The sequence below is a fragment of the Aeromonas sp. 62-46 genome, from assembly GCF_001898585.1.
GTDB lineage: Bacteria > Pseudomonadota > Gammaproteobacteria > Enterobacterales > Aeromonadaceae > Aeromonas > Aeromonas caviae.
The window spans coordinates 1-54,160 of the sequence record NZ_MKUI01000036.1 but is presented as its reverse complement, the minus strand read 5'-3'; the positions used below and the strand labels follow the sequence as shown (position 1 = coordinate 54,160).

At 60.8% G+C, this 54,160-nt stretch carries 62 protein-coding genes, 1 other RNA gene and 1 riboswitch (1 of these 64 cut by a window edge); of the genes, 26 read left to right on the top strand and 37 right to left on the bottom strand.

From position 1 onward, the window contains the following. On the top strand, positions 1-8 hold the 3' end of the coding sequence (flgM, locus tag BGO64_RS12395) for a flagellar biosynthesis anti-sigma factor FlgM (RefSeq protein ID WP_041211822.1). It extends 265 nt beyond the left edge of the window; the window shows 8 of its 273 coding nt (coding positions 266-273); the start codon falls outside the window, past its left edge; the stop codon is at positions 6-8. Then, on the top strand, positions 5-448 hold the full coding sequence (gene flgN / locus BGO64_RS12390) for a flagellar protein FlgN (RefSeq protein WP_042015073.1): 444 nt from the start codon (positions 5-7) through the stop codon (positions 446-448). Before flgM ends, flgN begins: the two co-directional genes overlap by 4 nt. 4 nt (positions 449-452) lie before the next feature. On the opposite strand, the gene lfiJ is transcribed toward flgN, so the two are convergent. The 16 genes from lfiJ to rsmI all read right to left on the bottom strand — a co-directional run bounded on the left by lfiJ (position 453) and on the right by rsmI (position 15,576). Next, entirely contained in the window at positions 453-869 is a 417-nt protein-coding gene (gene lfiJ, locus BGO64_RS12385) for a lateral flagellar protein LfiJ (RefSeq protein ID WP_041211824.1), read from the bottom strand. 9 nt (positions 870-878) lie between these two features. Next, positions 879-2,210, bottom strand: a complete 1,332-nt coding sequence (gene lfiI, locus BGO64_RS12380; RefSeq protein WP_041214019.1) for a lateral flagellar FliI-like assembly ATPase LfiI — start codon at positions 2,208-2,210, stop codon at positions 879-881. Continuing rightward, positions 2,203-2,895 carry a lateral flagellar assembly protein FliH gene (gene lfiH / locus BGO64_RS12375; protein WP_041211826.1) on the bottom strand — a complete coding sequence of 231 codons (693 nt, stop codon included), beginning with the start codon at positions 2,893-2,895 and terminating at the stop codon, positions 2,203-2,205. Before lfiH ends, lfiI begins: the two co-directional genes overlap by 8 nt. A gap of 12 nt (positions 2,896-2,907) precedes the next feature. Further along, positions 2,908-3,936: a lateral flagellar motor switch protein FliGL gene (fliGL, locus tag BGO64_RS12370; RefSeq protein WP_041211827.1), complete on the bottom strand. Its 1,029-nt coding sequence runs from the start codon at positions 3,934-3,936 to the stop codon at positions 2,908-2,910. Then, on the bottom strand, positions 3,923-5,668 hold the full coding sequence (gene fliFL / locus BGO64_RS12365) for a lateral flagellar M-ring protein FliFL (RefSeq protein WP_371175428.1): 1,746 nt from the start codon (positions 5,666-5,668) through the stop codon (positions 3,923-3,925). Before fliFL ends, fliGL begins: the two co-directional genes overlap by 14 nt. 17 nt (positions 5,669-5,685) lie before the next feature. Further along, the gene (gene lfiE / locus BGO64_RS12360; protein ID WP_128271445.1) at positions 5,686-6,012 is read right to left on the bottom strand and encodes a lateral flagellar hook-basal body complex protein LfiE; all 327 of its coding nucleotides are present in this window, start codon (positions 6,010-6,012) and stop codon (positions 5,686-5,688) included. A gap of 11 nt (positions 6,013-6,023) precedes the next feature. Further along, complete coding sequence (lafK, locus tag BGO64_RS12355; RefSeq protein ID WP_286700740.1) at positions 6,024-7,286, bottom strand: lateral flagellar response regulator transcription factor LafK; 1,263 nt, start codon at positions 7,284-7,286, stop codon at positions 6,024-6,026. 251 nt (positions 7,287-7,537) lie between these two features. After that, a riboswitch (cyclic di-GMP riboswitch) is annotated at positions 7,538-7,625 on the bottom strand. A gap of 193 nt (positions 7,626-7,818) precedes the next feature. Beyond that, complete coding sequence (gene lfhA, locus BGO64_RS12350; RefSeq protein ID WP_041211829.1) at positions 7,819-9,894, bottom strand: lateral flagellar biosynthesis protein LfhA; 2,076 nt, start codon at positions 9,892-9,894, stop codon at positions 7,819-7,821. A gap of 3 nt (positions 9,895-9,897) precedes the next feature. After that, positions 9,898-11,034 (bottom strand): flagellar biosynthesis protein FlhB, encoded by a 1,137-nt coding sequence (gene flhB / locus BGO64_RS12345; protein WP_041214022.1) that lies wholly within the window; start codon positions 11,032-11,034, stop codon positions 9,898-9,900. After that, positions 11,031-11,813 (bottom strand): lateral flagellar biosynthetic protein LfiR, encoded by a 783-nt coding sequence (gene lfiR, locus BGO64_RS12340; protein ID WP_104452187.1) that lies wholly within the window; start codon positions 11,811-11,813, stop codon positions 11,031-11,033. The genes flhB and lfiR overlap by 4 nt, the downstream gene beginning before the upstream one ends. After that, complete coding sequence (fliQ, locus tag BGO64_RS12335) at positions 11,810-12,079, bottom strand: flagellar biosynthesis protein FliQ (protein WP_041211832.1); 270 nt, start codon at positions 12,077-12,079, stop codon at positions 11,810-11,812. The genes lfiR and fliQ overlap by 4 nt, the downstream gene beginning before the upstream one ends. 1 nt (position 12,080) lies before the next feature. Continuing rightward, positions 12,081-12,815 (bottom strand): flagellar type III secretion system pore protein FliP, encoded by a 735-nt coding sequence (gene fliP / locus BGO64_RS12330; protein WP_041211833.1) that lies wholly within the window; start codon positions 12,813-12,815, stop codon positions 12,081-12,083. Further along, positions 12,815-13,192 (bottom strand): lateral flagellar motor switch protein LfiN, encoded by a 378-nt coding sequence (gene lfiN / locus BGO64_RS12325; RefSeq protein WP_041211834.1) that lies wholly within the window; start codon positions 13,190-13,192, stop codon positions 12,815-12,817. The genes fliP and lfiN overlap by 1 nt, the downstream gene beginning before the upstream one ends. 7 nt (positions 13,193-13,199) lie before the next feature. Next, positions 13,200-14,075, bottom strand: a complete 876-nt coding sequence (gene lfiM, locus BGO64_RS12320; RefSeq protein ID WP_187171333.1) for a lateral flagellar motor switch protein LfiM — start codon at positions 14,073-14,075, stop codon at positions 13,200-13,202. Positions 14,076-14,293: 218 nt separating this feature from the next. After that, positions 14,294-14,680: RNase P RNA component class A (rnpB, locus tag BGO64_RS12315), an RNA gene on the bottom strand. Positions 14,681-14,742: 62 nt separating this feature from the next. Continuing rightward, on the bottom strand, positions 14,743-15,576 hold the full coding sequence (rsmI, locus tag BGO64_RS12310; RefSeq protein ID WP_052814457.1) for a 16S rRNA (cytidine(1402)-2'-O)-methyltransferase: 834 nt from the start codon (positions 15,574-15,576) through the stop codon (positions 14,743-14,745). A gap of 199 nt (positions 15,577-15,775) precedes the next feature. On the opposite strand from rsmI, the gene BGO64_RS12305 reads away from it, so the two are divergent. The 4 genes from BGO64_RS12305 to dolP are packed head-to-tail and all read left to right on the top strand — an operon-like array spanning position 15,776 to position 19,062. Continuing rightward, entirely contained in the window at positions 15,776-17,566 is a 1,791-nt protein-coding gene (locus BGO64_RS12305; protein WP_286700739.1) for a penicillin-binding protein activator, read from the top strand. After that, entirely contained in the window at positions 17,475-17,879 is a 405-nt protein-coding gene (locus BGO64_RS12300) for a YraN family protein (protein ID WP_436406565.1), read from the top strand. The genes BGO64_RS12305 and BGO64_RS12300 overlap by 92 nt, the downstream gene beginning before the upstream one ends. A gap of 9 nt (positions 17,880-17,888) precedes the next feature. Then, positions 17,889-18,479 carry a D-sedoheptulose-7-phosphate isomerase gene (locus BGO64_RS12295; protein ID WP_010675848.1) on the top strand — a complete coding sequence of 197 codons (591 nt, stop codon included), beginning with the start codon at positions 17,889-17,891 and terminating at the stop codon, positions 18,477-18,479. 4 nt (positions 18,480-18,483) lie between these two features. Further along, positions 18,484-19,062 (top strand): division/outer membrane stress-associated lipid-binding lipoprotein, encoded by a 579-nt coding sequence (gene dolP, locus BGO64_RS12290; RefSeq protein ID WP_010675849.1) that lies wholly within the window; start codon positions 18,484-18,486, stop codon positions 19,060-19,062. A gap of 44 nt (positions 19,063-19,106) precedes the next feature. Here the strand turns inward: dolP and BGO64_RS12285 are convergent, their stop codons facing one another. From BGO64_RS12285 to zapE, 8 genes are all read right to left on the bottom strand, one after another. After that, positions 19,107-19,538, bottom strand: coding sequence for a ClpXP protease specificity-enhancing factor (locus tag BGO64_RS12285; RefSeq protein ID WP_029314842.1), 432 nt, complete (start codon positions 19,536-19,538; stop codon positions 19,107-19,109). Then, positions 19,535-20,164 (bottom strand): stringent starvation protein SspA, encoded by a 630-nt coding sequence (gene sspA, locus BGO64_RS12280; protein WP_039040485.1) that lies wholly within the window; start codon positions 20,162-20,164, stop codon positions 19,535-19,537. The genes BGO64_RS12285 and sspA overlap by 4 nt, the downstream gene beginning before the upstream one ends. 87 nt (positions 20,165-20,251) lie before the next feature. Beyond that, positions 20,252-20,986, bottom strand: coding sequence for a cytochrome c1 (locus BGO64_RS12275; protein WP_286700738.1), 735 nt, complete (start codon positions 20,984-20,986; stop codon positions 20,252-20,254). Beyond that, positions 20,983-22,200, bottom strand: coding sequence for a cytochrome b (locus BGO64_RS12270; RefSeq protein WP_010675853.1), 1,218 nt, complete (start codon positions 22,198-22,200; stop codon positions 20,983-20,985). Before BGO64_RS12270 ends, BGO64_RS12275 begins: the two co-directional genes overlap by 4 nt. Before the next feature lie 2 nt (positions 22,201-22,202). Then, positions 22,203-22,793, bottom strand: a complete 591-nt coding sequence (petA, locus tag BGO64_RS12265; RefSeq protein WP_010675854.1) for a ubiquinol-cytochrome c reductase iron-sulfur subunit — start codon at positions 22,791-22,793, stop codon at positions 22,203-22,205. A gap of 299 nt (positions 22,794-23,092) precedes the next feature. Next, positions 23,093-23,485, bottom strand: coding sequence for a 30S ribosomal protein S9 (gene rpsI / locus BGO64_RS12260; RefSeq protein ID WP_005336286.1), 393 nt, complete (start codon positions 23,483-23,485; stop codon positions 23,093-23,095). Between the two features lie 14 nt (positions 23,486-23,499). Continuing rightward, positions 23,500-23,928 (bottom strand): 50S ribosomal protein L13, encoded by a 429-nt coding sequence (rplM, locus tag BGO64_RS12255; protein ID WP_005336289.1) that lies wholly within the window; start codon positions 23,926-23,928, stop codon positions 23,500-23,502. A 266-nt stretch (positions 23,929-24,194) separates the two neighbouring features. After that, on the bottom strand, positions 24,195-25,289 hold the full coding sequence (gene zapE / locus BGO64_RS12250) for a cell division protein ZapE (protein ID WP_039040483.1): 1,095 nt from the start codon (positions 25,287-25,289) through the stop codon (positions 24,195-24,197). Positions 25,290-25,428: 139 nt separating this feature from the next. Between zapE and BGO64_RS12245 the strand changes: the two genes are divergently transcribed. From BGO64_RS12245 to BGO64_RS12190, 12 genes are all read left to right on the top strand, one after another. Beyond that, positions 25,429-25,809: a Z-ring associated ZapG family protein gene (locus BGO64_RS12245; protein WP_010675856.1), complete on the top strand. Its 381-nt coding sequence runs from the start codon at positions 25,429-25,431 to the stop codon at positions 25,807-25,809. 81 nt (positions 25,810-25,890) lie between these two features. Then, positions 25,891-27,249: a Do family serine endopeptidase gene (locus tag BGO64_RS12240; protein ID WP_042015057.1), complete on the top strand. Its 1,359-nt coding sequence runs from the start codon at positions 25,891-25,893 to the stop codon at positions 27,247-27,249. Between the two features lie 89 nt (positions 27,250-27,338). Next, the gene (gene degS, locus BGO64_RS12235; RefSeq protein WP_113069542.1) at positions 27,339-28,466 is read left to right on the top strand and encodes an outer membrane-stress sensor serine endopeptidase DegS; all 1,128 of its coding nucleotides are present in this window, start codon (positions 27,339-27,341) and stop codon (positions 28,464-28,466) included. 308 nt (positions 28,467-28,774) lie between these two features. Continuing rightward, positions 28,775-29,137: a transcriptional regulator gene (locus tag BGO64_RS12230; RefSeq protein ID WP_286700737.1), complete on the top strand. Its 363-nt coding sequence runs from the start codon at positions 28,775-28,777 to the stop codon at positions 29,135-29,137. Continuing rightward, positions 29,138-29,503 (top strand): SFCGS family glycine-rich protein, encoded by a 366-nt coding sequence (locus BGO64_RS12225; protein ID WP_010675860.1) that lies wholly within the window; start codon positions 29,138-29,140, stop codon positions 29,501-29,503. Then, positions 29,503-29,799 carry a DUF4312 family protein gene (locus BGO64_RS12220; RefSeq protein WP_103858105.1) on the top strand — a complete coding sequence of 99 codons (297 nt, stop codon included), beginning with the start codon at positions 29,503-29,505 and terminating at the stop codon, positions 29,797-29,799. The genes BGO64_RS12225 and BGO64_RS12220 overlap by 1 nt, the downstream gene beginning before the upstream one ends. A gap of 25 nt (positions 29,800-29,824) precedes the next feature. Then, positions 29,825-30,601, top strand: coding sequence for a DUF4311 domain-containing protein (locus tag BGO64_RS12215; protein WP_286700736.1), 777 nt, complete (start codon positions 29,825-29,827; stop codon positions 30,599-30,601). A gap of 11 nt (positions 30,602-30,612) precedes the next feature. Continuing rightward, positions 30,613-31,263, top strand: coding sequence for a DUF4310 family protein (locus BGO64_RS12210; protein ID WP_041214029.1), 651 nt, complete (start codon positions 30,613-30,615; stop codon positions 31,261-31,263). Between the two features lie 201 nt (positions 31,264-31,464). Continuing rightward, a complete protein-coding gene (locus BGO64_RS12205; protein WP_286700735.1) occupies positions 31,465-32,604 on the top strand; it encodes an amidohydrolase/deacetylase family metallohydrolase in 1,140 nt (379 codons plus the stop codon). After that, the gene (locus BGO64_RS12200; protein ID WP_262000174.1) at positions 32,588-33,703 is read left to right on the top strand and encodes a DgaE family pyridoxal phosphate-dependent ammonia lyase; all 1,116 of its coding nucleotides are present in this window, start codon (positions 32,588-32,590) and stop codon (positions 33,701-33,703) included. The genes BGO64_RS12205 and BGO64_RS12200 overlap by 17 nt, the downstream gene beginning before the upstream one ends. After that, on the top strand, positions 33,703-34,443 hold the full coding sequence (dagF, locus tag BGO64_RS12195) for a 2-dehydro-3-deoxy-phosphogluconate aldolase (protein ID WP_286700734.1): 741 nt from the start codon (positions 33,703-33,705) through the stop codon (positions 34,441-34,443). The genes BGO64_RS12200 and dagF overlap by 1 nt, the downstream gene beginning before the upstream one ends. Before the next feature lie 103 nt (positions 34,444-34,546). Further along, positions 34,547-36,451, top strand: coding sequence for a BglG family transcription antiterminator (locus BGO64_RS12190; RefSeq protein ID WP_286700733.1), 1,905 nt, complete (start codon positions 34,547-34,549; stop codon positions 36,449-36,451). A 15-nt stretch (positions 36,452-36,466) separates the two neighbouring features. Here BGO64_RS12190 and npr read toward each other — a convergent pair whose 3' ends face one another. The 10 genes from npr to BGO64_RS12140 form a co-directional block, all read right to left on the bottom strand. Then, a complete protein-coding gene (npr, locus tag BGO64_RS12185) occupies positions 36,467-36,739 on the bottom strand; it encodes a PTS phosphocarrier protein NPr (protein WP_010675868.1) in 273 nt (90 codons plus the stop codon). Between the two features lie 20 nt (positions 36,740-36,759). Beyond that, a complete protein-coding gene (rapZ, locus tag BGO64_RS12180) occupies positions 36,760-37,626 on the bottom strand; it encodes an RNase adapter RapZ (protein WP_010675869.1) in 867 nt (288 codons plus the stop codon). A gap of 40 nt (positions 37,627-37,666) precedes the next feature. After that, positions 37,667-38,113, bottom strand: a complete 447-nt coding sequence (gene ptsN / locus BGO64_RS12175; RefSeq protein ID WP_010675870.1) for a PTS IIA-like nitrogen regulatory protein PtsN — start codon at positions 38,111-38,113, stop codon at positions 37,667-37,669. A gap of 2 nt (positions 38,114-38,115) precedes the next feature. Continuing rightward, entirely contained in the window at positions 38,116-38,403 is a 288-nt protein-coding gene (gene hpf, locus BGO64_RS12170; RefSeq protein WP_005305957.1) for a ribosome hibernation promoting factor, read from the bottom strand. Positions 38,404-38,423: 20 nt separating this feature from the next. Then, complete coding sequence (locus tag BGO64_RS12165; protein WP_039040474.1) at positions 38,424-39,863, bottom strand: RNA polymerase factor sigma-54; 1,440 nt, start codon at positions 39,861-39,863, stop codon at positions 38,424-38,426. A gap of 65 nt (positions 39,864-39,928) precedes the next feature. Further along, a complete protein-coding gene (gene lptB / locus BGO64_RS12160; protein ID WP_010675872.1) occupies positions 39,929-40,654 on the bottom strand; it encodes an LPS export ABC transporter ATP-binding protein in 726 nt (241 codons plus the stop codon). Positions 40,655-40,666: 12 nt separating this feature from the next. After that, positions 40,667-41,185: a lipopolysaccharide transport periplasmic protein LptA gene (lptA, locus tag BGO64_RS12155; RefSeq protein ID WP_010675873.1), complete on the bottom strand. Its 519-nt coding sequence runs from the start codon at positions 41,183-41,185 to the stop codon at positions 40,667-40,669. Further along, positions 41,172-41,732 (bottom strand): LPS export ABC transporter periplasmic protein LptC, encoded by a 561-nt coding sequence (gene lptC, locus BGO64_RS12150; RefSeq protein WP_039040473.1) that lies wholly within the window; start codon positions 41,730-41,732, stop codon positions 41,172-41,174. Before lptC ends, lptA begins: the two co-directional genes overlap by 14 nt. Then, positions 41,729-42,283, bottom strand: coding sequence for a 3-deoxy-manno-octulosonate-8-phosphatase KdsC (kdsC, locus tag BGO64_RS12145; RefSeq protein WP_042864828.1), 555 nt, complete (start codon positions 42,281-42,283; stop codon positions 41,729-41,731). Before kdsC ends, lptC begins: the two co-directional genes overlap by 4 nt. After that, positions 42,283-43,278 (bottom strand): KpsF/GutQ family sugar-phosphate isomerase, encoded by a 996-nt coding sequence (locus BGO64_RS12140; RefSeq protein WP_286700732.1) that lies wholly within the window; start codon positions 43,276-43,278, stop codon positions 42,283-42,285. Before BGO64_RS12140 ends, kdsC begins: the two co-directional genes overlap by 1 nt. A 206-nt stretch (positions 43,279-43,484) precedes the next feature. On the opposite strand from BGO64_RS12140, the gene mlaF reads away from it, so the two are divergent. The 7 genes from mlaF to murA are packed head-to-tail and all read left to right on the top strand — an operon-like array spanning position 43,485 to position 48,006. After that, positions 43,485-44,285, top strand: coding sequence for a phospholipid ABC transporter ATP-binding protein MlaF (gene mlaF, locus BGO64_RS12135; protein WP_029314846.1), 801 nt, complete (start codon positions 43,485-43,487; stop codon positions 44,283-44,285). Next, positions 44,285-45,064: a lipid asymmetry maintenance ABC transporter permease subunit MlaE gene (gene mlaE, locus BGO64_RS12130; protein ID WP_010675878.1), complete on the top strand. Its 780-nt coding sequence runs from the start codon at positions 44,285-44,287 to the stop codon at positions 45,062-45,064. Before mlaF ends, mlaE begins: the two co-directional genes overlap by 1 nt. Positions 45,065-45,071: 7 nt before the next feature. Beyond that, a complete protein-coding gene (gene mlaD, locus BGO64_RS12125) occupies positions 45,072-45,569 on the top strand; it encodes an outer membrane lipid asymmetry maintenance protein MlaD (protein WP_010675879.1) in 498 nt (165 codons plus the stop codon). 2 nt (positions 45,570-45,571) lie between these two features. Then, positions 45,572-46,204 carry a phospholipid-binding protein MlaC gene (gene mlaC / locus BGO64_RS12120; protein WP_039040470.1) on the top strand — a complete coding sequence of 211 codons (633 nt, stop codon included), beginning with the start codon at positions 45,572-45,574 and terminating at the stop codon, positions 46,202-46,204. Beyond that, positions 46,201-46,473, top strand: a complete 273-nt coding sequence (locus BGO64_RS12115; RefSeq protein WP_042015861.1) for an STAS domain-containing protein — start codon at positions 46,201-46,203, stop codon at positions 46,471-46,473. Before mlaC ends, BGO64_RS12115 begins: the two co-directional genes overlap by 4 nt. Further along, a complete protein-coding gene (ibaG, locus tag BGO64_RS12110; RefSeq protein WP_010675882.1) occupies positions 46,473-46,730 on the top strand; it encodes a BolA family iron metabolism protein IbaG in 258 nt (85 codons plus the stop codon). Before BGO64_RS12115 ends, ibaG begins: the two co-directional genes overlap by 1 nt. A 19-nt stretch (positions 46,731-46,749) precedes the next feature. After that, the gene (gene murA / locus BGO64_RS12105) at positions 46,750-48,006 is read left to right on the top strand and encodes a UDP-N-acetylglucosamine 1-carboxyvinyltransferase (RefSeq protein WP_182955646.1); all 1,257 of its coding nucleotides are present in this window, start codon (positions 46,750-46,752) and stop codon (positions 48,004-48,006) included. A gap of 91 nt (positions 48,007-48,097) precedes the next feature. On the opposite strand, the gene pmbA is transcribed toward murA, so the two are convergent. Continuing rightward, on the bottom strand, positions 48,098-49,441 hold the full coding sequence (pmbA, locus tag BGO64_RS12100) for a metalloprotease PmbA (RefSeq protein WP_043154058.1): 1,344 nt from the start codon (positions 49,439-49,441) through the stop codon (positions 48,098-48,100). 114 nt (positions 49,442-49,555) lie between these two features. Between pmbA and yjgA the strand changes: the two genes are divergently transcribed. Then, entirely contained in the window at positions 49,556-50,080 is a 525-nt protein-coding gene (gene yjgA / locus BGO64_RS12095) for a ribosome biogenesis factor YjgA (RefSeq protein WP_010672689.1), read from the top strand. An 85-nt stretch (positions 50,081-50,165) separates the two neighbouring features. On the opposite strand, the gene BGO64_RS12090 is transcribed toward yjgA, so the two are convergent. Both BGO64_RS12090 and tmaR read right to left on the bottom strand, forming a co-directional pair. Next, entirely contained in the window at positions 50,166-53,249 is a 3,084-nt protein-coding gene (locus BGO64_RS12090) for a transglycosylase domain-containing protein (protein WP_124244971.1), read from the bottom strand. A gap of 213 nt (positions 53,250-53,462) precedes the next feature. Continuing rightward, a complete protein-coding gene (tmaR, locus tag BGO64_RS12085) occupies positions 53,463-53,780 on the bottom strand; it encodes a PTS system regulator TmaR (RefSeq protein WP_010672687.1) in 318 nt (105 codons plus the stop codon). Positions 53,781-54,160: the final 380 nt, after the last annotated feature.

The following is a 54,160-nucleotide window of genomic DNA, read 5'->3' as shown; positions in this document are numbered from 1 at the left end:
GCCGATGAGTCTGCCTCCCAAACAACGGATCCAGCAGTTGATCATCGGCATCCGGCAGGATTGTGGCCGCTACGCCGACCTGCTGCAGTTGCTGCTCAATCAGTACCGTCTGCTGGCAAGCCACGACGTGGCCGGGCTCACGGAACACAACCGGCAACAGACCCGGCTCATGGGCGAGATCCAGCACCAGGTCAGGCTGCGCTGCGAACATCTCCAGGCACTGGGACTCAAGCCTGACGAGCGGGGCATGGCCATCCTCATCGGCAAGCTCCCCTCCCCGCTGCGCCAGCAAGTGGACGAGCAGTGGCAGCGGCTGGAGCAGTTGCTGCTGCAGTGCCGCCGCCAGAACGAGCAGAACGGCCGCCTGCTGGCAGGCCAGATAGAGACCATCCACACCCTGCTGGGCCAGGAGTCATCCTATGGCAGGCAGGAGCATTTCCCCGACTGACCCTTTACGTTCCCTGCCGGGCACGATGACCCAGTGCGGCGAGTTCGTCGAGCTGCCGCTGCTCACCCGACTCCTGACGCTGACGGGCCGCCAGGGCCCGCTTGTCCAGCAACAGCTCCAGCCCCTTGACCCGACCGAACTGCCTAACGAGCTGCCCCTCGTGATGAGCCAGATCCTGGCTGGCGAGCGCACACTGCTGCAACTGGTGGGTCAGCAGGTGGCGAAGCTGCCCCTGCATCTGCTGCTTGTTCTGCCACAGCAGGGGATGGAAGCTCGACGAGCCCGGGTGCATCGTCTCGATGACCTCCTGCAGCCTGAGGGCTCGGTGCTCCTCCTTCATCGCCACCTCGCGCAGACGCTGCCGCTCCTTGCCCATGGCCTCCAGGGCATCCTGCTGCAGACCGAGATAGGATTTCAGCATGCCGCCTCCTTACGCCCTGCCGAGCACATGCTTGAGACCGCCCAGCACCTGGGTGATGGGCGTCTCTTCCTGAATGCCCTGCTGCAGGAAGCTGGCGATGGCAGGATAGCGCTGGACCGCCTCGTCCATCTGGGGATCCGCCCCGGGCTGATAACCCCCCAGGGGCAGCAGCTCACGCACCTGCTGGTAACGGCCCCAGAGCTGGCGCAGATTCACCGCCAGCCCCTGCCATTCGGGAGAGACCACCTGAGGCATCACCCGGCTCACCGAGGCACCGATGTCGATGGCGGGATAGTGCCCCTCCTCCGCCAGACGGCGGGTCAGCACGATGTGTCCATCGAGAATGGCCCTGGCGGAATCCACCACGGGATCCTGCTGGTCATCCCCTTCCGCCAGCACGGTATAGAAGGCGCTCAGGCTGCCCTCGGGGTGCGTGCCGTTGCCCGCCCGCTCCACCAGCTGGGTGAGCAGGCTGAACACCGAGGGCGGATAGCCGCGGGTCGCAGGAGGTTCGCCGATGGCCAGCGCGATTTCCCGCTGGGCCTGGGCGTAGCGGGTCAGAGAATCCATCAGCAGCAACACATCCTGACCCTGTTCGCGGAAATATTCGGCGATGCGGTGGCACAGCTGGGCGGCTCGCAGCCGCATCAGGGGGGATTGATCCGCCGGTGCCGCGATCACCACGGCGCGGGCAAGCCCCTCGCTACCCAGGCTGTGTTCGATGAACTCCCTCACCTCCCGGCCACGCTCGCCGATGAGCCCCACCACCACGATGCGGGCGCTGGTATTGCGGGTCATCATGCCGAGCAGCATGCTCTTGCCCACACCGGAACCGGCAAACAGTCCCAGACGCTGGCCCTTGCCCACCGTCAGCAGGCCATTGATGGCCCGGATGCCCACGTCGAGCGGCTCGCGCACCGGGGTGCGCAACAGGGGATTGGGAGGGGAGGAAAACAGGGGAACCCGTTCCCCTTCCTCTTTCAGGGGACGGCCGTCCAGCGGTTGCAGCAGGCCATCCACGACCCGGCCAAGCAGATGCTCGCCGACCCGGATGGTCTCCTCTCCGTCGACGGGCAGCACCCGGGCGCCGGCATAGAGACCGCTCATGGGCTGGAGCGGCATCAGGTAGGAAATGTCCCGGTTGAAGCCGACCACTTCCGCCAGCAGGGCGGCGCCGGTGGCGGTCTCCACCTCGCAGCGCTGCCCCATGATGAGCTGGCACCCCACGACTTCCAGAGTCAGGCCGGTCACGCGCACCAGCCTGCCATAACGACGATAGCCGGGCACCTCCTCCAGGCTATCGAGGGCACAGGTCAGCGCCTGTTGCAGCGCATCATGCATCCGAAGAGAGTTCCAGGGTCTGGTTGAGTTGTTCGATGCAGCGGCCGAGGCGCTCCCCCGTGTTGATCTCGACCACCGCGGCCCGTGTCTCGATGCGGGCGTCCCCCACGGCCAGTGCCGGGTCCACCTGCAACGGCCACTTCTCGCAGCGGGTCACCCCCTGCTCGGCCAGGCGCTGCCGGTCTCCTTCGTTGAGGTAGATCACCAGTTCTTCCGACTCGCTCGGCAGGCTGGCCATGGCCTGCTCCACCTGCTGGAGCACCTGCTGGGGGTTGAGGGTGAACTCGGCCTGGATCACGCGCTTGGCCACCTGGGCCACCAGCTGGGCGACCAGGGCCTTCTGTTCCAGCATCCGGGCCCGGGTCAGGGATTCCCACTGCTGCTGCAGCGTTGCAAAGGGCACCATGGCCTCATCGAAGGCGGCACGTCCCTCGGCCAGCCCCTGGGCCAGACCACGCACCTGTCCCTGTTGCAGCCCCTTGGCCTCCCCCTCGAACAGGCCACTGGCCAGTCCCTGCTGGTAACCGGCCTGATACCCTTCCGCCTGCCCCTGCTCCAGCCCCTGCTGGTAGCCGTATTCGAACTCTTCCTGCTGGCTTCTGGCCTCTTCCCCGCTCTGGCCCAGCGCCGGGAAGCGGTAGAGACGGGTGGCACCTGCCGCCAGTTTGCGCACATGCTGACTCATGCCTGTCTCCTGTTAACTGACGGTGGGCTCTTCGAACAGCTGGAACTCGATCTCGCCCTGCTCCACCAGCTCGCGCACCAGCTTCATGGCCTCTTCCCGGGCCTGCTCCACCTTGCGCAGGGAGACGCTGCCCTGATCCTGGATCTGGGCCTCCAGTGCCTGTGCCATCCGTTTGGGCATGGCGCCAAGCACCACCTTGCGGAAACCGGCATCGGTGTTCTTCAGGGCCAGGGCCAGCAGATCCGCCGGCAGCTCCTGCACCAGACGTTGCAGGGTATCGTCGCTCTGGCGACGCAGGGCCATGAAGTCGAACATGTTCTTCTCGATTTCGAGGGCCAGCTCACCATCGTGCTCCCGCAGCAGGGTGAGCATCTGCTCCTTGTTCCCCTGATATCGATTGAGGATATCGGCCACCTGGCGCACCCCGTTGACCTTGGCGCCGGACTGATCGGCCACATAGGCGAGGCAGCGATCCAGGGTGAGCCGCAGCTCACCCAGCACGTGCTCGCTGACCGAGCTGAGGCTCGCGACCCGCACCAGCAGATCGTCGTGCACCGACCCCGGCAGGGCATCGAGCACGGCAGAGGCGGTCTGGGGTGGCAAGAAGGCGAGCAAGACAGCCTGCATCTGGGGATGCTCATTGCGGAAGAAGCGGGCCAGCACATCCGCCGGCACCCATTGCAGACGCTGGATGTCCTGGCTCATCGCATCGCCATAGAGGCTGTCGAGCAGGCTGCGGGAAAGCCGCTGGCCCAGCGCCAGATCCAGGGTCTGTTCCAGATATTCCCGGGAGGCGCTGCCGATGCCGCTCTGCTCGCGATACTGGTTGAAGAACTGCTGCAGCGTCCACTTGGCTTCTATCGAACTCACGCCGGAGAGGCTGGCCATCTTGGAGATGAGGCGCTGCACTTCGTCGCGGGACAACTTCTGCATCACCTTGGCCGCCGCCTCGGTGCCCATGCTCAGCAGCAGGATCGCGGCTTTTTCCAGATTGTCGATGTCGATGTCGACCGCGTTCTGATTCAGATTAACGTTGCTCATTGCCACTCACCCATTGTCTGACCACTTCCGCCACCCGGGCCGTGTCCTTGTCTACCAGCAGTTGCAGGTGCTTGAGCTGGACTTCCAGCTCGGAACCCGGTTCGGGCAGCGCCTCCAGATCCAGGGAGGAGAACTGGGGCTCGAGCCGGAACTCGGACTGAGACTGGGACAGGCTCTTGCCCGTCGCAGACTCTTCCAGTTCCCCATCCCCTTCCCGGCGCATGGAGAGGCCCATGGTCGGCTCCTGCTCCTCGTCCGGCTCCTGTGCGGCATCAGTGTCGGGATATTGCTGGGTACGCACCAGGTGCTTCACCAGAGGACGGATACCGAAGAACACCAGGGTCAGCCCCAGCAAACCACCCACCAGGTAACGCAGGGAGTCTTGCCAGTAAGGGGTTTCCAGCCAGCTCGACGCTGGCGGCTCCACCGGCACCGCACCGGTGAAATCGAAGACCTGCAGGCTGATCTGGTCGCCACGGGAGCCGTCAAAGCCCACCGAACGCTCCACCATCTGACGGATCTGCTCGAGCTGTTCCGGGCTCCACCCCTCCTTGGGGGCGCTCTGCTGATTGAGCAGGATGGAGACGTTCATTTTCTCAAGTCGTCCCTGCTGATAGCGGGTATGTACTATGGTGCGGCTGCTTTCATACTGCCTGCTGACTTCCTGCCGCTCGGTGCGGGTATCGTTCTTGGCAGGCTCCTGGGCAGCATTCCCCTCGGTGGCGGCCTGATCGGTCTTGGGAGCGGTTTCGGGCGGTCGATTGGAGAGCGCACCGGGGATACCGAGAGCCAGGGCATCGATGGTCTTGTCCGATTTGTTGGACTCCCTGGTCACCACGGCATTGGGATCGAGCTGTTGCTGGGTCTCTTCCACCGCATTGAAATTGACGTCCGCGGCGATCTGCACCCGGAAGTTGCCCGTGCCCAGCATGGGGGAGAGCATGTCGCTGGCACGCTGACGAATGTACTGCTCCAGCTTGCGCACATATTCCATCTGCTGGACACTCTGCTTGCCGAAACCGGCCTTGTCGCCGAGCTCGGCACTCAGCAGCTGGCCGCTTTGATCCACCACGGTGACGGCCCCGGGCTTCATGCCGGAGATACTGCCCGCCACCAGGTTGGCAATCGCCTCGACCTGGCCCGGCTCCATGGTCTGACCCGGTTGCAGATCCAGCATCACGGACGCGCTGGGTTTTTCCTCGTCGCGCCCCACGAACAGGGTCCGCTTCGGAATGGCCAGATGCACCCGGGCACTGCGCACCGCATCCAGGGAGATGATGGTTCTGGCCAGCTCCCCTTCCAGGGCATGGCGGTAGCGCGCCCCTTCCATGAACTCGCTGGTGCCAAGGCCGGTGACATTGTCGAGCCCCTCCAGGCCGGACGGCATGGCCGCCCTCACGCCCCGCGCGGCCAGCGCCATGCGGATGTGGGCCAACTGGCTTTCAGGCACCAGGATCTGGCCGGAACTTTTCTCCAGCCGGAAGGGTACCTGCTCCTTCTCCAGCATCTCCATGATGTTGGCGGTGTCGTAAAGCTCCTGCTTGCCGTAGAGGGGCACGTAATTCTTGCTGGAGGTCCAGAGGATGACCACTATGGTGGCGGCAACCACGGCGGCCAGCAGCGCGATGGTCAGAATGGATTTGTTGTCGCGAGACAGGGTACGCCAGTTGCGCACCCCGTCCTGCACCCGGGCCAGCAGGGAGCCCGATGCCCCCGGTGCGGAGGATACCAGTTCAGTCATGATCAACCTCAGAGCGGCATGCGCATGATGTCATCAAAACCCGTCATCAGTTTGTTGCGCACCTGCATCAGGGCGGAAAAACTGAGACCGGCCTTCTGGCTGGCCACCATGGCCCCCACCAGATCGTCGCTCTGACCCGCATCGACGGCGGTCATCAATCGGGAGGCGATGTTCTGCTGCTCGTTGACGCGGCCGACGACGTCGCGCATGGCGTCGCTGAACGAGACGCCTGACGCCTCGTTCGGTTCGATGGAAGGGGCTTGACTGGCGACTCGCTGCATTTCCTGCATCTGCTGCAGGAGCGTCACCTGTGATGACATGATCTCAATCTTCACTCGGTTATCCCTTAGTTTTGTATCTGCTGCTCGACATCGATGCCCTGCTCGCGCATGGCAGCCAGCTTGTATCTAAGTGCCCGGGTCGTCATTCCGAGGGCTTCGGCCGTGCGTGTCCGGTGACCACGGAAACGGCGCAACGTCTCAAGGACGAATTGAAATTCAGCATGCCGCTTGGTCTCGCTGAGCCCCTCGGGGGCCGCAAGCGCCTGCGGTTGCGGGGTGTCGGCTTCGGCGGCGTAATGGGGCAACATCAGATCGACGGCCTGAATATGCAAGCCGCGAGCCATAATTAGCGCTCGCTGAATCACGTTGTCCAGTTCACGCACATTGCCAGGCCAGTCATAGGAGAGCAGTTGCTGACGGGCACTCTCGCCGAGGCGATACCCCTGCTGTGCGGCGTAGCGTTCGATGAAGTATTCCGCCAGAGGCAGGATGTCATCCCGTCTCTCCCGCAGTGCCGGCCAGCTCATGGGAAGCACGTCGAGCCGGTAGAAAAGGTCCTCGCGAAACGCGCCCTGCAGCACCAGCTCCCTCAGGTCCCGGTTGCTGGCGGCGATGATCCGCACATCCAGCGCGATCACCTGATGACTGCCGAGGCGTTCCACCTCTTTCTCCTGCAACACCCGCAGCAACTTGGCCTGCAGCGCCAGCGGCAGTTCGGAGATCTCGTCGAGTAGCAGAGTACCGCCCTGGGCCAGCTCGAATTTTCCCTGCTGGTTGGCGGTTGCCCCGGTGAAGGCCCCCTTGCTGTGTCCGAACAGGATGGATTCGAGCATGGCTTCCGGGATGGCCGCACAGTTGATGGCCACGAAAGGCTTGCCGGCCCGGCTGGACATCTCGTGGATGTAGCGAGCCAGTCGCTCCTTGCCTGTCCCGGATTCGCCACCGATGAGGATGGTGGCCGATGTCTTGGCTGCCCGCCGGGCAAGCTGCAACACCTGCAGGCTCTGGGGAGACGTGGCGATCAGATTGGGAATGGCCTGGCGCAGGCGCAGGGCCCCTCTCACCACATCGAGGATCTGGCGCTGGCTGAAGGGCTTGATGATGTAGTCGATGGCGCCGGCCCGCATGGCTTCCGCCGCCAGGTAGGCCTGATGCTCGTTGACCAGAATGACGCAGTCGGTCCCTGCCAGCGTCTGCACCATGGCGGGCCCGGCCTCGGTCATGACCGCCATGTCGAGCAGAATGAGATCGACCGCATTGTTCGAGAGAAATTGCTTGGCCAGCGACACGGAATCGACACAGGAAACACGATAACCGGCACTGAGCAATATACGATCAACATCGTTTCCATTTGATAACGAAGCGGAAACTAATAATAAATGAGCATGCGTTTCAATACCGGTCGGTATTGAATTTTCCTTGCTAGATAAATCAGAAAACATATATCCCGAACCTGTGATTGCACATGAATCAATCAACAGAACTGATGCGTGAAAAATAAAGACACACAAATAGAGACCGCACCCGCTATTGAGTGAATGGTCTGTATCGGTATAAAAACAAGGCGGGAAATCATGGCCTTGGTAACCCCGCTATCATTAGCATCAATGCTGTTAGACCGGAGGCTTTGCGTCCTGACTTTTCAGTTCAGTTTGCCTTTATCATGCGACGACCCGTATTTGGATGGCATGGCTACGTTGTCCCTGAAGCCATGTGATACATCCGACTATTTCTATTTTTTCTTTGCTGTCAGTATGTATCGCGTCAAAAGTCGTCACATGATAGCGGCTTTATATGACAATTCAAGCAGATATGCGGAATAGGCGCTTCCTGTCCCTGTGACGCCAAGGCAATTCCACTTCAGCCCAGAGTCCCGATGACTTCGACTCGCAAATCTTCCGGTATCTCGTTATAGGAGAGCACCTTGAGGCCTTTCGAGAAGGAACGGGCATAACGGGCTATCAGCGGTCTGAGCTGGGGCATCACCACCAGCACGGGCGCATATCCCTGTTGCTGCAGTTGCTCCTTCACCAGCGGCATGTTCTGCTGCAACTGCGCCAGCAACTGGGGATCGACCGGGAAGCTGTCCAGCTGGATCTTGCCCTGCTGCTGTGACTGGCTCATGGCCGTCAGCAGGGTCTGCTCCAGCCGGTCATCCAGAGTGAAGGCCGCCAGCACGTCGCGGGACCCTATCGCCTGTCTGACGATCTGGCGCTTCAGTGCGCAGCGCACATCGGACGCCAGCAGGACGGGATCCTTGGTCAGCTCGCTCGCATCCAGCAAGGTGGTGGCGATGGTGCGGATGTCGGTGAGGCTGATCTGCTCCTTGAGCAACTGGCGGAAGACCCGCAGTTGCTGCATCTGGGTCAGGGCCAGATTGAGCTCTTCCGCAAGACGGGGAGACTGGGTCGCCAGATGCTGACCCAGCTTGCCCACCTCGTCATGACCAAACAGGCCGTCGAGCTGCTCCCTGAGCAGCTTGCTGGCGTGAGTCGCGATGACGGTGGCAGAATCCACCACCGAGTAGCCCAGATTGAGGGCCTTGGCCTTGTTGTCCGGCGAAATCCAGACCGCACTCATGCCATAGGCCGGATCCTGTGTCAGCTCGCCATCCAGGGCGCCATAGGTCTCACCGCTGCTGATGGCCATCAACCGCTGGCAATCCACATTGCCCGAGGCCAAAGGGATGCCGGAGAGCTTGATGCGGTACTGGTCCGGCTGCAATTGCAGGTTGTCCCTCACCCGGATCTCGGGCAGCAGGAAGCCGTACTGCTCGGAGAGTGTCTTGCGAATACCGCGCACCCGGGCCAGCAGCTCGGCCCCCTTGTCCGCCTCCGCCAGTGGTACCAGGCGATAACCCAGTTCGATGGCGACCGCGTCCACCGGGGGCAGGTCCTGCCACTCCAGCCCCTGGGGCTCCGGCTGCACCATCTGGCGCGTCAGCGCCTCGGCCGCATCCAGCGCGGGATCCTGCACCCGGCGCTTGCTGACGCTCCAGCCGGTCCAGGCCAGCACGGCCGCAAAGCTGAGGAAGGCCAGCATGGGCATGCCGGGAACCAGCCCCAGGATCAGCATGACGGTCGCCGCCGTGTAGATCACCCGAGGAGAGGCCAGGATCTGCTGGCCAACCTGATCCGACATCTCCCCTTCGTCACTCACGCGGGTGACGATGATGGCTGCCGCCGTGGACATCAGCAGGGAGGGGATCTGGGCGACCAGACCGTCACCTATGGTGAGCAGGGCATAGATGCGGAAGGCATCGGAAACCGGCAGCGAGTGCTGGAAGATGCCGATGGCCAGGCCCCCGACGAGGTTGATGATGAGCACCAGCAGACCGGCGATGGCGTCACCACGTACGAACTTGGAGGCCCCGTCCATGGCCCCGTAGAAGTCCGCTTCCCTGGCGATCTCCTCCCGTCTTGCCCGGGCCTGGTGCTGATCCAGGGTCCCCGCATTGAGGTCGGCGTCGATGGCCATCTGCTTGCCCGGCATGGCGTCCAGGGTGAAGCGGGCGGACACTTCCGAGATCCGCTCGCCCCCCTTGGTGATCACCACGAAGTTGATGATCATCAGAATGACGAAGACCACCAGACCCACCACGTAGTTGCCACCGATGACCACTTCGCCGAAGGCCTGGATCACCTTGCCGGCCGCTTCGTTGCCTTCATGGCCGTGCAGCAGCACCACCCGGGTGGAGGCGACGTTGAGGGAGAGCCGCATCAGGGTGGCCACCAGCAGCACGGTCGGGAAGACGGAGAAGTCGAGGGGCCGGCGGGCCGAGACGGAGACCAGCAGCACCAGCACCGCCAGCACGATGTTGAAGGTGAACAGGGCATCCAGCAGCCAGCCTGGCAGAGGCAGTATCATCATCGCCAGGATGGCCAGCAGCATCATGGGGATGGCTGTATAGGATTGGGTAAAGACACGCCAGTTCACAACTTACCTCTCAGGTTGACGTAATTCGGGCGGCACGTGCAGGGGGGCAAGGGGATTGGGTTTCCTGCCCTTGCCAGCCTCATAGGCCCGTAGCTGCAATACATGGTTCAATACATAGGCGACCGCGGTGTACAGACCCGCCGGCACTTCCTGATCCACCCGGGTGGAGTAGTAGATGGCCCGGGTCAGCTCGGGCAGGCTCATCACCCGCTTGTCATGGGCTTTGGCCACCTCGCGGATCCGCTCCGCCATGCCGTCCACCCCCTTGGCAATCACATAGGGGGCGTTGGCCCGCTCGGGATCGTACTTGATGGCCACCGCATAATGGGTCGGGTTCACTATGATGACATCGGCCTGGGGCACCCGCTGTTCGATGCGGGCCCTGGCCAGCATCCCCTGCACCTGGCGGATCCTCGCCTTGATCTCCGGACGCCCCTCGCTGTTCTTGTGCTCGTCCTTGACCTCCTGCTTGGTCATCTTCAACTGCTTGTTCAAGGACCAGCGCTGGTAGGGCACATCCAGCACCGCGATGAGCATCTGCACACTGCCTAGCAAGATGAATGCCTGGGAGAGGATCCGCAGCGCCTGTTCCATGGCCGCCTGGGGCGGCATGCGGTTCATCATCATCAGGGTGGGCCACTGGTGCTGGAGCATCATGGCCAGGGTGCCGCCGATCAGCAGCACCTTGAGCAGGGATTTCAGAAGTTCCATCAGACTGTGGGTGGAGAACATCCGCTTGAGCCCCTTGAGCGGGTTGAGCTTCTCCCCGCTTGGCATCAGCTTCTTCCAGACCAGCACCATGCCGCCAGGCACACTACTGAGCAGCACCAGCAGCAGGGCCAGCACGCCGAACAGAGGCAGCAGCACCCACAGCATCCCGATCAGGGCGTCCGCGGTCCACTGGATCATCATCTGGGGATCCCGTGCCCCCTGCCAGTTGAAACGCTGGGGCTGCTTCATCAGCTCGGCAAAGAAGAGCCCGAAACTCGGCACCATCCACTGCATGACCAGACCGCCGACGAGCAGCAGGCCGGCCGAACTCAACTCCCTGGAGCGTGCAATCTGGCCCTCTTCCCGCGCCTTGCGCCGTTTCTGGGAAGAGGCCTCTTCGGTTTTGTCCTGGGCGCTGTGCTGGCTCATGTCGGCGTCAATGCCCTGAGCTGGGTCAGCACGTAACCGACCAGATCTAAATAGCGGGCCGGGACGCCGCTGATGGAGATGGCCATGGTGAGCAGCCCCAGCAGCAACGTCATGGGGAAGCCCAGAGAGAAGATGTTCAGGGAAGGGGCCGTGCGATTGAGCACCCCGAAGGTGAGGTTCACCATCAGCATGGCCACCACGGCAGGCAGGGTCAGGATGAGGGCAGCTCCGATGCTCCAGCCAAACAGGCCGATGACCCCCTTCAGATCGAGGACGTAGAGCGAGGTTCCCGGCGGCCAGGTGCGCAGGCTCTGCACCAGGACATCCAAAGTCACCAGATGGCCGTTCAGACCGAGGAACAACAGGGAGCAGAAGACCAGCATGATCTGGCTGACGATGGGCGCCGTGTCTCCGTTGGAAGGATCGTTCATCACCGCCATCCCCAACCCCATCTGCATGGAGAGGATCTGCCCCGCCATGGTCATCACCATGAACAGCATCTGTATGCAGAGCCCGAACAGCAGACCGAACAGCAACTGCTCCAGGGTCAGCACCATCATGCCGGCACTGAGGGGATCCAGCGCTGGCATGCCTTTCATCATGGGGGCGATCAGCAGACTAATGACGAAGGCCAGCAGGATGCGAACCTGTGCAGGCACCCGGCCGTCACCAAATACCGGCATCACCCAGAAGGCGGCCGCGATGCGAATGAAGGGCCACCACCACTGTCCCAGCCAGGCGGTCAGCTCGGCCGCACTGAACGACAGCAGGGAGTTCATCCGATAAGCCCGGGGATCTTCTGGAACAGGTCGGCGAACAGGGTGGTGATCTGCGACAGCAGCCAGTTTCCCGTGAAGATGAGGGTCAGCAGGGTCACGATGAAACGGGGCAGGAAGCTCAGTGTCTGTTCCTGGATCTGGGTCGCCGCCTGGAAGATGCTGACCACCAACCCGACGATGAGACCGGGCACGATCAGCACCGAGACCATGATGACCACCAGGTTCACGGCCCCGCCCACCAGGGCCACACTCTGCTCGGGGGTCACGTCAGCCTCCCCCGCCGAAACTGGCCGCCAGGGTACCGACCGTCATGGACCAGCCATCCACCAGCACGAAGACCATCAACTTGAATGGCAGCGAGATGATGAGAGGGGAAAGCATCATCATCCCCATGGCCATCAACACGCTGGCGACCACCAGATCGATGACCAGAAAGGGGATGAACAGCATGAAACCTATCTGGAAGGCGGTGTTCAGCTCGCTCAGCACGAAGGCCGGCAACAGCACGCCGAACGGCACCTCGCTCTTGGCGAGGGTGGTCGGCTCTCCGGAGATGCGCAGCATCTGCTCGAGATCCGGCTCCCGGGTCTGGGCCAGCATGAATTGGCGCAGCGGTTTTTCGGCGCGGGCCAGCCCCTCCGTCAGGGTGATCTCGTTCTGGTCGTATGGCACAAAGGCGTTCTGGTACATCTCGGTCCAGACCGGCCTCATGATCACCAGGGTCAGGATCAGGCTGATGCCGATCAGCACCCGGTTGGGTGGGCTCTGCTGCAATCCCAGGGCCTGACGCAGGATGGCCAGCACTATGATGATCCGGGTAAAACTGGTCATCATCAGCAGCAGGGTCGGCAGCAGACCCAGCAGGGTCATGAAGAAGAGGATCTGCAGCTTGACGCTGTAGTCCTCTCCCCCTGCTTCGCTCGGCGATACCGAGAACAACGTCATGTCCGCGCCCCAGCTCGGCAACGCCAGCAGGAGCAGGGCAACCAGCAGATAACGCATCAGTCGTTCATGCCGCCCAGCAATTTGGTGTCCACGACGTCCACCAGCCGCAGCCCGTATTTGCCGTTGACCACCACCACCTCGCCCCTGGCCAGCAGGCGCCCGTTGACGCGGACATCCAGCGGCTCGCCCGCCAGCTTGTCCAGCTCGATGACGGCCCCCTCTTCCACCTTCATCAGCTCGCCCAGCGCCACCTCGGTGCTGGCCACTTCCAGCGTCACCTTGACCGGAATGTGGTGAAAGAAGGAGAGATCCCGCTGCTTGGTACTGCTGGTCGGCGCCATGTAGTCGGCCGCACTCGGCATGCTGATGTCGTCCCCAAACAGCTGATCCAGGCCATCCAGATCCAGCGGGTCATTCATGTTGTGCTCGTTCACGATTCGACTACTCCTCTACCACTGTTGCGACCTGGTACACCAGGCTGCCTTTATGTTCGACAATGCGTCCATTGAAACAGGGGCGCTGGCCGATCAGGGCCGGCACCACCTCGGGTAAATCCAGCGAGAGCACATCTCCCACCTTGAGGCATTCGAGATCCGCCAGCGTCATGGACATCTGCCCCATGACTACCCGCAGCCGCACCGGCACCTGGATCAGCGCCTCTTCCAGTTGCGCCACCTGCACACGCTGACCTTCAGCGATACCGGGCGCCTCTTCGGGGGGCGCCAGCCAGAACTGCCAATCGTGCTGGCTGCCACCGGCCAGCATACTGGCCTGCGCCTTCCAGAGCGGGCCTGCGGGCAAGGCCTCCCGGGAGATCAGATTCAGCTGCCAGGAGAGGTCTCCCTGCCCCTGACAGGTCGACCAGATTTCCACCTGGTACTGGCACAGCCGCAGCAGCAGTCGCTGTTCGGTGTCGGTCAATCCCCTGCCATGGGGTGCCGTGGCCCCCTTGTGTTGCAGAGTGCCGCCGAAAAACAGTACGGCAAGCCGATAGATGACCGCAGGAGAGATGGAGAAAAAGGCGACACGCTGGGCATCCAGAGGAGTACGGGCTTCGACCCAGACCTGATGATCATCCTCCTCTTGCGGCAACGCAGAAGAAAAGTCCTGGTAACCCAGATCGCAATCCGCCGCATTGAACAACTGGGCCATGCAGCCCGACGCCTGCTGGGAAAAGACGCTCAGTTGGGTGTTGAGTTGCCTGAGACGGGCCTGGTTGGCCCTCTCGACCCCCAGCAAGTCATATTGAGGCAGGGCTCTGCCCCGCTCGGCACAGATCAACCGGGAAGGGGTGTGCATTACGCCGCTTGATGACATTACAAATCCACCTTTGCCATTTTCATCTCGTCCTGCTGCATGGAGACATGCCGGCTCCATGATCGATACCGATAGCCCAGACGACACAGAGCGACCGAAAGGGGCGAGAACTTTATTACAAAACCCCAAAAGGCGCCACGCGACCGCGTGACCAGCCGAAAATAAAAATCCCGGCACCAAAGGTGCCGGGATTTTGAGGTAATCACTTACCAGAAAGAGGTCGGAGTCGGCCTGTAAGCCGGGTTCTGTACCGGGTTGCCCCGGGTAGCAATCATTCCTCTAGGCCAGCAATCGCTCGCTGGCTCAAGCAACCTACCCGCCCCCAACGCGGGCCGCGCCAATAGGGGCCTATTTGGTCTTGCTTCGGGTGGAGTTTACCGTGCCACGAACTGTTGCCAGTCGCGCGGTGCGCTCTTACCGCACCCTTTCACCCTTACCTGATCCCTTGCGGGCCATCGGCGGTCTGCTCTCTGTTGCACTGGTCGTAGGCTCGCGCCCCCCAGGCGTTACCTGGCACCCTGCCCTGTGAAGCCCGGACTTTCCTCCCCTCCGCCCGTCTGTCCCGAGGGACACAACGACGAAGCAGCGATTGCCCAGCCAACTCCGAGGCGCGGATTATAGCCTCGCGAGACGGACGGGGTAAACCGTCAATTCCGGTTTACGGCAATTAATAGTGCTCGAGACCGTATTTGTAGAGGGCGTTCTTCTTCACCCCGTGGATCTCGGCGGTGAGGGCTGCAGCCTTCTTGAGGGGCAGCTCGCTGACCAGCAGGCCCAGGGTGCGGATCGCCTCCGCAGGCAACTCGTCATCCACCTTGCTGGCACCGGCGACCACCAGCACTATCTCCCCGCGGCAACGGTTATCGTCCTCTCCGAGCCAGGCCAGCATCTCGGAGGCGGGCAGACCGTGGATGGACTCGAAGGTCTTGGTCAGCTCGCGGCACACCACCACCTGGCGCTCGCCAAGGATGCGAGCAATCGCTTCCACGGTATCCTGCACCCGGCGCGGCGATTCGTAGAACACCAGAGAGCGGGTGTCTTCGATGACGGCTTGCAGGCGATCATCCCGCCCCTTGGCCTTGGCCGGCAGGAAACCCTCGAAGGCGAAGCGGTCGGTGGGCAGCCCGGCGGCGGACAGCGCCGTGATGGCAGCGCAGGGACCGGGCAGCGGCACCACCTTGACCCCGGCTTCGCGACAACGGGTGACCAGGTGATAACCGGGGTCGCTGATGAGCGGCGTCCCCGCATCGGAGACCAGGGCCACGCTCTTGCCCTCCTTGATGCGGGCGATCAGCACATCCGCCTTTTGCTGCTCGTTGTGATCGTGCAGGGCAAAGGTCGGTACCGAGATCTGGTAGTGGCTGAGCAGGATCCCGGTATGCCGGGTATCCTCGGCGGCCACCAGATCGACGCTGCGCAGCACGTCCAGTGCTCGCTGGGTGATGTCGGCCAGATTGCCGATCGGAGTGGGGACTATATACAGGGTTGGGATGTCACTCATGGGAGCTCCGAGTGTCCCGACAATTGTGTCGCCATATTGGCCCGTTTACACTATGGAGAATTTCAACACTGGTCGGGGAATGAACTTGAACCGGGTTATAAAGCAGCTAAGTGTATCACGACTCTTCGGCATCCTACTCGCGGCAGTCCTGCTCGCCGCCTGTGCGTCGGAGCCCAATCAATCTTCCGGACAACCCGGCATGCCGTCAGCCTTCTCGGATCTGACCAAGAATGCCCAGTGGTATCTGGAGCAAGTGGATCCCGCCAAACCGGCAGAGGCCTTCGTGTGGCAGATGATGGCGGCGCGCAGCTATCTGGCGCTCGGCCAGGCCAAACCGGCTGCCGCTCTGTATCAGCAGTTGCAGAAGCAGGCGAAGAGCCCGGTGCAGCAGGCGCAGTTGCAACTGCTGCAGGCACACCTGCTGCTCGCCCAGGGCAACGCCAACCAGGCGCTGATCCTGCTGGAAGGCAAGCCGGATGTGGTGCTGGATGCCGATACCCAGAAGGACTGGTACCGCCAGCGCGTGGTGCTGCAGCTCGACATCAACAACAAGTTTGGTGCGGCCAAGTCGCTGATCCTGCTGGAACCTTATCTGGCCAAGAATGAGCTGGCCACCAATCACCAGCAGATCTGGTCACTGCTCAAAAGCATGACCCCCTCCACCCTGCAGGCGCTCGAAGAGGAGCCAGCTCCCGATGTGACCACCGGCTGGCTGCGTCTTGCGGCGCTGGTGAACGAATTCGGGGCACAGCCGAGCCAGCTGGCCCGCCAGCTTGCCGGCTGGAAGCAGAGCTTCCCTAACCACCCTGCCCAGAGCGACATGCCGGCCGGCCTTGGGGATCTCGCGATCACGGACAACGGTTCGCTGCAGCAGATCGCCGTCTTCCTGCCGCTCTCCGGCAACCTGGAAGCCCAGGGCGCCGCCATCCGCAACGGCATGTTGATGTCCTACAAGGAAAATCAGAGCCAGTTCACCCTGAACTTCTATGATACCCAGGGCAAGGCGATGGGGGACCTCTACAAGCAGGCCATTCAGGAAGGGGCCAACATGATCATCGGCCCCCTGCTCAAGGATCAGGTGGAGGAGCTGCTCAAGTCGAATCCGACCGTGCCGGTGCTGGCGCTCAACGAGCTGGACAAGCCGATCGTCAACGACAACACCTACTATTTCTCACTCTCCGCCGCTGCCGATGCGAGCCAGGCGGCCCAGTACCTCTATGGTCAGGGCTACCGCAAGCCGCTGCTGATCGCGGCACAAGGCCGGATTGGCTACAGCAGTATCAAGGCGTTTGAACAGGCCTGGGCCGGCGTCAGCCAGGAGAAGCCCGTAGTTGCCACCTTCGGGGCACGCAACGAAGTGCAGGGCATGGTCAAGAACGCTCTGAGCGGCCGTTCCACCGCTCGAGCCGGGGAGATTGTCCAGTTGTCCGATGCCGCGCCGCGCAGCATCGACGCCGTCTATGTGGTGGCCAACAGCCTGGAGACCCGGATGATCAAGCCCTATGTGGACATCTCGGTCAATCCCATGGGCAGCCTGCCCATCTACAGCAGCTCGCGGGGCTACGACGGCGGGACGACCGAGGTGGCATCCGAGCTCAACGGCATGCATATCTCCGACATGCCGCTGCTGCTGGGTGGCTTCGAGACGCAGCGTGAACAGATAGCCCTGCTCTGGCCCCAGACCCAGGGCGACCTGCTGCGCCTGTTCGCCCTCGGCTACGATGCCGTCAGCCTGGCAGGCAACCTGCCGCAAATGCGCAAGGTCAATGCCATGCAGCAACCCGGCATGAGCGGCCAGCTGAGCGTGGATCCCCAGGGCAACATAGTGCGCATGCTGGACTGGGCCACCTACCAGAATGGCAAGCTGGTCAGCGACAGCGCCGCCCCCCAGCTGGAGGATGCGACTCATGAAGAGGCTACTGACACAACTTCACCAGCAGTGGTTGAACCTGTTGCCGTCGGCAGCGACGAGCAAGGGACAACACTTTGAGCAAATAGCGGAACGCTGGTTGCAGGCACGAGGCCTGCAACCCGTGACTCGCAACTACCGCTGCCGTGGCGGCGAGATCGATCTCATCATGCGCCAGGGAGAGACCCTGGTGTTCGTTGAAGTGAGATATCGCGCCAACGCCACTCATGGCGGTGCAGCCAGCTCGGTCACCCGGCGCAAGCAGCACAAGATCGTGCTGGCCGCGCGCCACTATTTCAAGCAACATGCCATCAATGAGGCCAACCAGGCCTGTCGATTCGATGTGATCGCGTTCGAGGGCGACCAGCCGGATTGGATCCAGAACGCGTTTTAAGAGGACCCCATGACTGATCCCATCAAAGAGAATTACACCGAGAGCATCCAGACCAAGATAGCTGCCGCCGAAGCACTGCCGGATGCCATCCATACGGCAGCCCAGATGCTGACCATCTGCCTGCTCAATGGCCACAAGGTGATGGCATGTGGCAATGGTCCTTCCTCGGCATTGGCACAGCTGTTCATTTCTGAACTGGTGAACTGCTATGAAACTCCTCGCCCCTCCCTGCCCGGTCTCGCCCTGACGCCCGACATGGCGACCATCAGCGCCATCGCCACGGATCACGGTTTCGAGGAGGTCTATGCCAAGCAGATCCGAGCTCTGGGACAACCAGGCGACATTCTGGTGGTCATCACCACGACAGGCAACAGCCGCAGCCTGATCAAGGCTGCGGAGGCCGCCCTCTCCCGCGACATGACCATCATTGTTCTCGGTGGCGGAGACGGGGGAGAGATCGCCGGTCTGCTGGGCCCCAATGACGTGGAGATCCGCGTTCCTTCCGCTCGCCGTCCTCGTATTCTGGAAGTGAACCTGTTGACCCTGCACTGTCTCTGTGATCTCATCGACCAGACACTTTTCCCGCAACAGGAAGACTGAAACCATGAAGAAGCCTATTCTCGCTCTTGCCCTGCTGACCGGCGTCCTGCTGCTGCAAGGCTGTGCTGCCGTGGTGGTCGGTGGCGCGGCTGGCACCGCCAAGGCGAGCGGCGATCGCCGCACCCTGGGTGCCCAGTGGGACGATCAGACCATAGAGCTGAAAGCCGCCAACCTGTTGGCCGACAACAAGCCCCTGAGCGCCGCCAGCAAGATCAGTGTCTACAGCAACAACGGCCGTGTGCTGCTGGTGGGTCAGACACCCTCTGACGCTTACAAACAGGAAGCGGGCAGAATCGTGAGCCGGATTGAAGGGGTTCGCCATGTCTACAACGAGCTGCGCCTTGGCAAACCAGTCAGTATCGGCGTGCGCAGCAATGACACCTGGATCACCTCCAAGGTGCGGGCCGACATGCTGGGCACCAAGAACTTCGACAGCGCCAAGGTGAAGGTTGTCACCGAGAATGGCGAGGTATTTCTCATTGGGTTGGTCACCCGCCAGGAAGGGGATCAGGCCGTGGAAATCGCCCGCCACGTCAGCGGCGTTAAACAGGTGATCAAAGCCTTCGAGTTTGCCCAGAATTGACCATCTGGCAGGATGAAAAAACGCAGCCTTCAGGCTGCGTTTTTTTATTTGATGACTTTCAGGGTCGGGCGACCGCTCGGGCGCGGTGGTTCCGGCTCGGGGTCAACCGACGTTGGTGTCTGTGCCTGTTCCAGCCAGAGGTCATACCCGGGCTCCGGCGGGAACAGGGTCCCTACTCCGTTCTCCCTGGCATGGATGGCCAGTACGGCCGCCATGGGAATATAGACCTGCTGCGATACGCCACCGAAACGGGCGCTGAAGCTGACAGCGTCATTGTCCATGTGGAACTGGCCCACGGCCCGGGGGGCGATGTTCAGAACAATCTGGCCATCCTGCACGAACTGCATCGGTACCATCACATGGGGAATGTTGGCATTGACCACCAGATGGGGTGTCAGATCGTTATCCAGCAACCAGTCAAAAAACGCCCGCAGCAGATACGGGCGACTGGGTGTCATTGTCGGTTCCATGCTCATACGCCGGCACGGATCTCGCGCTCGGCCTCGGTCAGGGAAGCCTGGAAGGATTCACGCTCGAACAGGCGTACCATGTAAGCCTTCAGCTCTTTGGCGCCACGGCCGGTGAAATCGATGCCCAGGCTCGGCAGACGCCACAGCAACGGCGCCATGTAGCAGTCGACCAGACCGAACTCTTCGCTCATGAAGTAGGGCATCTCGCCGAAGATGGGGGCGATGGCCAGCAGGTTGTCGCGCAACTCGGCACGGGCGGCTTCGGTATCTGTGCCCGCCATGATCTTGTCGGCCAGAGAGTACCAGTCCAGCTCGATGCGGTGCATCATCAAACGGCTGTTGCCGCGCGCGACCGGATAAACCGGCATCAGGGGCGGATGCGGGAAACGCTCGTCCAGATACTCCATGATGATGCGCGAGGTGTACAACGCCAGCTCGCGATCCACCAGAGTCGGTACAGTGTTGTACGGGTTCAGCTCGGCCAGCTCATCCGGCAGGTTGGCAGGATCAACCTGGCAGATATCCACGCTAACACCCTTCTCCGCCAGGACAATACGCACCTGATGGCTGAACATATCGTTGGCACCGGAAAACAGCGTCATTACCGAACGCTTATTGGCAGCTACAGCCATTGAACCCTCCCGTCATTAAAAAGCAGAAACGGCAATGAAGCATGTCTGTCTTCATTGCCGTGCGTCATATTACTCCGATCTGGTCGCTTAGTGAACGTCGCGCCAGAATTCCTTCTTCAACAGCACAGTGAAGATGAAGAAGATAGCGATGAATCCGAGTACCCAGAAGCCCATGCGTTCGCGCTCCTGCTGCACCGGCTCAGCCGAGTAGACCAAGAAGTTTACCAGATCCAGTACCGTCTGATCATATTCTTCGTTGTTCATTTCACCGTTGCCGTCAGATTTGATGCTGACGACTTGCTGCATCTCCACGCCATCCAGGGTGTGCGTCTTGAACTCGGCGCGGGGCGTCCCCTGCAACGGCTCCAGCACATGGGGCATACCCACGGACGGGAAGACGGCGTTGTTCACCCCGAATGGACGGGTTTCGTCCACATAGAAGGAACGCAGATAGGTGTAGATCCAGTCTGCACCACGCACCCGGGCAACCAGGGTCAGGTCGGGGGGCGGCGCGCCGAACCAGCGCGCAGCATCCTTCTCGGACATGGCGCTCTTCATCAGATCGCCGATCTTGGCGCCGGTGAAGACCAGGTTCTCCTTCATCAGATCGTCCGGAATGCCGATGTCGGCCGCCACCCGGTTATAACGCTGGTACTGGGTGGAGTGACAGCCGGCACAGTAGTTCATGAAGGTGGCGGCCCCCCGTTGCAGGGATGCCTTGTCACTCAGATCGTACTCCGCCTTGTCGAGGGGGAAGCCACCGCCAGAGGCCAACACCAGACTAGGCAGCAGGGCAAGCACTGCAAAAATTATTCTTTTCATTTGAATGTCACCCTCTCCGGCAGCGGCTTGGTGTTTTCATTCTTGCTGTAGAAGAACAACAGGACGAAGAATCCGAAATAACCCAGAGTACAGAGCTGTGCAATCAGCGTCAGGGTCGGGGTTGATGGCAGCACGCCCAGCACCCCCAGGATAATGAAGCAGACCACGAACTGGGCGATGTTCAGCTTGTGCAGGGTGCTGCGGTAACGCACCGAGCGCACCTTGCAACGATCCAGCCAGGGCAACAGGAACAGCACCACGATGGAGAGGCCCATCATGATGACCCCCAGCAGCTTGTCAGGCACCGCACGCAGGATGGCGTAGAAGGGAGTGAAGTACCAGACCGGGGCAATATGCGCCGGTGTCTTCAGGCCATTGGCCACCTCAAAGTTCGGTTTCTCGAGGAAATAGCCCCACATATCCGGCTTGAAGAAGATGATGGCACAGAAGAAGAACAGGAAACCGGCTACCCCGATCATGTCCTTCACGGTGAAATAGGGGTGGAACGCGACCGCATCCAGTGGCCAGCCGTTCTCGTCCTTGTGCTTCTTGATGTCGATACCATCGGGGTTGTTGGAGCCCACCTCGTGCAGCGCCAGGATATGCATGGCCACCAGCATCACCAGCACCAGCGGCAGAGCGATGACGTGCAGGGCAAAGAAGCGGTTCAGAGTTGCACCCGAGATGACATAGTCCCCCCGGATCCACAGGGTCAGATCGTCACCGATAACGGGGATGGCACCGAACAGCGAGATGATGACTTGGGCCCCCCAGAACGACATCTGCCCCCAGGGCAGCAGGTAACCCATGAAGGCCTCGGCCATCAGTACCAGGAAGATCAGCATGCCGAAGATCCACAGCAGTTCCCTTGGCTTCTGGTAAGAGCCGTAGATCATGCCGCGGAACATGTGCAGGTAGACCACGATGAAGAAGGCGGATGCCCCGGTTGAGTGCATGTAACGCAGCAGCCAGCCGTAATCCACATCCCGCATGATGTATTCCACGGAAGCGAAGGCACCTTCCGCCGAGGGGTTGTAGTTCATGGTCAGCCAGATGCCGGTGATGATCTGGTTGACCAGCACCAACATGGCAAGCGAGCCGAAGAAGTACCAGAAGTTCAGGTTCTTGGGCGCCGGATACTTGGCCATATGGTCGTTGTACATGGCCGTGAGCGGGAAACGATCATCGATCCAGCCCATGAGTTTGGCAAACATGGTCAGGCCTCCTTGCCATCGGCACCGACCAGAATGGTGGTGTCGCTAAGAAATTGGTATGGCGGAATGACCAGGTTCAGCGGTGCGGGGACGCCCTGGAACACTCGACCAGCCATGTCGAATTTGGAGCCATGGCAGGGGCAGAAGAAGCCGGAAGTTACCCCTTGAACCTGCTCGCCGAAGCTGTCGGGCAGATAGGAAGGGGAGCATCCCAGATGAGTGCAGATACCAACGGCCACGAAGATTTCCGGTTTGATGGATCTGTAGCCATTGTGGGCATAGTCCGGTTGCTGTGGCTCGTCTGACGCAGGATCCCGCAGCTTGTCATCGTGTGCAGCCAGAGCATCCAGCGTCTGCTTGGTGCGCTTCACCACCCAGACCGGTTTACCACGCCACTCGACGCGGATTAGCTGACCCGGCTCCAGCTTGCTGATATCCACTTCAACCGGGGCGCCTGCCGCCTTGGCTTTGGCACTCGGATTCCATGACTTAATAAACGGCACTGCGGTAAAAGCAGCTCCTACACCGCCAACGGCAACCGTTGACCAGGTAAGAAATCTGCGGCGACCGGTATCAACTGGCGCATTGCTCATCCAAAAACTCTCCCATGTGGACTCCGCTCATTCTTATAGTGTCCCTGTTTACTTCTCCTCTCCCTCTGACAACTGCAATGGAAGCGGAGTGGCAATTGACACAGAAAGACCATGGAAATTTTAAAGAAAAGATAACAATTTGACAAGAAAGGGAGTCGATGGGCAAAAACAATAAATACACAATTTTTTGTCTTTTGTGACGTATGCTTAGCATTGTCACATGTAACATTACCAATAAAAAAAGCCTGGCAAATTGCCAGGCTTTTTTGACACTCCTGAGAGTGCGTACCAAAAGCGAATTAACGCTTGGAGTACTGCGGACGCTTACGCGCTTTGTGCAGACCGACTTTCTTACGCTCAACCTTACGGGCATCACGAGTAACAAAGCCAGCTTTACGCAGTTCGGAACGCAGGGTCTCGTCGTACTGCATCAGAGCACGAGTGATACCGTGGCGGATCGCACCAGCTTGACCGGAGATGCCACCACCGTTAACGGTAATGTACAGATCCAGTTTCTCGGTCATCTCGACCAGTTCCAGCGGCTGACGAACTACCATGCGGGCAGTCGGACGGCCGAAGTATTGCTCCAGGGAGCGCTGGTTGATTACGATTTTACCGCTACCCGCTTTGATGAATACGCGAGCAGTGGAGCTTTTGCGACGGCCGGTACCGTAGTATTGATTTTCTGCCATGTTGCCAGTTCCCGTTAGATATCCAGTACTTGAGGTTGCTGAGCAGCATGAGCGTGCTCTGCGCCTGCGTAAACTTTCAGCTTACGGAACATGGCACGGCCCAGCGGGCCCTTCGGCAGCATGCCCTTGACGGCAGCTTCGATTACCATTTCCGGCTTACGCTGAATCAGCTTGTCGAAGCTGATGGACTTGATACCACCCGGGAAACCGGAGTGAGCGTGGTACATTTTGTCGGTAAATTTCTTACCGGTTACGTGTACCTTCTCAGCGTTTACAACGATGATGTAGTCACCGGTGTCAACGTGCGGAGTGTACTCGGCTTTGTGCTTACCACGCAGACGAGCAGCGATCTCGGTTGCGATACGACCCAGAGTTTTACCTTCTGCGTCCACAATGTACCAGTCACGTTTTACGGTTTCTGGCTTGGCAACGAAAGTTTTCATTAAGTTAAACCCAATTACCTGTTACAGACCCAATTGCTTATGGGGGCTCTCCCACAAACAACAAACGATGGCCTACCTGTACCCCTTCGAATACAAGTAAAGCTTAAAGTGTTGCTGTCTTATCGACAGCTGTAACGTGGGCCGGGCGATTATAAGTGAAGTTGCCTTAAATATCACCTGCTAATTTCACTGCCATGAAGCTAGCAAATGTCGCCCGGCCCTACCTGCCGCAGATGCCCATCCGACTGGCAGGCGCGGTATTGTGACTAAGGAAGGTGCACTCTGGCAAGGTATTCGTGCGATTGCATCTCCTGAAGCCTTGAAAGGCAACGCTTGAATTCGAAATTCAGCAGGCCTTCGCCATAGAGCCCGGTCATGGGGACCGCCGCCGATATGATGAGCTTTACATGCCGCTCATAAAACTCGTCCACCATGGCGATGAAGCGGCGGGCCGCGTCATCCGTGCCGCTGCCCATGGGTTGCACATTGGCCAGCAGGACAGTGTGGAACTCACGGGCCAATTCGATGTAGTCGCCCTGGGAGCGTGGAGTACAGCACAGCTGTTCAAACTCCATATAAAGCACCCCTTCCCCCACGCCCAGTGCACTCAGTTGGCGATGGTTGATTTCCAGTGCGGCGGCAGTCACCTGCCCAATCCCGGTCAACTGGCTGAAATAACGATCCAGGTTGCTCCTGGCCTGATCATCCAGCGGGAAGTGATAGATCTCTGCCTGTTCCAGGGTTCGCAGCCGGTAATCGACACCGCCATCGACATTGATCACCTCGCAGTGGCGCTCGATAAGCGCGATGGCAGGCAGGAAGCGAGCACGCTGCAACCCGTTGCGGTAGAGATCCTGAGGGGGGATGTTGGATGTGGCCACCAGCACCACGCCATGGCCAAAGAGTTCCTGGAACAGAGTGCCGAGCAGCATGGCATCCGTGATATCCGAGACGAAAAACTCGTCGAAGCAGATGACGTCGGTCTCGTCGGCCAGCTTGCGGGCGATGAGCTTGAGCGGATCGGACTGACCGGTCAGCCCTTTGAGCTCGTCGTGCACACGGTGCATGAAACGGTGGAAGTGGATGCGCAGTTTGCGCTCCCCCGGCAGGCTCTCAAAAAAAGTATCCATCAGCCAGGTCTTGCCTCTGCCCACACCGCCCCACATATATAACCCCTGGACGGGGTCACGGGTTTTCGGCTTTTGCAGCCAACCTAGCAGGCCACGGGATCTGGTCGGAGTCGGGCTTGCGCACAGATCCTGATAGAGTCGCTCCAGGCGGGCGACTGCCATGGCCTGGGCCGGATCGGCCACAAAGCCGGGGCGCTGCAAATCCTGCTGATATTTTTGCTGCGGGGTCATCCTGTAAACCGCCTCCAAGTCCCTGAATGAGGGACAAAATGGTATCACGCTCTCGGGGGGCACGGTATAGTGCCAACGAGGCGTTGCGGTCCATCCGACCGCTTCAAATTCATCGTGTTAGCTGTAACAAGGAGCTTCTATGACTCTGTTTAACGGGATCCTGCTGGCGATCGCCGCCCTGATCATCGGCGTGCTGATCGGCCGCTTCTCTGTCCGTAGCCGGGATGCCGGACGCCTGGAACAGGAGCTGAAAAAAGCCCACAAAGAGCTGGAAAGCTACCAGGGGCAGATCACCACCCACTTCGCCGACAGCGCAGCCCTGATGGAGCAACTGGCCGAACAGTACCAGACCCTTTATCGCCATATGGCGGAACAGAGCAAGTTCCTGGCCAAGGTACAGGAACCACTGTTCCGCGAACCCGAAGTGGAAGAAACAGGCGATGCCGCCAACAGCGAGGAGCCGGGCCTTCCTCCCCGCGATTACGCCGGTGCGTCCGGCCTGCTCAAGCAGCCGGGCTGATCGTCGGTTGAACTAATTACGCTTTATCGTGGTCAGACCTTGACGATTGCACTGCAACTTTTTCTGGGAGCTGTTTCTCATATGCGTAAATCTCTTTCTGTATTCAGTGTCTTAGCCCTCAGTGTCGGTATCGCCATGTCCTCAGCACCGGCGCAGGCCGCACTGCCCCTGATGGCGAACAACCAGGAGATGCCGAGCCTGGCCCCCGTCCTCGAGCAGGTGACCCCTGCCGTGGTCAACATCTCCGTCTCTGGCAAGAAGATCACCCGCCAGCGCCTGCCGGAACAATTCCGCTTCTTCTTCGGCCCCAACATGCCTGACGAGCAGGTGAGCGAGCAGCCCTTCCAGGCGCTTGGTTCCGGCGTCATCATCGATGCCAAGAAAGGCTACGTGATCACCAACGCCCACGTGGTCCACGAGGCGGACGAAATCAAGGTCAACCTGAAGGATGGCCGTGAGTATGCAGCCAAGAAAATAGGGGAAGACAAACAGTCGGATATCGCCCTGCTGCAAATCAAGGCCGAGGATCTGGTGCAGATCAAGTTCGCCGACTCCGACGAGCTGAGAGTCGGTGACTACGCGCTGGCCATCGGCAACCCGTTCGGCCTGGGCCAGACCGTCACCTCCGGCATTGTCAGCGCCCTGGGTCGCAGCGGCCTCAACATCGAAAATCTGGAGAACTTCATCCAGACCGATGCGGCCATCAACTCCGGCAACTCGGGCGGCGCCCTGCTCAACCTGCGCGGGGAGCTGATCGGCATCAACACCGCCATCCTGGGCCCCAACGGCGGCAACATCGGCATCGGCTTTGCCATCCCGTCCAACATGGTGCGCGATCTCTCCGAGCAGATCGTGAAATACGGCGAAGTGCGCCGTGGCCAGCTGGGGATTACCGGCACCGAGCTCACCAGCGAAATCGCCAAGACCTTCGGCTACAACAAGAAGGACGGTGCCTTCGTCAACCAGGTCATGCCTGACTCCGCTGCCGCCAAGGCAGGCATCAAGGCAGGCGACATCATCATCAGCATCGATGGCAAGCCCATCCGCTCCTTCGGCGAGCTGCGTGCCAAAATCGCCACCATGGGGGCCGACAAGCAGGTCTCGCTCGGCCTCATCCGTGACGGCAAGGAGCAGACCGTCAAGGTCACCCTGAAGAAAGCGGATGACAGCGAGATCCTGGCCAGCGCCCTGCATCCGGCACTGGAAGGGGCCAAGCTGAGCACCACCACGGACCCCGTGACCGGCGTGGCCGTCTCCGACATCGATCCCCGCTCACCGGCAGCCGCCTCCGGCCTGCAAAAGGGCGACATCATCATCGGGGTCAACCGCCAGCGCATCAACTCCATGGGTGAACTGACCAAGGTGTTGAAAAACAAGCCGGAAGTCCTGGCGCTGAACATCCAGCGCGGTGACTCCTCGCTCTATTTGGTGATCCGTTAAGCCCCTCACACCCGCGGCAACCGCCGCGGGTGATTTTTATCCATCGATAATGTTATTCTCTGCCCGCAGCCTGTACGGACGAGAAAGACATGAAAATCCCACCTCTGATCAGCTACTTGGGCAAGTCCGTCGGCTTTGGCCTCGCCATGGCTGCGCTTTTGTTGCTGGTGTTCCCCGATTTTCGCGGCGGCGCTCCCCTGCCGGGCCTCATCACCAACGCCCGCGAGCTGAGCTTCTCCTACGCGGCCCATCGCGCCGGCCCTGCCGTCGTCAACATCTACACCCGCAGCTTCGCCGGCAATCGCGGTGAAAAAGCCGAACTCAGACCCCAGGGGCTGGGGTCCGGCGTCATCATGAACCAGCGCGGCCACGTGCTCACCAACTATCACGTCATCGCCGATGCGGACCAGATCATCGTCGCCCTGCAAGATGGTCGGGTATTCAGTGCAGAGCTGGTCGGCACCGACAAACTGACCGATCTGGCGGTGCTCTACATCGAATCGGACAACCTGCCGGTGATCCCGCAGGACCCGGATCGTCTGCCGGACGTGGGAGACGTGGTGCTCGCCATCGGCAACCCCTACAACGTCGGCCAGACCATCACCCAGGGCATCATCAGCGCCACCGGGCGTATCGGCCTCTCCAGCATGGGGCCGGACAGCAACGGCCGGCAGGATCTGCTGCAGACCGATGCCGCCATCAACGAGGGCAACTCCGGAGGCGCCCTGGTCAATGGCCGTGGCGATCTGGTGGGTATCAATACCGCCGCCTACCACCTCAACGGCAATCAGGAGAGCTATGGCATCAGTTTTGCCATCCCCTACAAGCTGGCCAAGCGCATCATGGACGAGCTGATCGCCAACGGCCGGGTCATCCGCGGCTACCTCGGCATCTCCAGCGTCGAGATCAATCCCATCGTCGCGCGCATGCTGAACCTGGGGGACTTGCAGGGGTTGGTGGTGGAGAGCCTGGATCCCAATGGCCCAGCCACCAAGGCCGGTCTCAAACGTGGGGATGTGCTGCTCAAGATCAACGGAGAGGCCATCACCGGCGTGCGTCCCGTCATGGACAAGATCGTCGAGAGCCGCCCCGGCACCAAGCTCACCATCTCGGTGATCCGCAACGGCAAGCCGCTGGACGTCGATGTCATCATCGAAGAGGACCTGCGCTACCAGAATCAGACCCTGCCGACCAGCAGTGCGGCACCCGCCACCTGAGGGGCGGATCCTCGCAGGGCCCGACAGGGCCCTTTTTTGTGCCCGCTTTCCTCCGGCTCCCACCTGTGCGTGAGACAGCTCACACATTGCGCCAATAAACGATCGGGCGAAGGCGCCGTCAAAACCCGCCACCGATCACACTCCCTTGCCGCCAGTCCGCTCCTTTCCTCTTCTTGATCGCCAAAAGGGCTTCTTTTGATGCCTTTCCCTCCGGATTTCCACTTCGAATCGGAAAAAACCTGCCTCCTCCCGCACTCTCCTCCGCTTTATGGTGATCCCATCCTTTCTGCCAGCCTGGAGAGCAGACCTTGAACACCGACACCCATGACGCCCCCCTGACCCCGGACAGCCCGGCACTGCTGCGCAAGACCGACCTGACCCTGGCCCGCATTCACAACCTGCTGGCGGATCAGGGCATACGCCCCAACGACGTGCAGCAGCAGATGCTGGCCTCCCACGTCAAGGCCATGGTGTGGCGCTCCTACAGCGGGGAATCCCTGCCGGAGGTCGACCTCAGCCTGTTCGAGGAGATCTCCCCCCTTTCCCTGCGCCTGGCCGAACAGGCCGTCGCCTGGCTCGACCGCCTCGCCTACGAGGAGGCGCACCTCTTGTCCGTCCATTTTGAAGTGGCCAAAGAAAACGAACTCGGCTCAGTAAAAGGAGAAAGCTAAATGACTGCCATCAAACTCGTGATTGGAGATCGTCTCGGCAAGGGTCAGAAAGTGGGGGCAGGCGCAGAAGCCGCCGGCGCCACCGTGACCGTCATCCCCGGCATGGCCGCCGACATGAAGCTCGGTGATGTGATGAACAAGGAGCAGGCCGACCTTGGCATCTCCTTCTGCGGCAGCGGTGGCGCGGGCGCCATCACGGCCCAGACCAAGTACGGCTACAAGTGCCGCTACGGCATGCGATCCATCGAAGAGGGTGTCACCGCCATCAACGAGGGGTGCGTGGTACTGGGCTTCGGCTTCATGGACAAGGAAGAGCTGGGCCAGAAGCTGATCGAAGCCTTCGCCAAGAAACACGGACGCGCCTGATGAAAGAGCACTTCACCACCCGGATCACGGTCAACGGCAAGGGGGTGACTCGCCAGCAGGCGTTCGCCGCCGCCCTCAGCCAGGTGCAACCCAGCCTGCTCAAGGAGAGCCCCAAGGTGATGCTGCGCATCGAACCCCTCGAAGTCGAGGTGCTCGAGGCCGAGGAGTCGGTACGGGTGGAGAAGTTCCTGTTCTTCTTCCTGCCACGCCAGCGCCATGAGTTCCGGGTCCGGCTGGCGATCACCGTCAAGGTCACCAGCCTGGATGTCGACAAGGTGGATTTCACCCGGGCCTGACCCCACAACCAAAAGGACAAGTTGGATGTTTCTAATCATTTTGATGAAGTCACTCATCATCGGCGGCCTGGTAGGCGTCGGGGTGGGTGCTGGCGCGGCGCGGATGTTCCACGCCCCGACCGTGCAGGGGATGGGCGCGTTCCGTACCCTGGGCGAGCTCAACTCCTGCGAAGGGGACCCCGCCTCCCACTTCTCGTTCGGTCTGGGCTTCTTCTTCAACGCCTGGGCCTCCACGGTCGCGGCCGGCGCCTTCACTCAGGACGTGGATCACCGCATCCTGCCGAACTGGGGTGCAGCGGCCCTGATGATCAAGAACCGGGATCTCGCCACCACCCTCCATGATCCCAAAAAGATGGCCATCGCCTGCGGCATCATTGGTGCCATCGTAGTCGCCTTCCTCAACAGCACGGCCGCCGCCGTACCTGCCGCCCTGCAGGTGACCGCGGTCAAGGTGCTGGTGCCCGCCGCCAACCTGCTGGTCAACACCGTTATGCCGGTGATCTTCTGGCTGGCCGCCATCGAGGCAGGCAAGAAGTCCGGCTTCTGGGCCACCATCTTCGGCGGTCTGGCCCAGCTCATCATGGGCAACGCGGTACCAGGCCTGGTGCTTGGCATCCTGATCGGCAAGGGGGTGGAAGATAGCGGCTGGAACCACGTCACCAAGGTGATGATGAGTGCCATCGTCCTGCTGTTCGTGCTGAGCGGCTTCTTCCGCGGCTTTGACATGAAACTCATTGAATCCTTCCACCTGGGCGTTCCCCTGTGGCTGGAAAACGTCCACAACCTCATGAGCGGAAAATAAGGAAGCACACCATGGATGAGAAACTGAGAAACAACTTCTGGTATGCCGACTGGTCCTTCCCCATCTTTGTCGGTCTGCTCTCTTCCGGCGTCTTCGCCGGTACCCACATGTTCTACCTCTACGGGGTCGGCGCTTTCAACGAGGTGGCCTTCGTTGCCATGCTCAAGGCCGGCATGGACACGGGGGCCTATGGTGCAGTCGCCGCCTTCGGTGCCAGCTTCCTGTTCGCCCGCATCATCGAGGGCTCCCTGGTGGGGATCCTCGACATCGGCGGCGCCATCCAGACCGGAGTCGGCCTCGGAGTGCCCGCCCTGCTGCTGGGGGCCGGCATCATCTATCCGGTGGAAAACTTCACCGCTTCCCTGATCACCGGCATGGGGATTGGGATGGCCATCGGCTACGTGATCATCCTGGCGCGCAAGTTCACCATTAACCAGAGCAACTCCACCTACGGGGCGGACGTCATGATGGGGGCTGGCAACAGCTCCGGCCGCTTCCTCGGTCCCCTCATCATCCTCTCCGCCATGGGCGCCTCCATTCCCATCGGGATAGGCTCCCTGCTGGGTGCCCTGCTGTTTTACATCTGGGAGAAGCCCATCACGGGTGGCGCCATTCTGGGGGCCATGCTGTTCGGGACCTTCTTCCCCATCGCCCTGGCTTAATCCAAGGCCGTCTCTTCGGCGGCATTCAAGAACCTGTTTGCGCTCTGTCGCGAGAGGTCGTCAGCAAGGTGAAGAGCAGCGCAGGGGCCGGAGCGTATGGATAGACGTGAGAACTCCTGGTTACAAATACGCGAGCAGCACATGAGCCTTGGAAGCGCCCTCGCAGTAAGAGCGCAAGCAGGTTCCAAGAGGGATATCAGCATGTACGACATGATCATCAGGGCAGGACGCCTGGGAAACGGGCAGCTTGTCGACGTCGCCATCAAGCATGGCAAGATAGCGGCGCTGGGTGCGCTGCCAGAGAGCACGGAGGCGAAGCAAACCCTCACTCTGGGCGGGCAGGTCCATGTGAGCGCCGGCTGGATCGACGGCCACACCCACTGCTACCCCGCCTCCCCCCTCTATCACGATGAGCCGGACAAGGTGGGGGTGGCGTCCGGCGTCACCACCGTCATCGACGCCGGCAGCACCGGAGCCGACGATGTGGACGACTTCCAGCGCATAGCCGCCACCTGCAAGACCCGGGTGCACGCCCTGCTCAACATCTCCCGCATCGGTCTGCTGCGCCAGAACGAGCTGGCGGATCCGGCAGACATCGATCCCGCCCTCGCCCAGGCGGCCATCCGGCGCCATCCCGGCTTCATCGTCGGCATCAAGGCGCGCATGAGCGGCAGCGTGGTGGGTGAAAGCGGTCTGCAACCCCTGCGCATGGCCAAGCAGATCCAGCAGGCCAATGGCAACCTGCCACTGATGGTGCACGTGGGCAACACGCCGCCGGATCTGGACGAGATCGTCGCCCTGCTGGGGGAGGGCGATCTGCTGACCCACTGCTTCAACGGCAAGCCCAACCGCATCCTGACCCCTGCGGGTGAACTGCGCCTGGCGGTGCGCGAGGCGATGCGGCGGGGACTCTTGCTCGACATCGGCCATGGCGGTGCCAGCTTCAGCTTCGAGGTGGCAGAGCTGGCCATTGCCCAGGGCATCCTGCCCCACACCATCAGTTCAGACATCTACTGCAAGAACCGCATCAAGGGGCCCGTCTACAGCCTTGCCCACGTGATGTCGAAGTTCTTCGCCATCGGCATGACTCTGGAGCAGGTACTCGCCTGCGTCACTCACCAGGCCGCCGATGCCCTGCGCCTACCCGGCAAGGGGCGACTCGAGGTGGGCGCCGATGCAGACATCACCCTGTTCGAGGTGAGCTGCGGCCCCACTCTCTTTACCGATACCGAGGCCGGCATCCGCAACGGTGATCGGCAACTGCTCCCTCTCGCCGCCCTGGTGGGCGGCGCACTGGTTCTGACTCACTACGGGAAATCACACCATGCCTTCTGTGTATGAGAAATACCGGCTCAAACCGGTGATCAACGCCTCCGGGCGCATGACCATTCTCGGCGTCTCCACCCCCGAGCAGGAGGTGGTCGACGCGGTCAACTTCGGCCTCGGCCACTACTTCGAGGTGAAGGATCTGGTCAACAAGACCGGCGCCTACCTGGCCGAACTGCTGGGCGTTGAAGATGCAGTGGTGGTCTCCTGTGCCAGCGCCGGCATCGCCCAGTCGGTGGCCGCCGTCATCGTGCGCGGCGACCCCTATCGTCTCGAGCAGTTGCATGCTCATGCCCACGACGTGCCGAGCGACATCGTGCTGCCCAAGGGTCACAACGTGAACTTTGGTGCCCCCGTCGGCACCATGGTCAACCTGGGGGGCGGCAGGGTGGTGGAGGCAGGCTACGCCAACGAGTGCTCACCCGCCCAACTGGCCGCCGCCATCAATGCCAATACCGCCGCCATCCTCTACATCAAGTCCCACCACTGCGTGCAGAAGAGCATTCTGTCGGTGGCCGAGGCGGCCGAGGTGGCCAAGGCCCACGGGATCCCGCTCATCGTCGATGCAGCGGCCGAAGAGGATCTGCGTCTCTACTACAACCAGGGTGCGGATCTGGTCATCTACAGCGGCGCCAAGGCCATCGAAGGGCCCACCAGCGGCCTGGTACTCGGCAGACGTCAGTATGTGGAGTGGGTCAAGCAGCAGGCCAACGGCATCGGCCGTGCCATGAAGGTGGGCAAGGAGGGGATCCTCGGCCTGACCCACGCCATCGAGCGCTACCTGGCCAAAGAGAAGGAGAGCGGCACCGCCATGGTCGCCAGGATGACCCCCTTCATCGAGCGCCTCAACCAGCTGCCCGGCGTTACCGCCAAGGTGGTGTGGGACAGCGCGGGGCGCGACATCGCCCGCACCGACATCGCCTTCGACCACCAGCAGATCGGCATGACCACGGCGGAAGTGGTCTCCCGTCTGCAACAGGGCACGCCTGCCGTCTACTGCCGCGGCTACAAGGCCAACGAGGGGCACATCGAGATAGACGTGCGCAGCGTCACCCTGCCCCAGCTCGACCAGATCCACTCCGCCATTGCCCACCTCGTTCAGGAGAACAACTGATGTCTCTTACCCCCAATTACTACCGCGATCGGGTCTGCCTCAACGTGCTGGCAGGTTCCAAAGAGAATGCCGTCGACATTTATGAGGCCGCCGAGGGTCATGTGCTGGTCGGCGTGCTCTCCAAGAACTACCCGGACATTCCATCTGCCGTCGCCGACATGCAGGCCTACGCCAAGCTTATCGACAACGCCCTCTCCATCGGGCTGGGAGCCGGTGATCCGCGCCAGTCCGCCATGGTGGTCGAACTGGCCCGCCAGTTGCAGCCTCAGCATGTCAACCAGGTGTTCACCGGGGTCGGGGCCAGCCGGGCGCTGCTCGGTCAAGCTGACACCCTCGTCAATGGCCTTGTCTCCCCCACCGGCACGCCGGGGATGGTGAAGATCTCCACCGGCCCCCTCAGCGCGCAGCAGGCTGACGGCATCGTCCCCATCGATACCGCCATTGCCCTGCTCAAGGACATGGGGGGCAGCTCGGTCAAGTTCTTCCCCATGGGGGGACTCGCCTGCCGCGCCGAGTATCAGGCAGTGGCCGAGGCCTGTGTCCGCCACGGCTTCTGGCTGGAGCCCACCGGCGGCATCGATCTTGAGAACTTCGAGGAGATAGTGCGGATCGCGCTGGAGGCAGGAGTCGAGAAGGTGATCCCCCATGTCTACAGCTCCATCATCGACAGCGAGAGCGGCCAGACCCGGCCGGAGGATGTGCGTACCCTCCTCGCCATGGTGAAGGCACTGCTGGCATAGCAACCCCACAGGCACCGGCCCGATCACTGGGCGGTGCCTGGCTTGTTAATGACCCCCTTGTTAACATCGACCCACCATGCGCGACAGGAGTCCTCACCCCCTCATGACCAAGCTGCCCCACCCCAGACTCCAGCAACTGCTCGCCCTGCTTCACGCGGAGCCCCTGCCACAGGAGGAGCTGGCCCGCCGTCTCAATGTTTCCACCCGCACGGTGCGTACCGACGTGGCGACCCTGAACGAGCTCATCGCCACCCGGGGCGCCCACCTGATCCATCAGCGGGGCAGCGGTTACCAGCTCAAGATCTACAATCAGGGACTGTTCGATGCGCTGCTGGCCGCCCAGGGGCAGGAGAGCCCCCTGCCTCGCACCAGCCGCGAGCGGGTGCTGCACCTCCAGGTCTTGCTGCTGACGGCGGAACAGGGGATCAAGCTCGACGAGCTGGCGGACACCTGGTATCTCAGCCGGGCGGCTTTGCAAGGGGACATGACGGAGGTGCGGGAGCGGCTCGCCCACTTCGGGCTCACCATCGACAGCAAACCCAGGGTGGGGATGCGCATTGCGGGAAGCGAGATGGCGATCCGCGCCTGCCTCACCCAACTGCTCTGCCAGGAGCTGCTGCACCAGCATCCGCTCCAGAGCCTGTTGCCCACCCTCTGCCCCAGCAAGACGCTGGAGGTAGTGGGCAACCACATTCACGAGCAACTCGGTCGCCATCAGCTACGCCTGGCCGACGAGAGCCTGCAGCAAGTCACCGTCTACTGTGCCGTCGCCCTGCTTCGCCAGGCGTCTGGCCACGAGTTGCGCCAGTTTGCCAGCGACGACATCACCCCGCCCCTGGCAGTGGTGGCCCGCGACATCTATGCCGAGCTGCCGACCCTGACTTCACCGGGGCAGGAAGAGATCGCCTGTCTCGCCATCCAGATCCAGGCTCGCCTCACTGCAGAGACGCCCCTGCTCAGCCCGGCCATGGCGGCCGAGAGCGAGCAGCTGACGGCGCACCTGCTGGGTTACATCCACCAGCACTACCCCTATGACCTGCGCGGCGACCCGCAATTGCGAGCCGACCTGCAGACCCACATCGGCGCCATGCTGCTGCGGGTCAAATACCAGATTGGTAGCCACAATCCCCTGGCGGACCACATCAAGCAGTATTACCCCCTCGCCTACGACATCACCCTGGCGGCCATCTCTGAGTGGATCAGGCAGACCCCCTACCGATTGACCCACCACGAGATCGGCTACCTGGTGATCCACATCGGAGTCGGCCTGGAGCGCCACTACGACATCGGTTACACCCGGCGCCCCCAGGCGCTGCTGCTGTGCGATGCGGGCAACGCCACCTTCCGGGTGCTGGAAGCACGCATCCGGCGGGAATACCCCCAACTGCAGCTGACCACGCTGGAATCGGTGCGGGACTATGAGGGGCTGGTGCGAGTCGAGCAGGATTTCGTCATCAGCACCCTCAAGGTGAGCGAGAAGAATGCTCCCGTGGTGCAGGTCTCCCCCTTCCCGACCCAGTACCAGCTGGAGCAGCTCGGCAAGCTGGTGCTCGTCGATCGCACCCGCCCCTACCTGCTCGACAAGTATTTCGATGCCGACCACTTCATGGTGGTCACCGAACCGCTCAGCCAAGCGGCGCTGTTTGACCGCATCTGCAGCCAGCTTGAGGCGGAGGATCTGGTGGAGAGCGGATTCCGGGGATCCTTGCAGGAGCGGGAGCGGATCGTCTCCACCATGCTGGGGGACGGCATCGCTCTGCCCCACTCCCTCGGCCTGCTGGCGCGCCGCACCCTGGTCTATACCGTGCTGGGCCCTCAGGGGATCGATTGGGGCAACGGCGAGAGCGCTACCCTCATCTTCGTGCTGGCCATCGCCAAGGCGGATTATGACGAAGCCATGGGACTTTATGATCTGTTTCTGGCACTGATGAACGAAAAAGCCAGCAGAAGTCTGCTGGCGTGTCGGGATTTTGCCGCTTTCAAGGCGCTGGCTCGCAGCGCACCTTGAGCACGCCGAGGCGTATTACTCCTCATTGAAGCCCGAGGTGAACAGCGCCACCACGGCGGCCAGGGCCTCCACCTCTTCGGGGCCCTCCACCTGCACCTCCACCTGTTTGCCCTGGGCGGAGTCCAGCATCAGCAGGCCGATCACGCTGTCCGCGTCGGCCTCGACCCCCTCTTCGTTGCGCAGCAACACGTGGGCATCGAACCCTTGCACCAGCTCGAACAGCATCATGGCCGGTCGCGCGTGAATGCCTAACTTGTTTTTGACTTCTACCGAGGCGGAAACGGTCATCTGAGCATCCTGTGGATCTGTCAGGCGGGGTTTGAACGCTTGTCCAACGTGCGATGGCGGATCTGCACGTTCTTGCCAAGCAACCGGAATGCGCTGGCCAGCCGCTCGGCGATGAACACCGAGCGGTGTTGTCCGCCGGTACAGCCGATCCCGACGGTCACATAGCTGCGATTGTTGCGCTCCAGGTGGGGCAACCAGGTCCCCAGCATATTCTCGATCTGCTGGATGAACAGCATGACATCCGGCTGGCTGGAGAGGTAGTTGGCCACGGGCTCATCCTTGCCGGTGAAGGGCTTGAGCTCCGGGATCCAGTGCGGGTTGGGCAGGAAACGGGCGTCGAACACGAAGTCCGCATCCTTGGGAATGCCGTACTTGAAGCCGAATGACTCGAACACCAGCACCAGCTCGTTCTCTTTCTTGCCGAGCACCCGGGTTTTGATGAGCTCGCTGAGATCGTGAATGCTGAGGTTGGTGGTGTCGATGCGCAGGTCGGCGGTCGAGGAGAGCGGTGCCAGCAGGTGGGTCTCTTCCCGGATCGCCTCGTCCAGCGAAAGCTTGTTGCGGGACAGAGGATGCAGACGGCGGCTCTCACCGTAGCGTTTGAGCAGGGTCGCGTTGTCCGCATCGAAGAAGAAGCTCGAAAACTTGACTCGCCCCTCGTTGCGCACCTGGCTCAGCAGGTTCTCCAGCCTGTCTGCCTGGGCAGGTAGGTTGCGCACGTCGATGCTGACCGCCAGCTTGTCATACTGGCTCTCCACCGACACGATCAACTGGGGCAGCAGGTTGACCGGCAGGTTGTCCACGCAGTAGTACCCGAGATCCTCGAGCACCCTCAGGGCCACCGTCTTGCCGGAGCCCGAACGACCGCTTACTACTATTAACTGCATCTTGTCCCCTCACGCCAACGTGGCTGTGTCAGACCCGGCCTCAGGCCGACGTCATGATCTGATAGAGTTCTTCGTCGCTGGTCGCCTGGCGCAGCTGGCGGCAGACGGCCTTGTCACCCAGTTTGGATGCCATCAGGGAAAGAGTCTTGAGGTGCTGCTTGCACTCGCTTTCCGGCACCAGCAATGCAAAGAGCAGGTCAACCGGTTGATTGTCGATAGAATCGAAAGGGATGGGCTCGGAGAAGGTCATCAACACGGCGGTCGGCGCGAAGGCGTCGTCAATCCGGCCGTGGGGGATGGCGATACCGGCTCCGATCCCGGTACTACCCATCTTTTCTCGCGCCAGCAGGCTTTCAAACAGGACCTGGCGGGAAGCGCCGAGGCGCTCTGCGGCCAGTTCACTGATGATCTCGAGCGCGCGTTTCTTGCTGGTACAAGGGACCGCACTCTTGGTGCAGTCCCGACTCAGTATGTGTTCAAGTTGCATAGTTATTTTTGATTTAACTTATCTTTGTGCTTGATGATCTGCCGATCCAGTTTATCCAGCAGGGTATCAATCGCCGCATACATGTCGGCATGCTGCGAATTGGCGAACACCTCTCCCCCGCTGACATGCAGCTTGGCTTCAGCGATCTGGTTCAGTTTTTCGACGCTCAACACCACGTGTACGTTGTTGATATGGTCAAAGTGACGCTCGAGTTTGGCAAATTTGTTGTTCACATAATCACGCAGAGCTTCGGTAATCTCGACATGGTGTCCGGTCAGGTTAATTTGCATAACGTCTTCCTTTTGTTTGCCTAAACCAGGCGTTTGCGCTGATTGGATGGCGGGATCAACAAGGATTCACGGTACTTTGCGATCGTGCGTCTCGCCACCATAATACCCTGTTCGGCCAGCAAATCCGCGATCTTGCTATCACTAAGCGGCTTGGCGGGGTTTTCCGCCGTCACCAGCTTCTTGATCAGGGCGCGAATAGCGGTCGATGAGCACTCTCCTCCTCCCTCCGTATTGACGTGACTGGAGAAAAAAAACTTCAGTTCAAAAATGCCGCGGGGCGTATGCATGTACTTCTGGGTCGTGACCCGTGAAATGGTCGACTCATGCATCTCCACCGCTTCCGCGATGTCGTTGAGTACCATGGGTTTCATGGCCTCTTCGCCGTACTCGAAAAAGCCCTGCTGCTGCTCGACGATGCAGCTGGCCACCTTGAGCAGGGTGTCGTTACGACTCTCCAGGCTCTTGATGAACCACTTGGCCTCCTGCAAATGGGAACGGATGAACTGGGTATCCGTGCTGCTGCGGGCATTGCGCGCCATGGCCGCATAGGCCTCGTTGACACGGATGCGCGGAGCAGAGTCCGGATTGAGTTCAACCACCCACTTGCTGCCCTTCTTGACCACGGACACATCCGGGATCACGTACTGGGATTCACTCTGGATGATGCCGTTGCCGGGTCTGGGCTCCAGTTGCTGGATGAGATCCAGCACCTCCTTGAGATCGCTCTCCTTGAGGCGGGTCTTGCGAGCCAGGGTGCGGTAGTCGCGATTGCCGAGCAGGTCCATGTGTTCGCGGATCACCTCTCTGGCTTCGTCGAGCCAGGGCAGGTCTGGCGAATACTGGCCGAGCTGGATCAGCAGACACTCTTGCACCGAACGGGCGGCGATGCCGACCGGATCGAAATGCTGCACCCGCTTGAGCACGGCTTCGATCTCATCCAGTTCGACTTCTACCTCCTCGCTGCTGACTGCAGCCTGAATATCCTCGAGGGTGGCAGTCAGATACCCGGATTCGTCGATGGCATCGATGATGGCAAGGGCGATGGCAGCATCCACATCACTGAACGGGGTGAGCCGCATCTGCCACAGCAGGTAGTCCTGCAGATTCTCGGTGGTCTCCCCCTGATAGACGCTGTCTTCCCCGTCATGGATGGGGCCTGCGCTCTGGGCCGTACCGGCCGAGTAGACCTCGTCCCAGGTGGTGTCCACCGGCAGTTCATCCGGCATGCTCTCCTGGGCCATGGCATCGCTGGAGTCGAGTTGACTGGCGTCCTGTGTCTCTGTCTGACTGGTTTCCTGCGCCTCGTTCTCCTCTTGCTCCAGCAAGGGGTTGTTGTCGAGCGCTTGCTGAATTTCCTGCTGGAGTTCCAGGGTGGAGAGCTGGAGCAGACGAATCGCTTGTTGTAATTGTGGCGTCATGGTCAGGGACTGACCGAGACGCAACTGTAATGTCGGCTTCATCTACGTCGGGATATCCTTATGTTCAGCGAGGCAGTCACCTAACAAAAATGAGGGGTGCCCCCTTACTATAGACTGAATTGATCGCCCAAATAGACGCGCTTGACCTGCTCATCGGCGAGGATATCGGCCGGCGCGCCCTCGGCAATCATCTTGCCGTGGCTGACGATGTAGGCCTTCTCGCACACATCCAGCGTCTCTCTGACGTTGTGGTCCGTTATCAGCACACCCAACCCGCGTTCTTTCAGATGCTGGATGATCTTTTTGATATCGATGACTGAAATAGGATCAACACCTGCGAAAGGCTCATCGAGCAGAATGAATCTCGGCTCTGCCGCCAGCGCCCGGGCGATTTCCACCCGGCGCCTCTCCCCACCCGATAAGCTCTGGCCCAGGCTGTCGCGGATATGGGTGATATTGAACTCTTCCAGCAACTGTTCGACCTTATCTTCCCGCTCTTCGCGGCTCAACCCCTTGCGGGTCTGCATGACCCCCATCAAGTTGTCAAACACCGACAGGCGCCGGAAGATGGAGGCCTCCTGGGGCAGATAGCCGATGCCATTGCGGGCACGGATATGCATGGGCTGCAGGCTGATGTCCTGCTCGTCGATGGTGATGAGGCCGGCATCCCGCTGCACCAGGCCCACGATCATGTAGAAGGAGGTCGTCTTGCCCGCGCCGTTCGGGCCGAGCAGGCCCACGATCTGGCCCGTACCCACCTCCAGGCTCACATCGCTGACCACCATGCGGCGCTTGTAGCTCTTTTGCAGACCCGTTGCTTTTAACACTGCCATGGCTGTTGTTTCCTACTTCTTCTGATCGGCGGGTTTGTCAAAGTTCTCCACCTGATCCGGCAGGAACACCGTCTTGACGCGCTGGGTGGGCCCCTTGCTCTCGGCAATCATCTTCTGCTTGACGATGTCGTAGCGAATGAGATCGCCGGTCACCTGGCTGTCTTCCTGCTTGAGCTGGCCATTGCCGGTGATGGTTACCAGCCGGTTCTTAAGCTCGTAGCGGATGCTGTTGCCATGGGCATTGACCGGTTTGCCGTTGTCCAGCACCTGGAAGAAAGTGGCTGGGTTGCCATACGCGGTCATGACCTCGGCGCCCTTGTCGCCGGAGCGGATCACCACCACCTTGTCGGCCTTAATCTTGATGGTGCCCTGGGTGATGATGACATCCTCGCTGAAGGTGATGCGGTTGTCCTGCATCTCCGCCACCTGCTTGACCGCATCCACATAGACCTTCTCGGCGAAGTCGGACTCTTTGGCATTCAGAGAACCGCACAGCAACAGGGCCGTGAGGGCCAGATTAACGTTTTTCATTGAAATAAGTGGCATGGCCTTTATCCAGTAACTCGAAATATTTACGTTCCAGGTGACCCTTGAGGCCAACGCCCTCGGTCTGGAACTCCTGGCCCACAATGCTGATGTGCTGGTTGCTTCTCATCCCCTGCGTCACCAGATCCAGCTCCAGATAGGAGGTATCCAGCGTGGAGATGAAGGAGGCGGGCAGCAGACCGTCCAGATGCACCTTGTCACGGAGGATCACATTGTCATCGGTGTTGAGCACCCCGGTTTCGGCCGTCAGCTTCCATTCGGCCGCGCCCTTGTCATCGAACATGTAGACCACCGGCTTGGTGAAAGTGGCCTGCTCGAGCACCTGGTAGTACTCCGCATATTCGGATTCCAGCCGCTCGGTGCGCTTGCCCTGCTCGTTGAAACGGGTCGTCACCAACTCTCTGGCGGTGAAGTCCGGTTGAAAATTTTCCGTCTTGGTGGTCGGCTCGGGGACCAGCTCGATCTCCCCCAGCTGCCAGGCCGCCAGCGCAGCCAGAAACAGCAGGCCGAACAGCACAGTCTGTTTGTTCATCGCGACGCCTCGGGTTGATAGTCAGCCAATCCCTGGGCCTGCAAGATCAGGTCGCACACCTCGCGCACGGCCCCGACGCCACCGCCAAGCCGCGTCACCAGATCCGCCTTCGCCAGCACAAGCGGATGGGCATCGGCAACGGCGATACCCAGGCCGCAAGCCTGCATCACCGGCAGATCGATGGTGTCATCTCCCATATAGGCGGCTTGCGATGCATCCAGCCCGAGCTTGGTCAGCAAGGCCTCGAAGTGGGGCAGCTTTTTGTCTGCCCCCTGCACCAGGTGCTGGACTCCCAGACTCTTCATGCGATCGCTGACGATGCGGGAGTTTCGCCCCGTGATGATGGCAATCTCGATGCCCGCATTGAGCAGGGCACGCATGCCGGCACCGTCACGGGTGCAGAAAGTCTTCAGCTCTTCGCCGTTATTGCCCATATAGATGAAGCCGTTGGAGAGCACCCCATCCACATCGCACACCAGCAGGCGGATCTGCGCCGCCTTCTCGTACTGGCTGCGCGTCACCGGACCATAGAGGGTCGGTACGTCTTGCATCAAATTACTCCGGCTTTCAGCAGGTCATGCATGTTGAAGGCACCCAGCGGGTGTCTCTCCCCATCCACGACCAACAACCCGTTGATTTTCCTGGTTTCCATCAGCTTGACGGCCTCGGCAGCCATCATCTCAGGTCCTACGGTAACACAGTTCACCGTCATGACGCGGCTGATGGGGGTGTGATGGATGTCCACCTGCAGGTCCAAAATGCGGCGCAGGTCACCATCGGTGAACAGACCGGCAAGCAGCCCTTGATCGTCCACCACCGCCGTCATGCCGAGCCCCTTGCGGCTCACTTCCAGCAGCGCCTGGCTGATGGTGGCATCTATCCCCACCTTGGGCAACTGCTCGCCGCTGTGCATCAGATCGCCCACTCGCAACAGCAACCGCTTGCCGAGGGACCCGCCCGGATGCGACAGCGCAAAGTCATCGGCGGTGAAGCCACGGGCCTCCAGCAGGGCCACGGCCAGCGCGTCCCCCATCACCAGGGTGGCGGTAGTGCTGGATGTCGGGGCCAGACCGAGGGGGCAGGCCTCTTTCTCCACCTTGATGCACAGGTGCACGTTGGCCTCTTTCGCCATGGTGGAAGCCGGATTGCCTGTCATGCAGATGAGTGGAATGCCGCGGCGCTTGAGCACCGGCAGCAGGGCCAGGATCTCGTCGCTCTCGCCGGAGTTGGAAATGGCGATGATGAGATCCCCGGCTGAGATCATGCCGAGATCCCCGTGGCTCGCCTCGCCCGGGTGCAGGAAGAAGGCGGGCGTTCCCGTGCTGGCCAGGGTCGCGGCAATCTTGTTGCCGATATGACCCGACTTGCCCATGCCGGTCACCACTATCTTGCCGCCACAGCGCAGCACCATCTCGCAGGCGCGCTCGAACGCCTCATCAAGGTACTGGTAGAGTCCATCAATGGCTTGCTTTTCTATGTCCAGCACCGCTCGGGCGCTGCGACGGAAATCGAACAATTCAGACACTTTTTCAGGCTTTACAGACATAAAGGCACAGCTCCGGGCCGAAATTTGCTGCGGGATTATAAAAAAGTCTGCCGAGATAAGCGAATCGGATGCGGAATGGGCGGTCATTGACGCAGGTTGTTACATAAAACTGTCGCGTACTTGGGGGGGAAACCCGCTCAATAGTTGTTCCTCGCTGTTGCTTAGACCTAGACTAGCCCATAAAATTCGCTCTTCATTTATACCGGATGGACAATTGTTTGAACGATGACCTGATCACCATCTCCGACCTGACCTTCAGTCACGGGGATCGGCTGCTGTACGACAGGATCAACCTGACCATTCCCCGTGGCAAGGTCACCGCCGTCATGGGTCCGAGCGGGATCGGCAAGACCACCTTGCTGCGCCTGATCGGGGGCCAGCTCAAGCCTGAGTCCGGTCACATCCTGTTTGACGGGGAAGACGTTCCCACGCTCTCCCGTTCACGCCTGTATGAAGTGCGTAAACGGATGAGCATGCTGTTCCAGAGTGGCGCATTGTTCACCGGCATGACCGTCTTCGACAACGTGGCCTTCCCGCTGCGGGAGCACTCCGGCCTGCCGGAAGAGCTGATCCGCACCATCGTCATGATGAAACTGCAAGCTGTCGGTCTGCGCGGGGCGGCCAAGCTGATGCCGTCCGAGCTCTCCGGTGGCATGGCGCGTCGCGCGGCCCTGGCGAGATCCATCGCGCTGGATCCGGATCTCATCATGTATGACGAGCCCTTCGTGGGGCAGGACCCCATCACCATGGCGGTGCTGGTGAAGCTCATCAAGGAGCTCAACGATGCACTCGGCATCACCTCCGTCATCGTCACCCACGACGTGAAGGAAGTGCTGAGCATCGCCGACTACGCCTACATCATCGCCAACCGCAAGGTAGTGGCACACGGCACACCGGAGCAGCTGCGCGAGGAGCACAATCCCGAAGTCGAGCAGTTCCTCAAGGGATTGCCCGACGGTCCTGTTCCGTTTCATTTTCCGGCAGGCGACCTGCTACAGGATCTGTGATGTTGACAAGTCAGATAAGCAAGCTGGGCCGCAGCGGTGTGCGTTTCATCAACGCCGTCGGCCGGGCAACCATCATGCTGTTTCATGCACTGGCAGGACGGCCCCAGCCACGCAAGCACTTCCCGCTGCTGGTGCAGCAACTGTATGTGGTGGGAGTGCAATCCGTCGCCATCATACTGGTGTCAGGCCTCTTCATCGGCATGGTGCTCTCCCTGCAGGGTTACAACGTATTGAAGGATTTCGGCGCAGAGCAGAGCCTGGGGCCTCTGGTTTCCCTCTCCCTGCTCCGTGAGCTGGGCCCTGTGGTCACCGCCCTGCTGTTCGCCGGTCGTGCGGGCTCCGCCCTCACCGCCGAGATCGGCCTGATGAAGGCCACCGAGCAGCTCTCCAGCCTGGAGATGATGGCGGTCGATCCACTGCGTCGGGTCGTGGCGCCCCGCTTCTGGGCCGGGGTCATCAGCATGCCGCTGCTGGCCTTCATGTTCAGCCTGATCGGCATCTTTGGCGGCAAGCTGGTTGGTGTCGACTGGCTGGGGGTGGACGAAGGCAGTTTCTGGTCCGCCATGCAGGCCTCCGTCGACTGGCAGGACGACATCATGCAGGGCGCTATCAAGAGCCTGATCTTCGCCCTGGTGGTGACCTGGATAGCGCTCTTCAACGGCTATGATGCCAAACCGACCTCGGCCGGGATCAGTCAGGCGACGACCCGTACCGTGGTTCACTCATCCCTGGCCGTGCTCGGTCTGGATTTTATACTCACCGCAGTCATGTTTGGATAAGGGAAAGATGAAGTTCAGCAAAGTAGAATTTCTGGTTGGCGCCTTCATGCTGGCTGGCATCGCGGCCATTCTGGCATTGGCACTGCAAGTGGCGGGATTGAGTTTCAAACCGGAAGGAGAAACCTATACCCTGCGCGCCCATTTCGATAATATCGGCGGCCTGAAAGTACGCTCGCCGGTCAAGGTCGGCGGCGTCGTCGTCGGTCGTGTCAGCGACATCACCCTGGATCCCAAGAGCCAGGTCCCCATCGTTTCCCTGCAGATGCAGAAGAGTGCCGGCGAGTTCTCCGAGACCAGCACCCTCTCCATCCTGACCTCTGGCCTGCTCGGTGAGCAGTACATCGGTCTGGCACCGGGGTTCAGCGATGAGGAGATGGGCACCAGCATGCTCAAGGATGGCGACATGATCGAAGACACCAAGTCCGCCATCGTGCTGGAAGATCTGATTGGCAAGTTCCTCTACAGCCAGTCCTCTCCGGCCAACACACCCGCAACCAAGGAGTAACCATGTTCAAGAAGATCGCCCTGATGCTGGGTCTGATGACCAGCATGCTGTTCTCCCTCGTCGCCCGTGCGGATGTCAATACTTCGGACCCCTATGCCCTCGTGGATCAGGCCGCCCAGCAGACCTTTGCTCGCCTGAAGGCCGATCAGGCCCAGGTGAAGAGCAACCCCGATCACCTGCGCGTCATCATCCGCGAGGAGCTGCTGCCCTACGTGGACAACCGCTTCGCCGCCTACAAGGTGCTCGGCAACCAGATCAAACAGACGACCCCTGCCCAGCGTGACGCCTTTGTCGACGTCTTCACCGAGTACATGGTGAGCTCCTACGCCGACGCCCTGGCACACTTCGACAAGCAGACCGTCAAGGTCCAGCCTGGCAAAGCCGCCGAGAGCAACATCACCGCCGTCAACGTCAGCGTGAAAGAGGCCGGCAAGCCGGACATCTTCCTCGAGTTCAAGCTGCGCAAGAACAACAAGACCGGCGAGTGGAAAGCCTTCGACATGGTTGCCGAAGGGATCAGCCTGCTCTCTGCCAAGCAGAACGAGCTGGGTGGCCTCATCCGCCAGAACGGCATCGATGCGGTGATCGCCCAGCTGCGTGAACACAACGCCAAGCCGCTGGTGATCAAGTCATGATCCTGAGCGGTGACTTGCAGGCCCCGCAGGTCAACGATCTGTGGCAACGCCGCGCCGACTGGTGGCAGGACGACCGGCTCGAACTCGATGCCGTCACTACCCTGGATTCCGCCGGCCTTGCCCTGCTGGTCAAGTGGGCCAAGGCGGCACTGGCACGGGGTGCCACTCCGACACTGGTGGGTGCCTCCAACGATTTCCATACGCTGGCCAACCTCTACGGGGTGGCCAGCCTCTTTCATTCAACCCCGCTCACAACTGAGGACTCATAATGCAAGTCTCTGAAATTGAAGCGATACTCCTCGAGGCTTTGCCATTGTCCGAAGTCCATGTCAAAGGGGACGGCAGTCACTACCAGGTGATCGCCGTCGGCGACATGTTTGACGGCATGAGCCGGGTCAAGAAACAACAGGCCATCTATGCCCCGCTGATGGACAAGATCGCCACCAACGAGATCCACGCTCTCTCCATCAAGGCCTATACCGACGCCGAGTGGAAACGCGAGCGTAAATTCCAGCTGCCCTCCTGATTTGGTAAAGAAGTAAACCATGGACAAATTCAAGATCACCGGCCCCTGCACCCTCTCCGGTGAAGTGACCATCTCCGGCGCCAAGAATGCCGCCCTGCCCATCCTGTTTGCCACCCTGCTGTGTGACGAAGAGGTTCAACTCTCCAACGTACCGCGCCTGAAAGACGTGGGTACCACCCTCAAGCTGCTGGAGATGCTGGGCGCCACCACCAAGGTCAACGGCAACGTGACCGTGCTGACCGGCGCGGTAAACAACCATGTCGCCCCCTACGAGCTGGTGAAGACCATGCGTGCCTCCATCCTGGCCCTGGGCCCGCTGGCAGCCCGCTTCGGTGCAGCAGACGTCTCCCTGCCCGGCGGCTGTGCCATCGGTGCCCGCCCGGTCAACCTGCATGTCCACGGCCTGGAGCTGATGGGCGCGAAGATCGTCATCGAAGAGGGCTACATCAAAGCCCGCGTCGACGGCCGCCTGAAAGGTGCCCACATCCTGATGGACATGGTTTCCGTGACCGGTACCGAGAACCTGATGATGGCCGCCACCCTGGCTGACGGTCGCACCGTGATCGAAAACGCCGCCCGTGAGCCCGAGGTGGTCGATCTGGCCAACTTCCTCAACGCGCTGGGCGCCAAGATCCAGGGCGCGGGCACCGATACCCTGACCATCGACGGCGTAGAACGTCTGCACGGTGGCAGCTACAGCGTGCAGCCCGATCGCATCGAGACCGGCACCTTCTTGGTGGGCGCCGCCGTGACCGGTGGCAAGATCACCTGCCGCAACACCGACCCCAGCCTGCTGGAAGCCGTACTGGTCAAACTGGAAGAGGCTGGCGCCCTGATTGAAAAGGGTAACGACTGGATCACCCTCGACATGACAGGTCGCACCCTGAAACCTGTCACCATCAAGACCGCCCCCTACCCGGCGTTCCCGACCGACATGCAGGCACAGTTCACCGTGCTGAACGCGGTCGCCCAGGGCACCGGCATGGTCACCGAGACCATCTTCGAGAACCGCTTCATGCACGTGCCCGAGCTGGTTCGGATGGGTGCCGACATCGAACTGCAGGGCAATGTGGCCATCTGCCGCGACACCCAGCAGCTCAAGGGTGCCCAGGTGATGGCGACCGATCTGCGCGCCTCCGCCAGCCTGGTGCTGGCCGGCTTCGTGGCCGAAGGGGCCACCATCGTCGATCGCATCTATCACATCGACCGTGGCTACGAAGACATCGAGCACAAGCTGCAAGGCCTGGGTGGTCGCATCGAGCGCATCAAGGAATAAGCTGGCTTCACCATGAGCCGACGATAAAAAGGCCCCCTCGCAAAGCGAGGGGGCCTTTTTCATGGCCGTGTACCAGATCGGACGGAGGGGATCAGTGCCCCGCCAGTTTCATCTGCTCGACCAGTACGGAGCCGGTCTTGAGGCTGGAACGCTCATCCTCATCACTGCCCACCGCCACGATATGGCTGAACATGTCGGCCAGATTGCCTGCAATGGTGATCTCCTCCACAGGATAGAGGATCTCGCCATTTTCAACCCAGAAACCGGCTGCGCCGCGGGAGTAATCACCATTGACGATGTTGACCCCCTGCCCCATCAGCTCGGTCACCAGCAGCCCGGTACCCATCTCCTTGAGCATGCCCTGGAAGTCCTGGCCGGTATTGGAAACCTGCCAGTTATGGATACCCCCGGCATGGCCCGTGGTGGTCAGGCCCAGTTTGCGGGCGGAGTAGGAGGTGAGCAGCCAGCTCATCAGCTCGCCGTTGCGGATGATGTCCATGTCGCGGGTGCGAACCCCTTCCCCGTCGAACGGGGTGCTGGCAAGTCCTCCCGGCAAGTGGGGGAACTCCTGGATGGTGAGCCACTCGGGCAGGATCTGCTTGCCCAGTTTGTCCAGCAGGAAGCTCGACTTGCGATAGAGGTTCCCCCCACTGATGGCCATCACCAGATGGCCCCACAGACCGGCAGCGGTATCGGGGTGGAACAGCACAGGGGCATGGCGGGTGCTGATCTTGCGAGCCCCCAGGCGGGAAACAGTGCGCTCCACCGCCTCGTCAGCGATGCGCTGGGGGCTCCACAGCCCGTTCAGGGAGCGGCTGGAGGAGTAGCCGTAGTCGCGCTGCATGTCGCCATCCTGCTCGCCGATCAGTACGCAGCTCAGGGAGTTACGCGATGCAGCATAGCCTTTGACGAAGCCGTGGCTGTTGCCATAGACCTTGACGCCCAGGTGGCTGGAGAAACTGGCTCCGTCAGAGTGCTTGATGCGGGCATCCCGCCCCAGGGCCAGCCGCTCGCACTCGATGGCCAGCGCGATGCCACGCTGGGGATCCAGCTCGATTTGGTGGCACAGTTGCAGGTCCGGGGCATCCCAGGCCAGCAGATCCGCATCCGCAAGACCGGCGCAGTCATCGGGAGAGGTATGGCGGGCGATCTCCATGGCCGCTTCCACGGCGGCGCGAATGGCCGGCTTGGTCAGATCCGTGGTGGAGGAGGACCCCTTGCAACCGTCGCGATAGACGGCGATGCCGAGTGCGCCATCCTTGTTGAATTCGATGCTTTCCAGCTCGCAGCCCCGGGTGTTCACCGAGAGGCCGGTCTGTTTGCTGATGGAGACTTCGGCAAGCCCGGCGCCCAGCCCTTTCGCTATCTCAAGGGCCTCGGCGACCACGGCCTCGAGATGGGATTGATCCTGGCGGATTTGATCTTGCTGGTCCATAACTCACATCTGTATGAAGGGAAGGAAAGGGGCTAAGCATATCAGACCCCTGCGCCCAGCGGGAGAAGCTGGTAACATATCCGCCAAACGTGAATGACAGGAATACAGAGACCAATGAGTCAATATCAAGACGACAACGAGTGGGAAGACTGGGGCCCCAGCAAGAGCCAGCTCAAGCGCGACGCCGAGGCATTGCAGAAGATGGGGGAAGAGATCGTCTCCCTGAGTCACAGCGAGCTGGAGAAGATCCCCCTGGATGAAGAGCTTGCCGAAGCGGTCGAGCTGGGCCGCAAGCTCAAGCCGAAGAAGGATGAGTCCTTCCGCCGCCATCTCCAGTTCATCGGCCGTCTGATGCGTAGCCGCGATGTCGCCCCCATCGAAGAGGCCCTCTCCATCATCAAGATGCGTCACTCCACCGTGAACGCCCGCCTGCACCGCCTCGAACAGTGGCGCGAGCGGCTGATCACCGAAGGCGACAGCGCCCTCAACGAGCTGATGTCCCAGTTCCACGAGCTGGATCGCCAGAAGCTGCGTCAGCTGATCCGCACCGCCAACAAGGAGCGGGAGCTGAACAAGCCGCCGGTAGCCTATCGCGAGATGTACCAGTATCTGCGTGGCGAGATCGAAGATCTGCTGTAAGTGATGACTCACCTTCGCAGACCGGCGATGAACAGTACAAATAAAATGGGGCCTATATGGCCCCGTTTTCGTGTCGCTGCAACTGTCAGCTGCCCGCCATGCACTGGGTGTGAGTAGCGGGTTGCAGATAGGGTACCAGCAGGGGGGCCATCCCCTTGAGCACCTGTACAGGCAGCGCCGACGTGAAGCGGAACTTGTCGGACTGGCTGCCGGGTACATAGGCCGTCAGCGTGCCGAAGTGATCATCCCCGATGTAGAAGACGAAAGTCGCAGTCCGGTTACGAGCCAGTGAACTGGTCACATTGCCGTAGCGACCGACCGTCTCGATCCGGTTGTCCCCGGTCCCCGTCTTGCCCCCCAGGGCCAGGACAGTACCATCCTGCAAGGCGAAGGCCCCGGCGATGCGCCGCGCAGTCCCCCCTTCCACCACCTTGGAGAGTGCATTGCGCAAGGCGTTGGCCACCTCGGCAGGCATCACCCGTTCCCCCTGGGTGTTCGCCGGCTCAAAGACGGTGGCGAAGGGGGTCCCCTTGGCAAAGGAGAGGTGCTCGATGCGCAGGGTCGGCGCACGAATGCCGCCGTTCTGGATGATCCCCATCAGCTCGGCCAACGCAGCAGGACGATCGCCCGAGCTGCCCAGTGCGGTCGCCAGGGACGGAACCAGGTGATCGAACGGGTAGCCCAGGCGAGCCCAGCGCTGATGGATGTCGAGGAAGGCCTCAACCTCCAGCATGGTGCGGATCCGGCTATCCCGGGCACTGCGATGACGGGTCTTGAACAGCCAGCTGTAGACCTCCTGACGCTCGTCACGGCTGGCTGTTACCGCATCGGTAAAGGTGGCCTTGTCAAACTCCTTGAGATAGGCAAGCAACCACAGCTCAAGTGGATGCACCCGTGCGATATAACCTTGATCCGGCAGAGAATATTTGCCAGGGCCGTAATTGGTATAGAGCTGCTCTATGCGCTTCTCGGTCAATTTCTCCCGCGGCAGGCGCTTGGCCAGGAAAGCGGCAAAATCGGCCTGGGAGGCTTCCGGCATCAGATAGCGATGCACCGCGGCGAGACGCACCGCGCTGGGTTTGAGACCATCGAGGAAGGTATCGAGCTGCTCTTCTGCACTCTTGCCGCGATATTTGCGCCAGAACCTCAGCAGATAGGTCTGCCCCTCCTTGTCGGCAAACTTGGCGAGATACTCGGTACGGCGAGGATCCCTGTCATCTTTCAACAACTGGGCACGATTTCCCTCCTTGTAGAGGCTGTAGCGGACGATGTCCCGCATCAAGCGCACGAAGGGCAGGTTGATGGATTCCCGCAGCGCATCGCGAATGGGCGGGATGCGACCGTTGTCTTCCTTGCGGAAGTTGTTGAAGGTGTGCATGCCACCGCCGGTAAAGAAGCCTTCATAGGGACTCGCGGAATACTTGCGGTCCAGTGCGGCCTCCAGCATCACCGGCAGGCTTCTGTCCTTGGCACTCATCAGATAGGCGATGGCCCAGCGGCTGATGTTGTCCTGATCGGACACTTCGATCTTTCGCAGGCTCTCCACCGGCATATTGCCGTAGCTGTCATGCAACTCGGTGACAATCTCGAGATAGGTCGTCAGCACCCGCAACTTGGCGGTGGATCCCAGTTCAAGCTTGCTGCCCTCATTGATGTCGAACGGCTGGTCCGTGTTGTCGGTCTGCACCCTCACCTTGACCCCTTCCGGCGTCTTCTCGAACAGGGTAAAGCTGTACTTCACATCACCCGTCTTCTCCGGCGAGAGCAGGCGCTCACCAAACAGGCCCACCTGGGCTGCGAATGCAGGGTCTGCCAGTTGCTGCAGATACCGTGACACCTCGTTCTGCAGCGGCATATTGAGGGTGGTGTTGGCCGTCAGATCCATGCGGTCCAGATCATAAAGCTGCACCCCGAGCTGACGACTGAGACGAGTGCGAGCCACCTGCAGCCCCTTGTTGTTGTTGACTCGAGTGATGGCAGGTGCCTGCAGGAAATCGCGGAAGACCAGCTTGGCCTTGAGAGCCGACTCCATCAGGGGGGGCGTGATCATTCCCTCCTGCACGAAGAGTCGCAGATAGCTGTCTGTCAGGGTAGACAGTGCTTCTCTACCCTGCGCCAGGTAATAGGAAGGACGGCGGTGGGCGATCATCAGGGAGACAACCTGGCGCAAGGCAAGGCCCTGCTCGGCCAGGGTAGAATCCTGGTTGCGAGCGGGATCCAGCAGTCGATTCACCTCATCGACATTGGCGCCAAACCAGACCCAGAGGCCATCACCGAGACCGTGCACCTCGCCATAACCGGGCGCCGCAGAGAGCGGGACCGAGTTGAGGTAGGCCCAGGCAACCAGCTTGCGGGCCTCCAGGGTCTCGGGCCCCAGCCGATAGGCACGAACGCTGGCCGAGACCATCTGGCGGATCTTCTCGGTCGGCGAAACGGTCAGTCCATCGGGAGAATGACGATACTTCTCCACCTGGGTCGCCAGGGTGCTGCCGCCAGCAGATTGATCCTGCATATCCAGCGCCTTGCCCACCTGAGACAGCGCCGCCTTGGCAAAGCGCGGCCAGTCTACGGCCGGGTTGGCCAGCGGTTCCTTGTTGCTCAGGAGTTCACGGTTCTCGATAAACAGCAGAGACTGGATGACCAGGGGCGGTATGGCATTGAAATCCGGATAGTAATGAGTCGGATACTTGTACTGGTAGAAAGGCTCGGCACGGCAGTCATAGAGTGTCAATCCTGCCTGGACCTTCTCGGTATAAGGCACGAAGAAACCGTGGCTGGCGTAGTTGTAGAGCGCATCGGAAAAACGGACCTGTTCGCTCACCTGGTAGCCACGCTGAACGAGACGTTCCTGGATCATGGGCATCAGCACATAACCGAGTCGCTTGTCGAACGGGCCGTCGTCGGGGAAGGCAATCTGCTTGCTGGGGCCGGGTTCGAGCTGATAGGTCAGGGTGGCCGCATAGCGGGAGATCTCCTGTGACTGCAGTCGGGAGGTCTTCATTTCATAACCCACCAGGGCGACCACGGCAGCCAGGCAAAGCAAGAAGATAAAACAGAACAACCAGCGCCACCAGGGTCGGCGTTTACGCTGCTGTTGCCCGTCCGTATTAGGTACGGATGAATCCTGAGATGCCACTTTATTTGAATCCGTCTGTTTTGATGCGCCCATATCAGCCCCACCATGGTTGCGCAATTTATTGTCTTTCAATCAAGCTTAGTCGTTTCAAGTCAAGGGCTTGAAATCTATTGACCGCTTTGCAGCGATGTTAACAGGGCGATTGTGAAAATGGGAGCCGATTGTTGCAACGCGGCAAGAGATCCGAGCTGCGGCATGAAAATGAAACACCGGCCAGAGGCCGGTGTTGACGAGAGCGGGGCGGTATTATTTGCTAGTGCTCATACTCTTCAGCTTGGTACTCAGCTCCTTGCGCTCCTTGGAAAGCTCGGCATTTTTGATGATATGGTCATCTACGCGCTCTTCATAATCGGTCCGCATGTTGGCGATGATGGCCTGAACCTCGTCAATGCTCATGCCGGGCTTGATATAGTCACTCAGGTTGTCGAGCAACAGTACCCGCTTCTGGTTGTCACGGATCTTTTTCTCGTTGTCCGCGATTTCACGCTTGAGCTTGTTCTGACGACGGGACATACGCACATATTCCAGCACATCGTTGAAGGTTGACTTGTTTACTTGTTCCATATCGGTACCACTGAGTGAAGGTGAATGAAAACAGGTGGAGAGTCCCATACCAGAAAAAGAAACCGAAACCATGGCACGGGCAAACCCGGAATGCCCCTTACTCTACCGAGTTATGATTCAGATACAACCCCAATCGCAGCGCGGGCGGCGGGTTTATACAGAACGGCTCCGACTGGGTTATTACGCTAAAAATGATGAAAACGGAGAGAGCCAACATGTGGGTTCAATGTGACCAGAGCAGGCGCAACTTTTCCGGTACGGGCAACAAGTGAACGTGAACGACGAACATCACCATAGTGCCCGTTTTCCCTACAGTAAGTGCTGAATTTCAGGCAATAAAAAACCCCGCTCGAGTGAGCGGGGTTTCTTGTATTGGGTGC

Coding starts and splice junctions, on each gene's coding strand:
- flgN (WP_042015073.1), top strand. CDS start 5: ATGAGTCTGCCTCCCAAACAACGGATCCAGCAGTTGATCATCGGCATC.
- lfiJ (WP_041211824.1), bottom strand. CDS start 869: ATGCTGAAATCCTATCTCGGTCTGCAGCAGGATGCCCTGGAGGCCATG.
- lfiI (WP_041214019.1), bottom strand. CDS start 2,210: ATGCATGATGCGCTGCAACAGGCGCTGACCTGTGCCCTCGATAGCCTG.
- lfiH (WP_041211826.1), bottom strand. CDS start 2,895: ATGAGTCAGCATGTGCGCAAACTGGCGGCAGGTGCCACCCGTCTCTAC.
- fliGL (WP_041211827.1), bottom strand. CDS start 3,936: ATGAGCAACGTTAATCTGAATCAGAACGCGGTCGACATCGACATCGAC.
- flhB (WP_041214022.1), bottom strand. CDS start 11,034: ATGAGCCAGCACAGCGCCCAGGACAAAACCGAAGAGGCCTCTTCCCAG.
- lfiR (WP_104452187.1), bottom strand. CDS start 11,813: ATGAACTCCCTGCTGTCGTTCAGTGCGGCCGAGCTGACCGCCTGGCTG.
- fliP (WP_041211833.1), bottom strand. CDS start 12,815: ATGCGTTATCTGCTGGTTGCCCTGCTCCTGCTGGCGTTGCCGAGCTGG.
- lfiM (WP_187171333.1), bottom strand. CDS start 14,075: ATGTCATCAAGCGGCGTAATGCACACCCCTTCCCGGTTGATCTGTGCC.
- rsmI (WP_052814457.1), bottom strand. CDS start 15,576: ATGAGTGACATCCCAACCCTGTATATAGTCCCCACTCCGATCGGCAAT.
- BGO64_RS12305 (WP_286700739.1), top strand. CDS start 15,776: ATGCCGTCAGCCTTCTCGGATCTGACCAAGAATGCCCAGTGGTATCTG.
- BGO64_RS12300 (WP_436406565.1), top strand. CDS start 17,475: ATGCGACTCATGAAGAGGCTACTGACACAACTTCACCAGCAGTGGTTG.
- BGO64_RS12295 (WP_010675848.1), top strand. CDS start 17,889: ATGACTGATCCCATCAAAGAGAATTACACCGAGAGCATCCAGACCAAG.
- dolP (WP_010675849.1), top strand. CDS start 18,484: ATGAAGAAGCCTATTCTCGCTCTTGCCCTGCTGACCGGCGTCCTGCTG.
- BGO64_RS12285 (WP_029314842.1), bottom strand. CDS start 19,538: ATGAGCATGGAACCGACAATGACACCCAGTCGCCCGTATCTGCTGCGG.
- sspA (WP_039040485.1), bottom strand. CDS start 20,164: ATGGCTGTAGCTGCCAATAAGCGTTCGGTAATGACGCTGTTTTCCGGT.
- BGO64_RS12275 (WP_286700738.1), bottom strand. CDS start 20,986: ATGAAAAGAATAATTTTTGCAGTGCTTGCCCTGCTGCCTAGTCTGGTG.
- BGO64_RS12270 (WP_010675853.1), bottom strand. CDS start 22,200: ATGTTTGCCAAACTCATGGGCTGGATCGATGATCGTTTCCCGCTCACG.
- petA (WP_010675854.1), bottom strand. CDS start 22,793: ATGAGCAATGCGCCAGTTGATACCGGTCGCCGCAGATTTCTTACCTGG.
- rpsI (WP_005336286.1), bottom strand. CDS start 23,485: ATGGCAGAAAATCAATACTACGGTACCGGCCGTCGCAAAAGCTCCACT.
- rplM (WP_005336289.1), bottom strand. CDS start 23,928: ATGAAAACTTTCGTTGCCAAGCCAGAAACCGTAAAACGTGACTGGTAC.
- zapE (WP_039040483.1), bottom strand. CDS start 25,289: ATGACCCCGCAGCAAAAATATCAGCAGGATTTGCAGCGCCCCGGCTTT.
- BGO64_RS12245 (WP_010675856.1), top strand. CDS start 25,429: ATGACTCTGTTTAACGGGATCCTGCTGGCGATCGCCGCCCTGATCATC.
- BGO64_RS12240 (WP_042015057.1), top strand. CDS start 25,891: ATGCGTAAATCTCTTTCTGTATTCAGTGTCTTAGCCCTCAGTGTCGGT.
- degS (WP_113069542.1), top strand. CDS start 27,339: ATGAAAATCCCACCTCTGATCAGCTACTTGGGCAAGTCCGTCGGCTTT.
- BGO64_RS12225 (WP_010675860.1), top strand. CDS start 29,138: ATGACTGCCATCAAACTCGTGATTGGAGATCGTCTCGGCAAGGGTCAG.
- BGO64_RS12220 (WP_103858105.1), top strand. CDS start 29,503: ATGAAAGAGCACTTCACCACCCGGATCACGGTCAACGGCAAGGGGGTG.
- BGO64_RS12215 (WP_286700736.1), top strand. CDS start 29,825: ATGTTTCTAATCATTTTGATGAAGTCACTCATCATCGGCGGCCTGGTA.
- BGO64_RS12210 (WP_041214029.1), top strand. CDS start 30,613: ATGGATGAGAAACTGAGAAACAACTTCTGGTATGCCGACTGGTCCTTC.
- BGO64_RS12205 (WP_286700735.1), top strand. CDS start 31,465: ATGTACGACATGATCATCAGGGCAGGACGCCTGGGAAACGGGCAGCTT.
- BGO64_RS12200 (WP_262000174.1), top strand. CDS start 32,588: ATGCCTTCTGTGTATGAGAAATACCGGCTCAAACCGGTGATCAACGCC.
- dagF (WP_286700734.1), top strand. CDS start 33,703: ATGTCTCTTACCCCCAATTACTACCGCGATCGGGTCTGCCTCAACGTG.
- BGO64_RS12190 (WP_286700733.1), top strand. CDS start 34,547: ATGACCAAGCTGCCCCACCCCAGACTCCAGCAACTGCTCGCCCTGCTT.
- npr (WP_010675868.1), bottom strand. CDS start 36,739: ATGACCGTTTCCGCCTCGGTAGAAGTCAAAAACAAGTTAGGCATTCAC.
- rapZ (WP_010675869.1), bottom strand. CDS start 37,626: ATGCAGTTAATAGTAGTAAGCGGTCGTTCGGGCTCCGGCAAGACGGTG.
- ptsN (WP_010675870.1), bottom strand. CDS start 38,113: ATGCAACTTGAACACATACTGAGTCGGGACTGCACCAAGAGTGCGGTC.
- hpf (WP_005305957.1), bottom strand. CDS start 38,403: ATGCAAATTAACCTGACCGGACACCATGTCGAGATTACCGAAGCTCTG.
- BGO64_RS12165 (WP_039040474.1), bottom strand. CDS start 39,863: ATGAAGCCGACATTACAGTTGCGTCTCGGTCAGTCCCTGACCATGACG.
- lptB (WP_010675872.1), bottom strand. CDS start 40,654: ATGGCAGTGTTAAAAGCAACGGGTCTGCAAAAGAGCTACAAGCGCCGC.
- lptA (WP_010675873.1), bottom strand. CDS start 41,185: ATGAAAAACGTTAATCTGGCCCTCACGGCCCTGTTGCTGTGCGGTTCT.
- lptC (WP_039040473.1), bottom strand. CDS start 41,732: ATGAACAAACAGACTGTGCTGTTCGGCCTGCTGTTTCTGGCTGCGCTG.
- kdsC (WP_042864828.1), bottom strand. CDS start 42,283: ATGCAAGACGTACCGACCCTCTATGGTCCGGTGACGCGCAGCCAGTAC.
- BGO64_RS12140 (WP_286700732.1), bottom strand. CDS start 43,278: ATGTCTGTAAAGCCTGAAAAAGTGTCTGAATTGTTCGATTTCCGTCGC.
- mlaF (WP_029314846.1), top strand. CDS start 43,485: ATGGACAATTGTTTGAACGATGACCTGATCACCATCTCCGACCTGACC.
- mlaE (WP_010675878.1), top strand. CDS start 44,285: ATGTTGACAAGTCAGATAAGCAAGCTGGGCCGCAGCGGTGTGCGTTTC.
- mlaD (WP_010675879.1), top strand. CDS start 45,072: ATGAAGTTCAGCAAAGTAGAATTTCTGGTTGGCGCCTTCATGCTGGCT.
- mlaC (WP_039040470.1), top strand. CDS start 45,572: ATGTTCAAGAAGATCGCCCTGATGCTGGGTCTGATGACCAGCATGCTG.
- BGO64_RS12115 (WP_042015861.1), top strand. CDS start 46,201: ATGATCCTGAGCGGTGACTTGCAGGCCCCGCAGGTCAACGATCTGTGG.
- ibaG (WP_010675882.1), top strand. CDS start 46,473: ATGCAAGTCTCTGAAATTGAAGCGATACTCCTCGAGGCTTTGCCATTG.
- murA (WP_182955646.1), top strand. CDS start 46,750: ATGGACAAATTCAAGATCACCGGCCCCTGCACCCTCTCCGGTGAAGTG.
- pmbA (WP_043154058.1), bottom strand. CDS start 49,441: ATGGACCAGCAAGATCAAATCCGCCAGGATCAATCCCATCTCGAGGCC.
- yjgA (WP_010672689.1), top strand. CDS start 49,556: ATGAGTCAATATCAAGACGACAACGAGTGGGAAGACTGGGGCCCCAGC.
- BGO64_RS12090 (WP_124244971.1), bottom strand. CDS start 53,249: ATGGGCGCATCAAAACAGACGGATTCAAATAAAGTGGCATCTCAGGAT.
- tmaR (WP_010672687.1), bottom strand. CDS start 53,780: ATGGAACAAGTAAACAAGTCAACCTTCAACGATGTGCTGGAATATGTG.